The 56,044-nt window shown below is 71.6% G+C and carries 55 protein-coding genes and 1 tRNA gene (1 of these 56 cut by a window edge); 27 read left to right on the plus strand and 29 right to left on the minus strand.

The window, feature by feature from the left end:
* Positions 1-100 precede the first annotated feature (100 nt).
* From AB0230_RS09445 to AB0230_RS09455, 3 genes are all read left to right on the plus strand, one after another.
* A complete protein-coding gene (locus AB0230_RS09445; protein ID WP_366375364.1) occupies positions 101-1,333 on the plus strand; it encodes an aminotransferase class V-fold PLP-dependent enzyme in 1,233 nt (410 codons plus the stop codon).
* A gap of 216 nt (positions 1,334-1,549) precedes the next feature.
* Complete coding sequence (locus AB0230_RS09450; RefSeq protein ID WP_363390921.1) at positions 1,550-2,167, plus strand: histidine phosphatase family protein; 618 nt, start codon at positions 1,550-1,552, stop codon at positions 2,165-2,167.
* Positions 2,168-2,441: 274 nt separating this feature from the next.
* Positions 2,442-2,867, plus strand: coding sequence for a MarR family transcriptional regulator (locus tag AB0230_RS09455; RefSeq protein ID WP_315995167.1), 426 nt, complete (start codon positions 2,442-2,444; stop codon positions 2,865-2,867).
* 18 nt (positions 2,868-2,885) lie between these two features.
* Here AB0230_RS09455 and AB0230_RS09460 read toward each other — a convergent pair whose 3' ends face one another.
* Positions 2,886-4,382: an L-serine ammonia-lyase, iron-sulfur-dependent, subunit alpha gene (locus AB0230_RS09460; protein ID WP_363390965.1), complete on the minus strand. Its 1,497-nt coding sequence runs from the start codon at positions 4,380-4,382 to the stop codon at positions 2,886-2,888.
* A 146-nt stretch (positions 4,383-4,528) separates the two neighbouring features.
* Between AB0230_RS09460 and AB0230_RS09465 the strand changes: the two genes are divergently transcribed.
* Positions 4,529-4,601 (plus strand) — tRNA-Arg (locus AB0230_RS09465).
* A 158-nt stretch (positions 4,602-4,759) separates the two neighbouring features.
* Here AB0230_RS09465 and AB0230_RS09470 read toward each other — a convergent pair.
* Genes AB0230_RS09470 through AB0230_RS09480 form a run of 3 tightly spaced genes read right to left on the minus strand, consistent with a single transcriptional unit; the run spans position 4,760 to position 6,131 of the window.
* Entirely contained in the window at positions 4,760-4,966 is a 207-nt protein-coding gene (locus AB0230_RS09470) for a hypothetical protein (RefSeq protein ID WP_363390967.1), read from the minus strand.
* A 53-nt stretch (positions 4,967-5,019) separates the two neighbouring features.
* Complete coding sequence (locus tag AB0230_RS09475; protein WP_366375367.1) at positions 5,020-5,649, minus strand: asparagine synthase; 630 nt, start codon at positions 5,647-5,649, stop codon at positions 5,020-5,022.
* Positions 5,650-5,702: 53 nt separating this feature from the next.
* A complete protein-coding gene (locus AB0230_RS09480) occupies positions 5,703-6,131 on the minus strand; it encodes a YdeI/OmpD-associated family protein (protein WP_366375369.1) in 429 nt (142 codons plus the stop codon).
* Positions 6,132-6,383: 252 nt separating this feature from the next.
* Here AB0230_RS09480 and AB0230_RS09485 point away from each other — a divergent pair, with 252 nt between their 5' ends.
* The 4 genes from AB0230_RS09485 to AB0230_RS09500 all read left to right on the plus strand — a co-directional run bounded on the left by AB0230_RS09485 (position 6,384) and on the right by AB0230_RS09500 (position 8,880).
* Positions 6,384-6,794, plus strand: a complete 411-nt coding sequence (locus AB0230_RS09485) for a DUF4383 domain-containing protein (protein ID WP_315995172.1) — start codon at positions 6,384-6,386, stop codon at positions 6,792-6,794.
* 2 nt (positions 6,795-6,796) lie between these two features.
* Entirely contained in the window at positions 6,797-7,321 is a 525-nt protein-coding gene (locus tag AB0230_RS09490) for a hypothetical protein (protein ID WP_315995173.1), read from the plus strand.
* Positions 7,322-7,393: 72 nt separating this feature from the next.
* Positions 7,394-8,326: an oxygenase MpaB family protein gene (locus tag AB0230_RS09495; RefSeq protein WP_366375371.1), complete on the plus strand. Its 933-nt coding sequence runs from the start codon at positions 7,394-7,396 to the stop codon at positions 8,324-8,326.
* On the plus strand, positions 8,323-8,880 hold the full coding sequence (locus tag AB0230_RS09500) for a DUF1992 domain-containing protein (protein WP_363390976.1): 558 nt from the start codon (positions 8,323-8,325) through the stop codon (positions 8,878-8,880). Before AB0230_RS09495 ends, AB0230_RS09500 begins: the two co-directional genes overlap by 4 nt.
* 110 nt (positions 8,881-8,990) lie before the next feature.
* Here the strand turns inward: AB0230_RS09500 and AB0230_RS09505 are convergent, their stop codons facing one another.
* Together AB0230_RS09505 and AB0230_RS09510 are read right to left on the minus strand one after the other, a co-directional pair.
* Entirely contained in the window at positions 8,991-9,821 is an 831-nt protein-coding gene (locus AB0230_RS09505) for an aldolase/citrate lyase family protein (RefSeq protein WP_363578241.1), read from the minus strand.
* The gene (locus tag AB0230_RS09510; protein WP_315995177.1) at positions 9,818-11,266 is read right to left on the minus strand and encodes a cation:dicarboxylase symporter family transporter; all 1,449 of its coding nucleotides are present in this window, start codon (positions 11,264-11,266) and stop codon (positions 9,818-9,820) included. The genes AB0230_RS09505 and AB0230_RS09510 overlap by 4 nt, the downstream gene beginning before the upstream one ends.
* Before the next feature lie 136 nt (positions 11,267-11,402).
* On the opposite strand from AB0230_RS09510, the gene AB0230_RS09515 reads away from it, so the two are divergent.
* Both AB0230_RS09515 and AB0230_RS09520 read left to right on the plus strand, forming a co-directional pair.
* Positions 11,403-13,007: an ATP-binding protein gene (locus tag AB0230_RS09515; protein ID WP_366375493.1), complete on the plus strand. Its 1,605-nt coding sequence runs from the start codon at positions 11,403-11,405 to the stop codon at positions 13,005-13,007.
* On the plus strand, positions 13,004-13,687 hold the full coding sequence (locus AB0230_RS09520; RefSeq protein ID WP_315995178.1) for a response regulator: 684 nt from the start codon (positions 13,004-13,006) through the stop codon (positions 13,685-13,687). The genes AB0230_RS09515 and AB0230_RS09520 overlap by 4 nt, the downstream gene beginning before the upstream one ends.
* Before the next feature lie 127 nt (positions 13,688-13,814).
* Here the strand turns inward: AB0230_RS09520 and ald are convergent, their stop codons facing one another.
* Positions 13,815-14,900 (minus strand): alanine dehydrogenase, encoded by a 1,086-nt coding sequence (ald, locus tag AB0230_RS09525; protein WP_366375374.1) that lies wholly within the window; start codon positions 14,898-14,900, stop codon positions 13,815-13,817.
* Positions 14,901-15,055: 155 nt separating this feature from the next.
* On the opposite strand from ald, the gene AB0230_RS09530 reads away from it, so the two are divergent.
* Both AB0230_RS09530 and AB0230_RS09535 read left to right on the plus strand, forming a co-directional pair.
* Positions 15,056-15,529 carry an Lrp/AsnC family transcriptional regulator gene (locus AB0230_RS09530; protein WP_315995180.1) on the plus strand — a complete coding sequence of 158 codons (474 nt, stop codon included), beginning with the start codon at positions 15,056-15,058 and terminating at the stop codon, positions 15,527-15,529.
* A gap of 82 nt (positions 15,530-15,611) precedes the next feature.
* Entirely contained in the window at positions 15,612-16,526 is a 915-nt protein-coding gene (locus AB0230_RS09535) for a hypothetical protein (protein ID WP_366375376.1), read from the plus strand.
* Positions 16,527-16,530: 4 nt separating this feature from the next.
* Here AB0230_RS09535 and mmuM read toward each other — a convergent pair whose 3' ends face one another.
* The 3 genes from mmuM to AB0230_RS09550 all read right to left on the minus strand — a co-directional run bounded on the left by mmuM (position 16,531) and on the right by AB0230_RS09550 (position 19,041).
* Complete coding sequence (mmuM, locus tag AB0230_RS09540) at positions 16,531-17,388, minus strand: homocysteine S-methyltransferase (protein WP_363390990.1); 858 nt, start codon at positions 17,386-17,388, stop codon at positions 16,531-16,533.
* Positions 17,385-17,891 carry a MarR family transcriptional regulator gene (locus AB0230_RS09545; RefSeq protein WP_315995183.1) on the minus strand — a complete coding sequence of 169 codons (507 nt, stop codon included), beginning with the start codon at positions 17,889-17,891 and terminating at the stop codon, positions 17,385-17,387. The genes mmuM and AB0230_RS09545 overlap by 4 nt, the downstream gene beginning before the upstream one ends.
* A 151-nt stretch (positions 17,892-18,042) precedes the next feature.
* Entirely contained in the window at positions 18,043-19,041 is a 999-nt protein-coding gene (locus AB0230_RS09550; protein WP_366375380.1) for a LacI family DNA-binding transcriptional regulator, read from the minus strand.
* A gap of 175 nt (positions 19,042-19,216) precedes the next feature.
* On the opposite strand from AB0230_RS09550, the gene AB0230_RS09555 reads away from it, so the two are divergent.
* Genes AB0230_RS09555 through AB0230_RS09570 form a run of 4 tightly spaced genes read left to right on the plus strand, consistent with a single transcriptional unit; the run spans position 19,217 to position 24,726 of the window.
* Positions 19,217-20,503: an extracellular solute-binding protein gene (locus AB0230_RS09555; protein WP_366375382.1), complete on the plus strand. Its 1,287-nt coding sequence runs from the start codon at positions 19,217-19,219 to the stop codon at positions 20,501-20,503.
* 11 nt (positions 20,504-20,514) lie between these two features.
* Entirely contained in the window at positions 20,515-21,528 is a 1,014-nt protein-coding gene (locus tag AB0230_RS09560) for a sugar ABC transporter permease (protein ID WP_315995186.1), read from the plus strand.
* Positions 21,525-22,400 (plus strand): carbohydrate ABC transporter permease, encoded by an 876-nt coding sequence (locus AB0230_RS09565; protein ID WP_366375384.1) that lies wholly within the window; start codon positions 21,525-21,527, stop codon positions 22,398-22,400. Before AB0230_RS09560 ends, AB0230_RS09565 begins: the two co-directional genes overlap by 4 nt.
* 7 nt (positions 22,401-22,407) lie before the next feature.
* Positions 22,408-24,726 carry a glycoside hydrolase family 3 N-terminal domain-containing protein gene (locus tag AB0230_RS09570; protein WP_366375386.1) on the plus strand — a complete coding sequence of 773 codons (2,319 nt, stop codon included), beginning with the start codon at positions 22,408-22,410 and terminating at the stop codon, positions 24,724-24,726.
* 86 nt (positions 24,727-24,812) lie between these two features.
* Here the strand turns inward: AB0230_RS09570 and AB0230_RS09575 are convergent, their stop codons facing one another.
* Complete coding sequence (locus AB0230_RS09575) at positions 24,813-25,595, minus strand: alpha/beta fold hydrolase (RefSeq protein ID WP_315995189.1); 783 nt, start codon at positions 25,593-25,595, stop codon at positions 24,813-24,815.
* Positions 25,596-25,829: 234 nt separating this feature from the next.
* Between AB0230_RS09575 and dgt the strand changes: the two genes are divergently transcribed.
* Together dgt and AB0230_RS09585 are read left to right on the plus strand one after the other, a co-directional pair.
* Positions 25,830-27,380: a dGTP triphosphohydrolase gene (gene dgt, locus AB0230_RS09580; RefSeq protein ID WP_366375388.1), complete on the plus strand. Its 1,551-nt coding sequence runs from the start codon at positions 25,830-25,832 to the stop codon at positions 27,378-27,380.
* Positions 27,377-27,907: a hypothetical protein gene (locus tag AB0230_RS09585; RefSeq protein WP_366375390.1), complete on the plus strand. Its 531-nt coding sequence runs from the start codon at positions 27,377-27,379 to the stop codon at positions 27,905-27,907. The genes dgt and AB0230_RS09585 overlap by 4 nt, the downstream gene beginning before the upstream one ends.
* Positions 27,908-27,937: 30 nt before the next feature.
* On the opposite strand, the gene AB0230_RS09590 is transcribed toward AB0230_RS09585, so the two are convergent.
* A complete protein-coding gene (locus AB0230_RS09590) occupies positions 27,938-28,432 on the minus strand; it encodes a hypothetical protein (protein ID WP_366375392.1) in 495 nt (164 codons plus the stop codon).
* A 260-nt stretch (positions 28,433-28,692) separates the two neighbouring features.
* A complete protein-coding gene (locus tag AB0230_RS09595; RefSeq protein WP_366375394.1) occupies positions 28,693-29,760 on the minus strand; it encodes an SDR family oxidoreductase in 1,068 nt (355 codons plus the stop codon).
* 104 nt (positions 29,761-29,864) lie between these two features.
* On the opposite strand from AB0230_RS09595, the gene AB0230_RS09600 reads away from it, so the two are divergent.
* Positions 29,865-30,374 carry a hypothetical protein gene (locus AB0230_RS09600; protein WP_363391012.1) on the plus strand — a complete coding sequence of 170 codons (510 nt, stop codon included), beginning with the start codon at positions 29,865-29,867 and terminating at the stop codon, positions 30,372-30,374.
* Positions 30,375-30,674: 300 nt separating this feature from the next.
* Here the strand turns inward: AB0230_RS09600 and araA are convergent, their stop codons facing one another.
* From araA to AB0230_RS09620, 4 genes are all read right to left on the minus strand, one after another.
* Complete coding sequence (gene araA, locus AB0230_RS09605; RefSeq protein WP_366375397.1) at positions 30,675-32,186, minus strand: L-arabinose isomerase; 1,512 nt, start codon at positions 32,184-32,186, stop codon at positions 30,675-30,677.
* A 20-nt stretch (positions 32,187-32,206) separates the two neighbouring features.
* Complete coding sequence (locus AB0230_RS09610; protein ID WP_366375399.1) at positions 32,207-33,850, minus strand: FGGY-family carbohydrate kinase; 1,644 nt, start codon at positions 33,848-33,850, stop codon at positions 32,207-32,209.
* Positions 33,847-34,563, minus strand: a complete 717-nt coding sequence (locus AB0230_RS09615) for an L-ribulose-5-phosphate 4-epimerase (protein ID WP_315995196.1) — start codon at positions 34,561-34,563, stop codon at positions 33,847-33,849. Before AB0230_RS09615 ends, AB0230_RS09610 begins: the two co-directional genes overlap by 4 nt.
* 243 nt (positions 34,564-34,806) lie before the next feature.
* On the minus strand, positions 34,807-35,790 hold the full coding sequence (locus AB0230_RS09620) for a LacI family DNA-binding transcriptional regulator (protein WP_363391021.1): 984 nt from the start codon (positions 35,788-35,790) through the stop codon (positions 34,807-34,809).
* A 66-nt stretch (positions 35,791-35,856) separates the two neighbouring features.
* Between AB0230_RS09620 and AB0230_RS09625 the strand changes: the two genes are divergently transcribed.
* Positions 35,857-36,591 carry a hypothetical protein gene (locus tag AB0230_RS09625; RefSeq protein WP_363391024.1) on the plus strand — a complete coding sequence of 245 codons (735 nt, stop codon included), beginning with the start codon at positions 35,857-35,859 and terminating at the stop codon, positions 36,589-36,591.
* 13 nt (positions 36,592-36,604) lie between these two features.
* Here AB0230_RS09625 and AB0230_RS09630 read toward each other — a convergent pair whose 3' ends face one another.
* The 5 genes from AB0230_RS09630 to AB0230_RS09650 form a co-directional block, all read right to left on the minus strand.
* Complete coding sequence (locus tag AB0230_RS09630) at positions 36,605-36,751, minus strand: hypothetical protein (protein WP_366375402.1); 147 nt, start codon at positions 36,749-36,751, stop codon at positions 36,605-36,607.
* Positions 36,752-36,918: 167 nt separating this feature from the next.
* Entirely contained in the window at positions 36,919-38,313 is a 1,395-nt protein-coding gene (gene xylB / locus AB0230_RS09635; RefSeq protein WP_366375404.1) for a xylulokinase, read from the minus strand.
* A 143-nt stretch (positions 38,314-38,456) separates the two neighbouring features.
* Positions 38,457-39,644, minus strand: coding sequence for a xylose isomerase (gene xylA / locus AB0230_RS09640; RefSeq protein WP_279366134.1), 1,188 nt, complete (start codon positions 39,642-39,644; stop codon positions 38,457-38,459).
* A gap of 102 nt (positions 39,645-39,746) precedes the next feature.
* Positions 39,747-40,643 carry an alpha/beta hydrolase gene (locus AB0230_RS09645; RefSeq protein ID WP_366375406.1) on the minus strand — a complete coding sequence of 299 codons (897 nt, stop codon included), beginning with the start codon at positions 40,641-40,643 and terminating at the stop codon, positions 39,747-39,749.
* A gap of 167 nt (positions 40,644-40,810) precedes the next feature.
* On the minus strand, positions 40,811-41,296 hold the full coding sequence (locus tag AB0230_RS09650; RefSeq protein WP_363391037.1) for a glutathione peroxidase: 486 nt from the start codon (positions 41,294-41,296) through the stop codon (positions 40,811-40,813).
* 210 nt (positions 41,297-41,506) lie between these two features.
* Here AB0230_RS09650 and AB0230_RS09655 point away from each other — a divergent pair, with 210 nt between their 5' ends.
* Together AB0230_RS09655 and AB0230_RS09660 are read left to right on the plus strand one after the other, a co-directional pair.
* Positions 41,507-42,667: an ROK family transcriptional regulator gene (locus AB0230_RS09655; protein ID WP_363578223.1), complete on the plus strand. Its 1,161-nt coding sequence runs from the start codon at positions 41,507-41,509 to the stop codon at positions 42,665-42,667.
* A 100-nt stretch (positions 42,668-42,767) separates the two neighbouring features.
* Positions 42,768-44,015, plus strand: a complete 1,248-nt coding sequence (locus tag AB0230_RS09660; RefSeq protein ID WP_363578222.1) for a D-arabinono-1,4-lactone oxidase — start codon at positions 42,768-42,770, stop codon at positions 44,013-44,015.
* A 229-nt stretch (positions 44,016-44,244) separates the two neighbouring features.
* Here AB0230_RS09660 and AB0230_RS09665 read toward each other — a convergent pair whose 3' ends face one another.
* On the minus strand, positions 44,245-44,973 hold the full coding sequence (locus AB0230_RS09665) for an SDR family oxidoreductase (protein WP_315995205.1): 729 nt from the start codon (positions 44,971-44,973) through the stop codon (positions 44,245-44,247).
* A gap of 235 nt (positions 44,974-45,208) precedes the next feature.
* On the opposite strand from AB0230_RS09665, the gene AB0230_RS09670 reads away from it, so the two are divergent.
* From AB0230_RS09670 to AB0230_RS09690, 5 genes are all read left to right on the plus strand, one after another.
* Positions 45,209-45,907, plus strand: a complete 699-nt coding sequence (locus tag AB0230_RS09670) for a nucleoside/nucleotide kinase family protein (RefSeq protein WP_315995206.1) — start codon at positions 45,209-45,211, stop codon at positions 45,905-45,907.
* Positions 45,904-46,680 carry an ATP-binding cassette domain-containing protein gene (locus tag AB0230_RS09675; protein WP_363578221.1) on the plus strand — a complete coding sequence of 259 codons (777 nt, stop codon included), beginning with the start codon at positions 45,904-45,906 and terminating at the stop codon, positions 46,678-46,680. The genes AB0230_RS09670 and AB0230_RS09675 overlap by 4 nt, the downstream gene beginning before the upstream one ends.
* Entirely contained in the window at positions 46,677-47,762 is a 1,086-nt protein-coding gene (locus AB0230_RS09680; RefSeq protein ID WP_315995208.1) for an ABC transporter permease, read from the plus strand. Before AB0230_RS09675 ends, AB0230_RS09680 begins: the two co-directional genes overlap by 4 nt.
* 76 nt (positions 47,763-47,838) lie before the next feature.
* A complete protein-coding gene (locus tag AB0230_RS09685; RefSeq protein WP_315995209.1) occupies positions 47,839-48,828 on the plus strand; it encodes an ABC transporter substrate-binding protein in 990 nt (329 codons plus the stop codon).
* Between the two features lie 200 nt (positions 48,829-49,028).
* Positions 49,029-50,492, plus strand: a complete 1,464-nt coding sequence (locus tag AB0230_RS09690; RefSeq protein WP_315995210.1) for a mannitol dehydrogenase family protein — start codon at positions 49,029-49,031, stop codon at positions 50,490-50,492.
* 108 nt (positions 50,493-50,600) lie between these two features.
* On the opposite strand, the gene AB0230_RS09695 is transcribed toward AB0230_RS09690, so the two are convergent.
* The 6 genes from AB0230_RS09695 to AB0230_RS09720 form a co-directional block, all read right to left on the minus strand.
* Positions 50,601-51,728 (minus strand): alpha/beta hydrolase, encoded by a 1,128-nt coding sequence (locus tag AB0230_RS09695; RefSeq protein ID WP_366375411.1) that lies wholly within the window; start codon positions 51,726-51,728, stop codon positions 50,601-50,603.
* Positions 51,725-52,651, minus strand: coding sequence for a hypothetical protein (locus tag AB0230_RS09700; protein ID WP_366375413.1), 927 nt, complete (start codon positions 52,649-52,651; stop codon positions 51,725-51,727). The genes AB0230_RS09695 and AB0230_RS09700 overlap by 4 nt, the downstream gene beginning before the upstream one ends.
* The gene (locus AB0230_RS09705; RefSeq protein WP_315995213.1) at positions 52,645-53,145 is read right to left on the minus strand and encodes a hypothetical protein; all 501 of its coding nucleotides are present in this window, start codon (positions 53,143-53,145) and stop codon (positions 52,645-52,647) included. The genes AB0230_RS09700 and AB0230_RS09705 overlap by 7 nt, the downstream gene beginning before the upstream one ends.
* Positions 53,142-53,738 carry a helix-turn-helix transcriptional regulator gene (locus AB0230_RS09710; RefSeq protein ID WP_315995214.1) on the minus strand — a complete coding sequence of 199 codons (597 nt, stop codon included), beginning with the start codon at positions 53,736-53,738 and terminating at the stop codon, positions 53,142-53,144. Before AB0230_RS09710 ends, AB0230_RS09705 begins: the two co-directional genes overlap by 4 nt.
* A gap of 276 nt (positions 53,739-54,014) precedes the next feature.
* Positions 54,015-55,667: an alpha-amylase family protein gene (locus AB0230_RS09715; protein WP_315995215.1), complete on the minus strand. Its 1,653-nt coding sequence runs from the start codon at positions 55,665-55,667 to the stop codon at positions 54,015-54,017.
* Between the two features lie 278 nt (positions 55,668-55,945).
* Positions 55,946-56,044, minus strand: partial view of a LacI family DNA-binding transcriptional regulator gene (locus AB0230_RS09720; protein ID WP_363578635.1) — the end only. Its footprint extends 873 nt past the window's final position; only the last 99 of its 972 coding nucleotides appear in the window; the start codon falls outside the window, past its right edge; it ends in the stop codon at positions 55,946-55,948.

Here is a 56,044-nt window from a genome sequence, read left to right on the forward strand (position 1 = left end):
TCCGGGCGACGCAGTCACAGTAGTCGACGGCGGGCCCCGACGCGCCCTCACTACGCTGGACGGGGCGCGCGAGCCGCGCCGCAGAGCGAGAGGGGCCACGATGACGGCATCCGACGAGGTCGCCCCGAGGGCCGTCGTGCGCCCCGACCGCACCGATGCTCCGACCCTCGGCGAGTCGAGTCTGGCCGTGCACGGCGGCATCGAGCTCGACAGCACGCGGTCGCTGCGCACACCGATCGTCATGTCGAACTCGTTCGCCCTCCCCGACGACCCCAGCGAGATCAGCTGGTCGGCCACCGCCCCGGGCCTGTACACGCGCAACACCGGCGTCAATCAGCTGGCGCTCGAGCGCAAGCTCTCCGCGCTGGAGCACGGCGAGGACGTCGTCGCGCTGGCATCCGGAGTCGCCGCCCTGCACGCGGTGTTCTTCACCCACGTGCGCGCGGGAGACCACGTGGTCGTGAGCGACGTCGTGTACGAGGCCACCTGGCGCCTGTGGACCGAGCTGCTCCCGGGCCGCTACGGCATCGAGGCGACCTTCGTCGACGTGACCGATCCGGATGCCGTCCGCGCGGCGATCCGGCCCGAGACGCGGCTCGTGTGCGTCGAGGCGATCGCCAACCCCACCACGAAGGTCGCCGACATCGCGCTGCTGGCCGAGATCGCCCACGCAGCCGGGGCTCTGCTGATGGTCGACTCGACCTTCACTCCCCCGCCGTTCTACCGGCCGCTCGACGACGGCGCGGACCTCGTCGTGCATTCGCTGACGAAGTACATCAACGGCCACGGCGACGCGATGGGCGGAGCGGTGATCGGTCGGGCGGAGCTCATCGAACCGATCAAGGCCGACGCGATGGTCGACGTCGGCGGCATCATCTCGCCGTTCAACGCGTGGATGATCACGCGCGGTTCGGTCACGCTCCCCCTGCGCCTGAGGCAGCATTTCGCCTCCGCCCAGCGCGTCGCCGAGCTGCTCGAGGCCGACCCGCGCGTCGCGTTCGTCGCCTATCCCGGGCTCGCCTCGCACCCCCAGCACGATCTCGCCCGCCGGCAGTTCGGCGGTGCCGCGTACGGCGGCATGATGGCCTTCGCGCTCGACGGCGACCCCGACCTGCAGAACAGGTTCGTGTCCGAGCTGCGGCTGATCACCTCGGGCTTCTCGCTCGGACACGACGACAGCCTCATCGTGCACACGTCCGCCGACGGCCCCCGTACCGCGACCTACCCGGAGCCGTTCCGCCGCTACGGCCACCTGCGTCTGTCGGTCGGACTCGAGGATGCCGACGACCTCCTCGCCGATCTGGTGGCGGCTCTCGATGCCGCCGGGCGATGACGATACCTATGAATCGGGAATGTCCCTCGGCATCCTCTTCCGCTCCGTTACCTCACCGTTATAGAGTGCTCGCACGGTAGTTGTTTTGCTGTGGCAGCTATCGACATGTGATTGCAGGACACTCTGGTGCAGGAAAGGGCCGGTCGGGAATCCTCCGACCGGCCCTTCTTCGTTCGGTCGGGCCGGCGACTCCCTCAGGAGCGGGAGGATGGACGCGTGAAGGATGACGAGCTGACCGAACCCGACGGACGCATCGTGCTGGTGCGACACGGCGAGACCGCGTGGAGCCGCACCGGACGGCACACCGGCCTGACCGACATCCCGCTGACCGAGACCGGCGCCTACAAGGCCGAGCTGGCGGGCACGCTGCTCGCCACCCGACGGTACGACCTGATCCTGTCGAGCCCGCTCCAGCGCGCGGTCGAGACGGCCGCCCGCGCCGGGTACCCCGACGTACGGACCGACGCCCGTCTCGTCGAATGGGACTACGGCGCCTACGAGGGGCTGACCACTCCCGAGATCGTGGAACAGCTCGGCCGTCCGTGGACGATCTGGGAGGGAACGCCCGCCGGCGCGACCCCGGGCGAGTCCGTCGCCGACGTCACTGCACGGGCGGAATCGCTCCTCGCGGAGCTGCGCCCTCGGGTACGGGCCGGTGAGCAGGTCCTGCTGTTCTCGCACGGGCACTTCCTCCGCGCTCTGGCCGGCACCTGGCTGGGCCTGACCGCCGCCGGGGGCCGGTACTTCGTCCTGGGCACCTCCGCCGTGAGCGAGCTGGGCTTCGAGCACGGCTCCGAGGTCATCACGCAGTGGAACCACGTGCGCGGACGCTGATCGCGTCGGGACGGGCCATCCGGGATTCGCAGGATCGTCCCGCCGAATCGGTCACGGAAATATAACGGCGACCTCTTCCCCTCCGTTACCTCACCGTTATAGAGTGCTCGCACGGTAGTTGTTTTGCTGTGGCAGCTACCGACATGTGATTGCAGGACACTCTTGGTGCAGGGACAAGGGCCGGTCGGAAGCCTCTCCGACCGGCCCTTACTCTGTCCAGAGCCTCGGCGTCGACGTCGAGTCCGCGGCATCCGGCTCCCTCTACGCTGAAGGCATGACCGATCGCCGCCTCGCCGTGCAGGCCTGGGAGAGCCTCTTCCGCGCGCAGCACGAGGTGTTCGAAGACATCCGCTCGGATTTCGAGGGCGAAGAGCTCACCCAGGCCGAGTACGACGTGCTCCTCACGGTCACGCGCGCGCCGCGCATGACGGCGCGACTGCGCGACGTGACCGGCAACATGCTCATCAGCCAGCCGAGCGTCTCGCGTCTGGTCGAGCGCATGGTCGCGCGAGGCCTGCTCACGAAGTGCGCCGATCCAGAGGACGGCCGAGGGGCGCTGGTCACCGCCACCGAGGAGGGCGCCGTGACGTTCCGCCGCCTCGCCGCCGCGCACGGACGCTCGATCGCCGACCGTATGGCCCGCCTCACCGACGACGAGCTCGCGCAGCTGCGCGCGCTCACCGCGAAGCTGCGCGACTGACCGGCGTCATCGAGCGGATCAGCACTCGATGACGTTGACCGCGAGGCCGCCCTCGCTCGTCTCCTTGTACTTCGTCGACATGTCGATGCCGGTCTGCCGCATGGTCTCGACCACCGCGTCCAACGACACGTAGTGACTGCCGTCGCCGCGCAGGGCCAGGCGGGCCGCGGTGACCGCCGTCGAGGCGGCGATCGCGTTGCGCTCGATGCACGGGATCTGCACGAGACCCCCGACCGGGTCGCACGTGAGGCCGAGATGGTGCTCCATGGCGATCTCGGCGGCGTTCTCGATCTGCCGGTTCGTGCCGCCCATGACCGCCGTCAGCCCTCCCGCCGCCATCGCGCACGCCGATCCGACCTCGGCCTGGCATCCGCCCTCGGCGCCCGAGATCGAGGCATTCGCCTTGAACAGCGAGCCCAACGCGGCGGCCGTCAGCAGGAAACGACGGATGCCGCGCCTCCGGTTCGCCTCGGCGACCTCCTCGTCATCCCAGTGCGAGACCTCGGAGCGGGTGACGGCGTGACCGTCGTATCCGAGCAACGCGCTGCCCACGAGCTCGCCGTGCGGCGTGACGGCGTTGCCGACACCGAGCCCCGAGTCCGCGAGGAACCGCCACCAGTACATCGCCACCGCCGGCAGGATTCCCGCTGCGCCGTTGGTGGGCGCCGTGACCACCCGCCCGCCCGCGGCGTTCTCCTCGTTCACCGCGAGCGCGAAGGCCCCGAGCCACTCCCCCGGGAGCTCGCGGTGCCCGTCGGCCTCGATGGCATCCAGCTGTTCGCGCATCACGGCGGCGCGGCGCTTCACCTTCAGGATGCCGGGAAGCACGCCGTCGTTGCGCAGACCCGCGTCGACGCAGGCCGCCATCGCATCCCAGATGCGGTCGAGGCCCGCGGCGATCTCCTCGTCGGAGCGCAGTGCCTCTTCGTTCAGACGCGCCGCCTCGGCGATCGTGATGCCGCGCTCGTCGCACAGGGCGAGGAGCGTTGCGGCGTCGTCGAAGGCGAGCGGCATCGGTGCGGCCGCCACCGGGGCGGGTTCGCCCTCACGGCGGATGAAGCCGCCGCCGATCGAGTAGAACGTCTCCTCGACGAGCACGCCGCCGTCGCGGTCGCGCGCGACGAGGGTCATGGCGTTGGGATGACCGGGAAGCCGCGTGCGCGGCTCGAGGGCGATGTCCGCCTTCGCGAAGGGGATCTCGTGCGTGCCGGCGAGCGCCAGCGGGCGCCCGTCCGGCCAGTCCGACCACGCGCGGCGGACGGCATCCGGGTCCACGGTCTCGGGCTCGAGGCCCTGCAGACCCGCGACGACGGCGTCGGGGGTGCCGTGACCGATGCCGGTCGCGCCCAGCGAGCCGTAGAGGGCGCAGGAGACGGATGCCACCCGCTCCAGGGCTCCGCTGCCCTGCAGTCGTGCGGCGAAGGAGAACGCGGCCCTCATGGGGCCGACGGTGTGGGAGCTCGAGGGTCCGATCCCGATGGAGAACAGCTCGAACGCGGAGGTGTATGCGCTCATCCCGCCAGCGTACGTCGCCGACTCGACACCTGCCGGTCATCACCGCGCCACGCCCGGGATGCACGTGGTTCGGGGCCGATTAGACGTCTCCCGGGGTCCCGGCTATGCTTGACCACGGCCTGCGCGCCGTTTCGCGCGGAGGCCCTGCGCCCGTAGCTCAATGGATAGAGCATCTGACTACGGATCAGAAGGTTAGGGGTTCGAGTCCCTTCGGGCGCACACTGTGTTGAGACAGTGACAAGCCCCGGCTGAGAAGAAATTCTGAGCCGGGGCTTTTTCCGTTTCCCACGCAGGTCGTCGACGAGTGCGCGCGTCGGCTTCGGCGCGTGCCGGCCGGGCCGACCGTGCCTCGGGCGCGGATGCCGCGCTGCGAGACGTCAGGCCGAGGCGCCGCCCCGGTGGGCGGCGTCCGTGGCGGCCGAGTTCAGCTGCAGGATCGCGATCGCTTCGTGCAGGGAGCCCAGCGGCGCCTCGATGTCGTCGTAGTGGTGCACGAAGCCGTTCGCGTCGCGCGCGCTCACCGAGACCAGGGCGTATCCGGGTCGTGCCACCCGGGCCGTGCGTCCGAACCGCCGTTGCGCCATGGCATCCCTCTCGCTCGCCGCCGAGGCTACCCCTCCGCTCCTGTCGCGAGAGGTCAGCGCGCGGGGGACTTCTTCTTCTTGTCGCTCTTGGCGCTCTTGTCGGGCGCAGCGACGTCGTCGTCCACGGCCGCGGGCCGCTCTTTCGCCCGGCGCTTCGCCTGCGAGGCGAGACGGGCGAGGTCGACCATGCGCAGGGCGTCCATGCGCGCCTTGCGCATCTGGGCGTACTCGGGGTCGGCGTCGGCGGTCATCCCCTCGACGTCCAGCCGCTGGCGGAGGTTGGCCTCGACGTCGCCCCACGCGGCGATGCGGGCGTCGGCGACGAGGGTCTTCACGCGATCGGGGTCGTCGGCGAGAGCGCGCAGTTCCTTCGCGACCCCGCGCGACTGCTTCGCACGGCGGCGGAGGTTGCGGGTGTCGCGGTCGCGGTAGTCGTGGGTGCCCGAGGAGTCGGAGAAGCGCCCCCACGCGCGCTTGCGCTGGTGCGTCACCCGCTCGGCCGCTTGGTCCTGCTCGTCGGCGAGGGAGCGGAGGGTGTCGCGGGCCAAGTCCGCGAACACCTCGTTGTCGAACTGCCCGCCGCGGGCGATCGTGTCGACCAGGATGCGATTGCGCACGGTCAAACGCGCCGCGGCCGTCGCGATCGACAGCCCTTCGGCGATGGCCTCCTTCGTGCGCCCCACGGGACCTCCCCTCCCAGGCTATCGTCCGGGGCGGACGGCGCAGCGCTCAGCGGTCAGGACAGCTTCGACACGATGGCCGCGACGCGACGAGCGCGCGTGTCGGCAGCCTTCGCCGACTCCACGTTGGCCACATGCGCCTTGCGCGCGCTGGGGGCGAGGGCGTCGAACGCGGGCCGGACCCCGGCTTCCGCGAGCGCCGTCGCGAGATCGTCGGGAACCTCTGTCGTGCGGGGCGCCGTGTCGAGGGTCAGCTCGACGGTGATGGCATCCCCACCCGAAAGGCCCGTCGCCTTGCGCTTGTCGGCGGAGAACGGGATGAGCGAGCGACCGCCCATCGCACCGATCGTGCTCGAGAAGACGTACCCGTCGACGTCGACCGTCACGGCGGCGCGCTTGCCGCCGCCGAGGGCCTCGATGACCTCCGGGGGCACCTCGATGCCGGTGTTGTTTCCCATCTGCGACAGTGTCGTCTCGAAGCGCATGAGGGGAGTGTGACAGAAACGCAGCTAGGTGAACACTGCGGGAATTGCAATCCCCATCATCGGTGTGGGGGCGCGACCTATGGTCGACTCTGTTGCGGAGGGCCTCGGAGAGTACTCGGGGGCCTTCTGTCGTATCCGGGGTTCTACCCGATCGTCGCCCCGGAATGCAAAGCCCAATCCGATCGGCGCATTGTCTCCGAAGATGGTGGAGAGCGACCGGACGGTCGCTGCCAACAATCTGGGAGGTTCATCATGAGCTCGTCACCCAACCGCATCGTGGCCACCGTCTTCGGCGCTGTCTACCTGCTCGTCGGTCTGCTCGGCTTCGCCGTCACGGGCGGCGTCGGATTCATCGCGACCGAGGGCGGGCTTCTGCTCGGTATCTTCGCGGTCAACCCGCTGCACAACATCGCGCACCTCCTCATCGGTGCCGCGCTGCTGATCGCCGGTCTCGCGAACGCCCGCGCCGCGAAGGGCGTCAACACCACCGTCGGAGCCGTCTACCTGCTCCTCGGTATCGTCGGCTTCTTCCTCGTCGGCACGGCCGCCAACATCCTCGCGCTGAACACGGCCGACCACTTCCTGCACCTTGCCAGCGCGGTCGTGCTGCTGGGTGTCGGCCTCGGCACCGAGCGCAACGTCCCCCGCACCGCGGCGGTCTGAACATGAACGCCGCGACCTTCGTGCGGTCGTGGCCCTCCGTATCCGCGTGGGGGGCCGGCCTCATCACCGCTGCCCTCGGCGCGGGTGCGATCGTCCGTTCCGATTCCGGGGCCCTCGCAACGGGCCTCGGGATCGGGATGGTGATCCTCGGTCTCGCCTCCCTGGTCTGGGGGGCCGCGACCCTGTCGACGGGACGCCTCGTCGTCCCGCGCCTCGCCCTCGCGGGCGCCCTGTCGGCGATCGCCCTCTCCACCGCCCTGATGTTCGTCGCCTCGGCGCACACCAGCATCATCGGCGTCGCGGCGGGCTCGGTGCTGCTCGTCGTCGTGGGTGCGACCTCGGCCATCCATCTGCGTCGACGCGGCCAGCGCGCGACGCGCACCGCCCAGCCGATGAGCGTCACGGGACTGCTCGTCGCCGCGGCCGTGATCGCCGTTCTCGTCACTCCTGCCCTCGGCGCGACGCAGGATGCCGTCCTGCTCCGCGATGACGGCACCGTGCCGGTCGTCACGCACGACGGACACTGACCGCCCTTCCGGGAAGCATCGACGTCGAACTCTTCCCGAGCCCACCCGCTCAGACGGTGGCACGCTGGAACGGTGACCGACGCGACCTTCCCCTCCGTCCCCGGCTGGATCGCGAGCCTGCGCGGCAAGATCCTCATCGCTCTGGCGGGGGACCCGACCGGCATGGCGCCGTACGTCCGCGCGATCGCCGACGGCGACGACACCGGGTACTTCGTTGAGAACGGCCCCGCGTGGACGGTGCATGCGGGAATGGGCACGCTCGTCGCCGGCATCCGGGCCCTCCTTCTCCAGGCGTTGCACCCGGGTGCGCTCGCGGGCGTGCACGACTGGTCGCGCTACCGCGAGGATCCCATCGGCCGGCTGACCGGCACGGTGCGCTGGGTCATCACCCTGACCTACGGCTCGCGGACGCAGGCGGATGCCGAGACCCGGCGCGTCGGCAGGTTCCACCAGCGTGTGAAAGGCGAGTACCGCGCCGGTGACGGCAGCGAGCGGGCCTACACCGCCGAAGCGGCCGACCTGGTGCGGTGGGTGCACCTGGCCTTCACCGACGCCTTCCTCGCCGGACACGAGGTGTCGAAGAAGCCCATCCCCGGCGGACCCGACGCCTACGTCGCCGATTGGGCGACCGCGGGTCGGCTGATGCGGGTGGTCGACCCTCCCCGCACGCGCGCGGCGTTGCGCGCCGAGATCGACGGGTTCTGGGAGCGCGGGGAACTCCGCGGCGACGAGAGGGTCGCCGAGGTGGTGCGGTTCCTGCGCAAGCCGCCGTTCCCCGGCTTGATGGGCCTGTCGTATCGCGTGCTGTTCGCCGCCGCCGTCGCCACGATCCCGCGGAGGTATCGCAAGATGCTCGGCGTGCGACGATGGCCGCTGCCGGTGCTGGCGCTGACGCGGTTCGTCCTGCGCGTCACCGAGCGCGCTCTCGGCTCCGGCCCGCGGGCGCAGGACATGGCCCGGCAGCGCCTCGCCCGGTTGGAGCGTGACGGTCGGGAGGCCGCGTGAGCGACGACGCCCGCCAGGCCGCCGAGCGCTACCGGCTCGACCGCGAGCTGCGCGACGCCGGACTCGAGCCGGCACCCGCGGAGCCGACCGGCCCCGCACGCGGGTCGACGGCCGCCGAACGAGCGGCGTTCGTCGAGACGTCGATCCAGCAGGCGATCCGGCGCGGCGAGTTCGACGACCTCCCTGGAGCGGGCAAGCCCCTGGACCTCGGATCCTCGCACGATCCCGACTGGTGGATCCGCCGCAAGATCGAGACCGAGCAGCTGACGGGCCTCGGGCCTCCGGCGCTGACGCTGCGCGTCGAGCACGCCGAGATGGACGAACGCCTGGATGCCATCGCGCGCGAGCCCGACGTGCGCGAGGCGGTCGAGGATTTCAACCGGCGCGTGATCGAGGCGCGCCGCCAACTGCAGGGCGGGCCCCCTGTCGTGACGCCCACGGTGGACGTGGATGCCGTCGTGGCAGCCTGGAATGATCGACGTCGCGCGCGCGAGGAGGCGGCCGCCGTGGCCGCTCCCCCACCGCGGCGCCGATGGTTCCGGCGCGGGCGGTGACGTCGCGGTCCCTTCCACAGGCTCAGGGACCTGGAATGGCGCGAGGACCGGCGGCGCGAGGTGGCTGAGCCCGCCGAAGCCACCGGGGCGGCGGCACGGACCGCCGCTGATCAGAGGGCGGCGAGAGCCTCGGCGCGGGCGACCAGGGCCCGCGCGCGAGCGAGGGTCGGTGCGTACGAGCCGTCGACCGGACCGTCGGGAGTGGTCGACAGCAGCGACCGGGCCGCCTCCACCTCGACGGGCGCGGGTGTGAAGCCGGCGTGGGCGCCGGGGATCGCGGCATCCTGGAGCGCGAGCGTGCCGGTGAAACCCATCGCGGCGGCATGGCGTGCCGCGTCGTGCGCCTGATCGATCGGACCGCACGGACCGTCGATGGGGCCCGCGATGCCCGCAGCCGCCGACGCGACGACGAGCTGCGCACGCGGCCACGACAGCGCGATGCGCTCGGCCGACATGCCGGTGTCGCGGCGGAAGTCGCCGGTGCCGAACGCCAGGCGGCGGGTCGCGGGGTGCGCGGCGATCGCCGGGGCTTCCAGCAGCGCGGCCGCCGATTCGACCATCGCGACGATCGGGGTGCCCGCCGGCAGGGAGGCGGCGACGTGCGCGACATCGGCCGGGCCCGCGCACATGGCGAGGACCACGCCGGCGAGGCGGGCGTCGAGCTCGCGACCGAGCGCCAGGTCGGCCTGGCCGTCGCGGGTCCCGGCGGCGCTGATGCGCAGCCAGACCGGAGCCTCCGCGGCGGCGCGACGGGCCCGATCGCGCCCCTCCGCCTTGCGGGCGGCGGGCAGGCCGTCCTCCAGATCGAGGACGAGCACGTCGGCGTCGGTCTCGAGGTCGCCCGCGAGCGGCGAGCGCAGCATCCACGTGCGCGCCAGCTCGACGCGCGCAGGGGCGGGGGCGGCCGAAGCCGCCCCCGCCGAGATGTGCGCAAGACTCACGAACGGCTCCGTGCGGCCGCCTCCGCCTCCGCCTGTGCGCGGAAGGCGTTGAGCGCCTGGGTGTCGACGGCCGCGGGGCCGGCGCCGACCTCGGTCGACGCCTGCTCCTTGGCATCCGCCGCCGGCGTCGCCGAGTGGTCGTGGCCGGTGAGGAGGGTCTCGTCGAAGGGGATCTGCCCCGCGAGCACCTCGCGCACCCGCTGTCCGTCGTACTGCTTCGTCCAGGCGCCGATGAGGAGGGTCGCGACGGCGTTGCCGGTGAAGTTGGTGACCGCGCGGGCCTCCGACATGAAGCGGTCGATGCCGACGATGACGCCGACGCCGTTGACGAGATCGGGACGGTAGGCCGACAGGCCGCCCGCGAGGGTCGCGAGGCCCGCACCGGTGACACCGGCCGCACCCTTGGAGGCGATGATCATGAAGATCAGCAGACCGATCTGCTCGGGGATCGACATCGGCGCGCCCATCGCGGTGGCGATGAACAGCGAGGCCATCGTCAGGTAGATCGCGGTGCCGTCGAGGTTGAACGAGTACCCGGTCGGGACGGTGATGCCGACCACGGGCTTCGAGACGCCGAGGTGCTCCATCTTCGCGATGAGGCGGGGCAGCGCGGCCTCGGACGACGAGGTGCCGACGATGAGGAGGTACTCGCGGCCCAGGTACTTCATGAGAGAGAAGATGTTGACCCGCGTGACGGCGTAGAGCAGTCCGCCGAGGACGATCGCGATGAACAGGAAGCACGTGAGGTAGAACGAGCCCATCAGGATGCCGAGGCTGACGACGGCGCCGAAGCCGGTCTTGCCCACCACCGCGGCGATGGCACCGAACGCGCCGATGGGAGCCAGCCACAGGATCATGCCGAGGATGCGGAACACGAGCACCTGGAAGTTGCGGATGCCCTCGACCATGCGGGCCCCGCGCTCGCCCATGCCCTGCAGGGCGAAGCCGCAGAGGAGGGCGATGAAGAGCACCTGGAGGATGCTGCCGCCGGTGAACGCCGAGAAGAACGTCGTCGGGATGATGCCCAGGATGAAGTCCTGCGTGGTGGTGGCCTCGGGGACGGCGTCGTACGCCGCGCTGCCGATGTTGAGGCCCTCGCCGGGGTGGATGATGTTGCCGACGAGCAGGCCGATGCCCAGGGCGAAGGTCGACATCACGAGGAAGTAGCCCAGCGCGAGGCCGCCGATCTTGCCGACCGTCGAGGCCTTCGCGATCGAGCCGATGCCGACCACGATCGTGCAGAAGATGACCGGGGCGATCATCATCTTGATGAGGTTGACGAACCCCTTGCCGACCGGCTCGAGGCCGACGGCGAACTGCGGGGCGACGAGGCCGACGATCACGCCCGCCACGACGGCGACGATGACGGCGATGTAGAGCCAGTGGTTGCGATCGATCTTCTTACGCGGTCGACCGTCGCGAGTGGTGCGGAGTGAGAGAGCCATCAGCGCCTATCCCTTTCCTAACGTCTTCGTTGTCCGGCGGGATCGCCGGAGTGGATGACATGACTGTGGTCGAGGGCGAACCGATCGGCGATTTGTGGTCGTATTGTTCACGCAGGCGCGACGAAGGGCGGTGGACATGCGACTGAGCGTGGGTGGGCGACTGGCCCTGGTGTCGCTCGGCGTCGTCGTCCTCGTCGCCGGCGTCCTCGCCGCGCTGCTGTCGGTGCAGCTCAGCGACTCCGGTCAGCGCGAGGCCGAGAAGGTCACGCGCTCGGTCGCCGAGACGATCGCGCACGAGCCCGACGTGGCATCCCTCGCCGCCGCCGGCGACTCCGAGCGTCTGCAGCCGATGGTCGAGCAGATCCTCGCCGAGACCGACGTGTCGTTCGTCACGATCATGACGCCCGACGGCATTCGCCTCACGCACCGCAACCGTGCGGAGATCGGCCTGCCGTACATCGGCTCGCGCGACGAGGCGCTCGCCGGTCGGACGTTCACGGAGGTGTACGAGGGCACGCTCGGCCCGTCTGTGCGCACCATCGCGCCGATCCGCGACAACGGCGACGAGGAGGGCGCGATCGTCGCCCTCGTCTCGGTGGGGGTCACCCTCGGCGCCGTGCAGCAGGACATCGCCGCCCGCGCTCCGCTCATCGTGCTGGCATCCGCCGCCATCGTCGGACTCGGCGTGCTGGGGGCGCTGTACGTGCGCCGCAGCGCGCGCCGCGTGACGGGGTCGTACACGCCGGGGGAACTGTCGCGCCTGGTCGAGAGCTACGAGACCGTGCTGCACTCGCTGCGCGAGGGCCTCGTCGTCACCGACCGCTCCGGGCGCATCGTGCTCTACAACGACGAGGCCGCCGACCTGCTGGGTCTTCCCCCGGCGACGGCCGGGCAGGTCTCTCTCGACCCGCGGGATGCCGAGATGGATGCCGCTCTGGCCGAGGCCATCGCGACGGGACGCCGCATGGTCGAGGAGACCGTCGTGAACGGCGACCGCGTGCTGCTGGTCAACCAGGAGGAGGCGCGCGACCTCACCGGCCGCCGCGCTCCCGCCCGCGGGCAGGTCATGACGCTGCGCGATCGGTCCGAGCTGCAGGCGCTCCTCGGGGAGCTCGAGGGCGTGCGCACCCTCAGCGACACCCTGCGGTCGCAGACGCACGAGCACGGCAACCGCCTCCACGCACTGCTCGCGCTGCTCGAACTGGGCCGCGTCGATGATGCGCGGCGCCTGATCGTGGCATCCACCGGGGAACGCCAGGAGCTGGCGGATCGTCTCGTGTCGCACGACGAGGGAGCGATCGTGGTGGCGCTGCTGCTGGGCAAGCTCGACGAGGCGGCCGAGCGCGGCGTGCGGCTCGACCTCGACGTCGCCGAGCCCACCCCCTCGCTGCCGCTCGCCCCGGAGGAGGCCGTCACGGTCGTCGGCAATCTCGTCGACAACGCCCTCGATGCCGCCGCCGCCGGGGCCGAACCCCGCTGGGTGCGCGCCACGCTGCGCGAGAACGGCGACGACGTCGTGATCGAGGTGTCCGACGGAGGCGCGGGGTTCGACCCGACGCTGGAGGATCCGTTCGCGTTCGGCTCCTCGACGAAGACCGCCCACGCGCCCGGCGGTCGGGGCGTCGGCCTCGCCCTGGTGCGCGACATCGTGGCCGCCCGGGGCGGGACGCTGCAGGTGAGGGCGGACCCCACGACGGTCCGCGTCTTCCTCCCGGCGGTCGCCGAGGCGGTGACCGCGTGATCCGCGTGCTCGTCGTGGACGACGACGCCCTCGCGCTCGAGCTGCACAGCGCCTACGTCGCGCGCGTGCCCGGCTTCGAGGTGGTCGGGCAGGCCGCCGGCGCCCGCGCGGCGCTCACGGCGCTGAGCGAGCCGGACCGCCGCATCGACCTCGTGCTGCTGGACATGACGATGCCCGACGGCGCCGGCCTCGACGTCGCGCGGCGGGCACGCGCGATGGGCTCGCGCGCCGACATCATCGCCGTCACCGCGGTGCGCGATGCGGAGACCGTGCGCGCGGCCGTGTCGATCGGCGTCGTTCAGTACCTCATCAAGCCCTTCACCTTCGGCGCCTTCCGGGAGCGGCTCGAGGGGTATCGCGCCTACGTCGAGGGACTCGACCGTGCGGCGGGCGACGCCACGCAGTCCGAGGTCGACGCCCTGCTCGGCTCACTGCGCACGGTCACCTCCCCCGCCCTGCCGAAGGGCCTCAGCGACGCCACGCTGCAGGCCGTCGCCGAGCGCGTGCGCACCACGGCGGGCGCCGTCTCCTCGACCGAGGTCGGCGAGAGCGAGGGCATGTCGCGGGTCACCGCGCGGCGCTACCTCGAGCACCTCGCCGACGTCGGCCGCGTCCGTCGCGAGCCGCGCTACGGCGGCCAGGGTCGCCCCGAGATCACGTACGCGTGGGTGCGCGGCTGAGCTGCCGGGCGTCCGCCATCTCCGTGCGCGCATAAGGCCGGGTGCCGGGTGTCCGAAACACCCGGACGGTTTCGAGATCCGTCCGGGTGTCGTGGACACTCGATCAGGGTCGGAGGCGCCGCGAGGCTCAGAGGTCGAAGGCGGCGCGGACGCCCTCGTTCACCACGACGCCCGCGCGCACGTTCAGGCCCTTGGCGAGGGCGGGATCGGCGGATGCCGCGGCCTCCCAGCCGGCGTCGGCGATGCGCGTGACATAGGGCAGGGTGGCGTTGGACAACGCGCGCGTGGAGGTGTGCGGGACGGCGCCGGGCATGTTGGCGACGCAGTAGTACAGCGCGTCGTGCACGCGGAACGTGGGCTCGTCGTGGGTGGTGGGGCGCGACCCCTCGAAGCAACCGCCCTGGTCGATCGCGATGTCGACCAGCACCGAACCGGGCTTCATCGCCGCCACCATGTCGTCGGTCACGAGCTTGGGCGCGGCCGCTCCCGGGATGAGCACCGAGCCGATCACGAGGTCGGCGTCGGCGAGCTGCTCCGCGATCTCGAGGCGCGTCGATGAGCGGGTCTCGATCGCTCCGCCGAAGCGCTCCTCGAGCTGACGGAGCTTCGCCAGGGAGATGTCGACGACCGTGACGCGCGCGCCGAGACCGAGGGCGTTGGCGGCGGCGTGCTCGCCCGCGACGCCACCGCCGATGACGACGACCTTCGCGCGCGGGGTGCCGGGGACGCCGCCGGGAAGGAGCCCCCGCCCGCCCGAGGCGCGAAGGAGGTGGTGCGCGCCCTCGATGATCGACAGACGACCCGCGACCTCGCTCATCGGCGCGAGCAGCGGCAGGGCGCGGTCGGCGGTCTGCACGGTCTCGTAGGCCACGGCCGTGGTGCCCGCCGCCATCAGGGCGTCGGTGAGGGGGCGGTCGGCCGCGAGGTGCAGGTAGGTGAAGAGGGTGAGATCGGGACGGAGGAAGCCGTACTCGGGAGCGATGGGCTCCTTCACCTTGACCAGCAGTTCGGCGCGCGCCCACGTCTCGTCGGCCGTCGCGACGATCTCCGCCCCGGCTACGGTGTACTGCTCGTCGGAGAACCCGCTGCCCTCCCCCGCTCCGGCCTGCACGAGCACCTCGTGTCCGCGGTGCACGAGGGCGTCGACCCCCGCCGGCGTCATCGCGACGCGGTTCTCGTTGTTCTTGATCTCGGTCGGCACGGCGACGCGCATGGGTTCCTCCTCGAGCGAATGAGCGTTGCCGGAAGAATCGCAGAAAGATGTATTTCCGTGGTGTTTCCCCGCAGATCATTCGGTGCAGTTCGCCTGAACACGCGTATCATCGGCGCGGACGGGCTCGCCGGGAGTCCTCACGCGAAGGATCTGCGATGGCCGACGACGATCTCCACCCGCTCGACGCCCGCATCATCGAGCTGCTCTCCGCCGACGCCCGGATGACGAACGCCGCCCTCGCTGAGACGCTGGGGGTCGCGGCATCCACCGCCCACGCGCGACTGCGCGCCTTGGTCGATCGCGGCCTCATCACCGGCTTCCACGCGGCCGTCGACCAGAGCAGGCTCGGACGCGGGCTCCAGGCGATCGTCGGGGTGACGCTGCGACCCGGCCAACGACAGGAGAGCATCCGGGCGTTCGCGCACGAGGTCCGCCGCCACCCCGACGTCATCCAGCTGTTCTTCCTGGGCGGCGCCGACGACTTCCTCGTGCACATCGCCGTGGACGACTCTTCGGCGGTGCGCCGCTTCGTCGTCGATCACCTCTCGGCGCGGCACAGCGTGGCATCCACCCGCACGAGCATCATCTTCGAGTACCACCGCAACGCGCTCGCCGCCGATTTCGACTGAGCCGCGCGGGCTCGCGAGTCAAGCCCGGGCACCGCACGTCGGGGCGCGCACCGGAGCGAGCATGATGGCCGGGGAGGTCCCCATGGTGCTGTCGATCGGACTCGCGGTCATGTGCGTCGCGCTCGGCGTGAGCATGATCGGCGTGATCCTGCCGCAGCTCGGCAGCCGCGTGCCCCTGCACTTCTTCCTCCGGGTGACCTCGATGGCGGGCGTGCTGGCCGTGGGCTCGACGGCGATGTACGTGCTGGCGTTCCAGGGCGGCGGCCCCGTCGCCCTGACGATGGCCTCCACCGCGATGGTCCTCGCCCCCGCGATGCTCTGCATCGCCGTGAGCCCGCCCCGGTCGCGGCGCGTGCGGGCGCTCGTAGCGTTCGCGGTCGTCCTCGCGCTCACCGTGGGGATCACCACGACCGCGCTCGAGGCGTCGGCGGCGCTCACGGTGCGCATCCTCGCGGTCGCCGCGGCGTGCGGGCTGTGCGCCGTGCTCAGCGCGCGGGCGCGCACCATCCCCCGGCGCTCGGCGATCGTGCTGGCGGCGACGACGGGAGGCTTCGCCGCGTACTCGCTGCTACGGGTGGCCGTGTCGCTCAGCCCTCTCGCGGGCACTCCTCTGGACCGCATGCTGTTCTCCGTCGAGGCCACGGGGGTCGCCGCGACGGCGTCGGTGCTGCTGACCGGCCTCGCGGTGGTCCTCGTGCGCCGCTCTCCCACCCTCGGCGGGCCGGATCGCTCCTCCGCCTGGACGCGAGTGGCGTTCGACGACTGGTCGCGGGCCCGCACCGACCTCGGCATCGACGGGCTGCTGGCCCTGCTCACCGAGCTCCGCATGGCCGCGCGCGAGGTCGACCCGTCGGCGGTCGACGTGTACCGCGGCGTCGAAGTACGGCGACCGTCGGCGCTCCCGGCCGTGCGCTCGCGCCTGCGCGACGGTTACGGCTGGCGCGCCGCGCAGCTCTCGCTGCTGACGGAGAGCGCCGACGCACCCCGCGGATCGTGAGCTGTCAGCCGCGGACCGCCGCGGCGATCGCGGCGATGTCGGCCGGCGTCGAGCGGCAGCACCCGCCGACCAGGCGAGCACCGGCGGCGACCCACGACGGCGCGTCATCGGCGAGCGGGGCCGTCCCACCGTGCCACGTGCGGGTGGCGGCATCCCAGGTCTCCCCCGTATTGGGGTAGACGACGAGCGGGATGTCGGGCGCCCCGGCGAGCGCGCCGGGCACGCTGTCGGGAGCGCAGCAGTTGACGCCGACCGCGACGACGGAGCGGACGGATGCCGCGGTCCGCAGCGCCGATGTGAGCGACCCGGTTGCCGAGAACCCGGTGCTGTCGGCCGAGAGACTGACGAACGCGGGGACGTCGAGGTCGGCGAGTTCGAGGGCCAGGGCCTCCACCTCGAGGGGAGACGGGATCGTCTCCACGGCCAGCACGTCGGCGCCGGCGTCGGCGAGCACGTGCAGGCGCCGGCGGTGCGCGTGCCGGAGCTCGGCGAGCGTCAGACCGTAGGCGCCGGTGTACTCGCTGCCGTCGGCGCGGAGCGCGCCCACCGGCCCGACGGATGCCGCGACCACGGCCTCGCCCGCGTCTCTGGCGAGCGACACCGAACGGCGCAGGAGCGCCTCGACGTCGTCATCCGGGATCTCGCCGGCGAAACCGAGCTGGTACGACGCGGTGATGACGACCTCGGCGCCCGCGTCGATGAAAGCCGCGTGCGCCGCGCGCACCTCGGCGGGATCGTCGCGCAGCACCCGCGCCGACCACAGCGCCGACGTCACGTCGTTGCCCCGCGCCTCGAGGAGGGTGCCGAGACCCCCGTCCAGGACGACGGGGCGGCGGGCGAGGGTGTCGACGAGGTCGATCACGCCTCGTGCGTCTCGCCGGCGGCGAGCACGCGCAGCGCGCTCGCGAGCAGGGCCTGATCGGCGCGACTGACGTCGCGCAGCGCCTCGGCCTCGAGGCGCACGAGCTCGGTCATCGCGGCATCCACCCGTTCGATCCCCTCGGGGGTGATCGCCACGAGGATCGCCCGCCCGTCGGACGGGTTCGGGCGGCGGTGCACGAGACCGCGGTCGGCGAGCTTGTCGAGGCGGTTGGTCATGGCCGCGCTGCCGATCATGGTGGCGGTGATCAGGCGCGTGGCGCTCAGTTCGGTGCCGGCGCGGCGGAGCACCGCGAGCACGTCGAACTCCCACACGGCGATCCCGGCGCTCGCGAACGCCTTCGCGCGCAGCTTCGACAGGTGGAAGGCGGCGCGGCGCAGCCGCGACATCACGTCGAGGGGCGTCAGGTCGACCTCGGGAAGCAACTGCGACCACGCGTCGATGAGGAGGTCGACCTCGTCGTCCTTGCTGCTCGCGGTAGGCATTCTTCGACGGTACCGGAGCCGCGGGGTGGTGCGGCGCGCGGGGCGCGGTGTGGCGCCGGGCGTCTCCCCGTCGAGTGTCCCGGCCTCGCCGCGCCATCGCGCGGGATGCGGCGTGTCGTGGACACTCGACGAGGGGTGCGGGGAGCGCGGCTCAGCGGGTGCGCGGGGGCGCGGTCGTTCCGCGCGCGACGAGCCGCGTGGGCAGCTCGATGTGCGTCTCGGGCAGGTCATCGCCGGCGAGCAGCGCCAGGACCATGCGCACGGCCTCGGCGCCGAGCCGCTTCATCGGCTGACGCACGGTCGTGAGAGCAGGTTGGGCGCGCGCCGCCTCGGGCACGTCGTCGAAACCGACCACCGACAGGTCGTCGGGCACGTAAAGGCCGCGCTCGGCCGCGACCTCGACGATGGACAGCGCCGACAGGTCGTTCGCGGCGAACACCGCCGTGGGCGGGTCGGCGAGCGCCAGCATCTCGTGGGCGGCTTCGCGCGCGACGTCCTGCTCGTAACGACCGACCCCCACCAGCGCGGGGTCGAACGGGATGCCGGCGGCCGCGAGGCCGGCACGATAGCCCGACGCACGTGCCACCGCCGAGCGCAGGTCGGGACGCCCCGCGATGAAACCGATGCGGCGGTGCCCGAGTTGCACGAGGTAGTGGACGGCCTGCTGCGCGCCGGTGTAGCTGTCGGATTCCACGGTGGGGACGTCTCCGCGGCCGGTGTGCGGGTCGATCGCGACGATCGGCACCTCGCTCGAGACGTTGACCACCGTCGGGGTGACGATGATCGCGGCGTCGATCAGCGTGCCGCTCAACCGGCTGAGCGAACGGCGCTCCCACCCCTCGCCGTCGCGACGGGCACCCGTGTACGCGAGCAGGTCGTACCCCGTGTCGGACAGCGCTCCCCCGACGCCCTTGAGGATCTCGGCCGAGAACGGCTCGATGTCGGCCACGAGCACGCCGATCACGCCCGTCCGGCGCGATCGCATACTGCTCGCCACGAGGCTCGACTCGTACCCGAGGACTTTCACGGCCTCGAGCACGCGCCCGACGGTCTCGGGCGAGACGCCGTAGCGGCCGTTCACGGCCTTCGACACCGTGGCCACCGACACCCCGGCCGCCGCGGCGACGTCGTGGATGGTCGCTCGCCTCATGGCATCCGACCCTAGCGTGGAAATCATTTTCGAAAACGTTTGACGACCCTCCGGCGACGGGTGACACTGCTGACACCTCAGCGGGCCGCAGACCCCGGGGTGGTGAACGAACGGCACAGCAGCCGGAACCGACGCGTCTTCGGACGCACCTCGACGAAGAGAAACGGGACATCACATGAACACGCGCAAGATCATCGCCGGAGCGGCCCTCGCCGTCGCCGGCACCCTCGCCCTCGGCGGCTGCGCCGCCGGCGGGTCCGGCGGACAGAACGCCGACGGCAGCGTCACCCTGACGATGTGGCACAACTCCACCACCGGTGACGGCAAGAAGTACTGGGAAGACACCGCGGCCGCGTTCGAAGCCGCCAACCCCGGCGTCACGATCGAGATCCAGGCCCTGCAGAACGAAGAGGTCGACGGCAAGCTGCAGACCGCGCTGAACGCCGGCGACGCCCCCGACATCTTCATGGCCCGCGGTGGCGGCAAGCTCGCCGACATCGTCGCCGCCGGGCAGGCGATGGACCTCACCGACAAGATCACTCCCGAGGCGAAGGCCGCGCTGGGCACCTCCCTCGGCGCGTTCGAGGTGGACGGCAAGAACTACGGCATGCCCGTGGCCGTGCTCCCCTCCGGCATCTTCACCTCGCAGGATCTGCTCAGCGCCGCCGGCGTGACCGCGGCGCCCGCCACGATCGACGAGCTCGAGGCGGCGAACACCAAGATCCGCGCCACCGGCGTCGCCCCCATCGCCGTCGGGGCCAAGGACGCCTGGCCGGCCGCCCACTGGTACTACAATTTCGCCCTGCGCGCGTGCGCGAAGGACGTGCTCGACGCCGCTGCGCAGAGCCGCAGCTTCGACGACCCGTGCTGGATCGAGGCCGGCGAGAACCTGCAGTCGTTCCTCGCCACGCAGCCCTTCAACGACGGCTTCCTCACCACCGCCGCCCAGCAGGGTGCGGGTTCGTCGGCGGGCCTGCTCGCCAATCACCAGGCCGCGATGGAGCTCATGGGGGCCTGGAACCCCGGAGTGATCGCCTCGCTCACGCCCGACGAGCAGCCGCTCGCCGACCTGGGCTGGTTCCCCTTCCCCGAGGTCCCCGGCGGTGACGGGGAGGAAGGCGCCATCATGGGCGGCGTCGACGGGTACGCGTGCTGGGTCAACGCCCCCGCGCAGTGCACCGACTTCCTGAACTTCGCCGTCAACAAGGAGAACCAGGAGCGCTACGCCGACGCCTTCCAGACGATCCCCGCCTCGAGCGAGGCGACGGATGCCGTCACCACCCCCGCCCTCCAGTCCGCGCTGCAGGCGTACACCGACGCGCCCTACGTCTCGGTCTGGCTCGACACGCTGTACGGCCAGAACGTCGGCAACGCGCTCAACGTCGCCGTGGTCGACATGTTCGCCGGCAAGGGCTCGCCGGAGGGCATCGTCGACGCCGTCAACGCGGCCGCCTCGCGCTGAGGACACGGATCATGGCCACTCAGCTCGCCGCCTCGGCGGCCGACACCGGGTCTCGCCGCCCGGTCGAGGAGGGCGCCCGACGCGCCCCCTCGGCCGGGCGGCCGCCCGTGCGCCGGCGCCGCGAAGCCTGGCGTATCCGCGGCGAACTCGCGATCCTCCTCGGCCCCGCCCTCGTGGTGTTCGTGTCGTTCGTCATCCTCCCCGTCGCCCTGGCCGCCTACTACGGCTTCTACAAGTGGTCGGGCTTCGGCGCTCCCACCGACTTCGTCGGCATCCGGAACTACGTCACGATCCTCACCGACCCCGCCTTCCACGAGGCGCTCGGGCACAACGCCCTCATCGTGGTCGGCTCCCTCGTGCTGCAGGGACCGCTCGCACTCGGACTCGCCCTCCTGCTGAACCGCAAGATGCGCGCGCAGTCGCTCATCCGCGTGCTGATCTTCGTGCCCTACGTCATCTCCGAAGTCGTCGTCGGCCTCGGCTGGGGCCTCATGCTGCAGTCGGGCGGCGCCCTGAACGGTGCGCTCGAGAAGGTCGGACTGGGCGCGCTCCGCGCCGACTGGATCTCCGACCCGGCGCTGGCGATCTGGACGCTGCTGATCATCATCACGTGGAAGTACATCGGCTTCGCCGTGATCCTCTTCCTCGCCGGCCTCCAGGGCATCCCCGAGGAGCTCAGCGAGGCCGCCGCGATCGACGGCGCGACCTACTGGCAGATCCAGCGGCACATCGTGCTGCCGCTCATGGGGCCGACCATCCGCATCTGGGCCTTCCTGTCGATCATCGGCTCGCTGCAGCTGTTCGACCTCGTCTGGATCATCTGGGGCCAGTACGTCGCCTCGACCGCGGGCACCTCGACCATGGCCACCTACATGGTCGCGAACGGCCGCAATGCCGGCAGCTTCGGCTACGGCAGCGCCGTGGCCGTGGTGATGTTCCTCATCTCGCTGGCCGTCGCCCTCGTCTACCAGCGGTTCGTGCTGCGGCGCGACACCGCCGGCGCCCTCACCGGAGGTTCGAAATGACCGCCACCGCCACGCTCGTCACTCCGAAGGCTCCGCGTCGGGTCGCCGCGGGCTCGAAGCGCTCCACGAACATCATCGTGGCCTTCGTCGCCCTGCTGCTCATCGGCATGATGCTCGCGCCGGTCGTGTACATCATCCTCGGCGGCTTCCGCTCGAACGCCGAGATCACCGTCGATCCGGCCGGATTCCCGACCGCCTGGAACGGACAGAACTACCTCGACGTGCTCGCCAGCGGCGTCTTCTGGGGACAGGTGGGCAACTCCGCGATCACCGCGATCGCCACCACGCTCTTCGTCGTCGCCCTGGGTCTCATGGCCGCCTACGCCCTCGCGCGCTATCGCTTCCGCGGTCGGGGCATCGTGTTCGCGCTGTTCACCGCGGGGCTGATGTTCCCGATGACCGTCGCGATCACGCCGCTGTACATCCTCGTGCGCAACCTGGGTCTGATGAACTCCCTCGCGGGCGTCATCGTGCCGCAGATCGCCTTCGCGCTGCCTCTGACGATTATCATCCTGTCGCCGTTCCTCGCCGCCATCCCTCACGAGCTGCAGGAGGCGGCCTCGATCGACGGCCTGGGCCGGCTCGGGTTCTTCTGGCGCATGGTGCTCCCCCTCGCCGTCCCCGCGGTGGTGACGGTCGGCATCCTGGCCTTCGTCAACAGCTGGAACTCGTACATGCTGCCGCTGTTCATCCTCAACAACGAAGCCGCGTACACGCTGCCGCTCGGAACGCAGGCGTTCGCGTCGCAGTACTCCGTCGACACCGCCCGCGTGCTCGCGTTCACCTCGCTGTCGATGATCCCCGCTCTGCTGTTCTTCAGCGTTTTCGAGCGGCGCATCGTCGGCGGCCTCACCGGCGCCGTGAAGGGCTGACCCGATCATGACCATCCACACGACCGACGTCGGCGCTGCCCTCGAATCCGGGGTGTCCGCGCGCGTGCGGGACCTCGTCGCCGACATGACCCTCGATGAGAAGCTCGCGCAACTCGTCGGCTACTGGGTCGACCAGGGCGACGAGGTCGTCGCCCCCCTCTCCGGTGAGAAGGTCACCACCACGGCCTACACGGATGCCACCGTGCACGGCCTCGGGCACCTGACACGCGTCTACGGCACGCGCCCGGTCGATCCGATCGAGCGGGCGGCGTGGCTGTGGGGCGAGCAGCGGCGCCTGCAGACCGAGACGCGGTTGGGCATCCCCGCCCTCGTGCACGAGGAGTGCCTGACCGGATTCGCGGCGTGGAAGGCCGCGACCTTCCCGACCCCGCTCGCCTGGGGCGCCTCGTTCGATCCGGATGCCGTGGAGCTCATGGCATCCGCCATCGGCCGCTCGATGCGCGAGCTCGGCGTGCACCAGGGCCTCGCCCCCGTGCTCGACGTCGTTCGCGACGCCCGGTGGGGACGCGTCGACGAGTGCATCGCGGAAGACCCCTACGTGGTCGGCACGATCGGCACGGCCTTCGTCCGCGGGCTCCAGGACGCCGGCGTGCACGCGACGCTCAAGCACTTCGTCGGGTACTCCGCCTCGCGCGCCGGGCGCAACCACGCCCCCGTCTCGGTCGGACAGCGCGAGCTGCAGGACGTGTTCCTCCCGCCGTTCGAGATGGCCGTGCGCGACGGAGGGGTGCGCAGCGTCATGAACTCGTACACCGAGATCGACGGTGTCCCCGTGGCCTCGTCGCGCGAGCTGCTCACCGACCTCCTCCGCCGCCGGTGGGGCTTCGACGGCACGGTCGTGTCGGACTACTTCGCCGTGGAGTTCCTGCGCTCGATGCACGGCATCGCCGCCGATCGCGCGGAGGCGGCCCAGCTCGCGCTCGAGGCCGGGATCGACGTGGAGCTGCCGGGGCCCGACGCCTATCCGTACCTCGCCGAGCGGGTGGCATCCGGAGCCCTTTCCGAGGCGGTCGTCGATCGCGCCGTCGCCCGTGTGCTCGCCGAGAAGGAGGACCTCGGCCTCCTGGATGCCGACTTCTCCGCGCCCCCGCAGAGCATCGACCTCGACGACGCCGCGCACCGCGCGCTCGCCCGCCGCCTCGCGGAGGAGTCGGTCGTGCTGCTGCGCAACGACGGGGTGCTGCCGCTGCGCGCACCGGGTCGGGTGGCGCTGATCGGTCCGAACGCCGACAGCACCGACGCGCTGATGGGCTGCTACTCCTTCGCGAACCACGTGCTCGCGCACCACCCGGGGGTGCCGCTCGGATTCTCCCTGCCGACGGTGCGCGACGCCCTCACCGAGCGCTTCGGCGAGGTCGCGTACGCTCCCGGCTGTGCCGTCGAGGGCTCCGACACCGCCGGCTTCGCCGCGGCCGTCGCCGCCGCCCGGGATGCCGACGTCGCGATCGTCGTCGTGGGCGACCGCGCGGGCCTGTTCGGACGCGGGACCGTCGGCGAGGGCAACGACGCCGACTCCCTCGAGCTGCCCGGCGTGCAGCGGCAGCTCGTCGAGGCGGTCGTGGCCACCGGCACCCCCGTGGTGCTCGTGCTGCTCACCGGCCGACCGTACGCACTCGACTGGGCGCTCGATGGGGCCGAGGCTCCGGCGGCGGTGCTGCAGGCGTTCTTCCCCGGCGAAGAGGGCGCTCCCGCGCTGGCCGCACTCCTGACGGGGGATGCCACCCCCTCGGGCCGTCTGCCCGTCTCGCTCCCCCGCTCCGCCGGGTCGCAGCCGTACTCCTACCTGCACCCGCTGCTCGGCGGGCCGTCGGGGGTGACCAGCACGGATCCCACGCCCGTGCGGCCGTTCGGGTTCGGGTTGTCGTACACGTCGTTCCGCCGCGAGGGTCTCGCGGTCGACGGGGCGAGGGCATCCGCGACCGCCGAGGTGCGCGCGGGCGACACCTTCTGCGTCGCCGCGCGAGTGACGAACACCGGGGCGGTGCGCGGTGCCGACGTGGTGCAGGTCTACGCCCACCGGTCGGCGGCGAGCGTCACGCGGCCTCTCGCCCAGCTCGTCGCCTACGCGCGGGTCGAGCTCGAACCGGGCGAGAGCGCCGAGGTGCGCTTCACCGTGCCCGCGTCGCGTCTGGCCTACAGCGATCGTGCGCTGCGGCGGGTGGTCGAGGCGGGCGAGGTCGAGCTGCGGCTGGGGTCGTCGTGTGCGGACGTCGATGAGGCCGTGGCGCTGCGCATCACCGGGCCGACGTACGAGCTGGGCGCCGATGACGCACGGTTCGTCGAGGTCGAGGTGCGGCGGGGGTGAGGCGCGGTTGCGGCGCGAGGCGGATGGCCCCGTCTCGCGCCGCGAGGGAAAGCCGGCTGCCCGAGACGGTTGCGTGATCCGCTGGGTCAGCTGGTGCGGTCGAGGATGAGTCGTGTCGCTTCGCGAGGAGCATCCCACTGGGGGAAATGGCCGCACCGTTCGAACCAATGGAGCGAGGCGTCCGGGAACAGTCGCGCGGCGCGATCAGCCTGTTTCGGCACCGTCACCAGATCGCGCCGGCCCCACCCGATCGTGACCCGACCGGGTGCCGTCCCCGCGGGGGCGCCCTGTTGCAGGGGACCCTTGGTGAGGGCGTCCATCGCGGCTCCGACCGACGGGGAATCGGCCAGTCCGCGCACGTCCGGCAGTACGGTTTCGCGCGAGAGGGCCCAGGGTCGCGCCGACAGCTGCGCCAGCAGCAGCGTCCTCCCCACGGGGGTACCGAGCAAGGCCGGCAGAGCGCCGCGCAATGCGCGGACCAGCACGATCGACGGCCGCAGCGTGGCGGCGAAGACCGCACGCTCGCGGGGACTCCAGAAGCCGCCGGGGTCCAGAGCCACGGTGTCCCCGCCGACTCCCCTCCGCGCGAGCTCGAGCACGATTCGTCCACCCATCGACTGGCCGACGGTGGAGACTCCGTTCAGTCCGTGCTCGCGGATGAAGTCCGCGACGGAATCGGTCAGCGTGGCGATGGAGACGTCACCGGACAGTGGCGGCGTCTCACCGAACCCCGGCAGGTCGACGGCGATGACCTCGCGGTGCCGGGCCAGGTCGTCGAGGATCGGAGCCCAGGATCGCCAGCCCGCGCCCAGGCCGTGCACCAGCAGCAGAGGACTGCCCGTCCCGCGTCGGATATGGTTCAGCGTCACACGTGCAACGCTAACCCGGGCAGCTTCCCCGTGGCGGGCGGCCCAGACGATTGCGTCGGTCAGCAGGGAGGCGTATAACCCGGCACTGCGTGACTCCATCCTCGGTCGTGCCGCGTCGGGCCGGATCGCCTCGATCGTCGCGCCCGCGCCGAACCCGTGCCGTCAACGGGAACGAAGGAGCAGACACCGCGCGTTACCGTGGACACACGTCGTCGACGCCCCGAGAGGACCACCGTGCTCCCCGACCAGATCACTCCCCCGGCAGACACCGCGCGCCTGGGGCACGGGACCGCCGATCAGGATGCCGTCGTCGGCAACGCGGCATCCCGGGTGTTCGCCGACCACGACGACGCCCGCGCCGACCCCTGGTCCATCGACCTCGAGCGCATCCAGTTCTCGCCGTATTTCTCGCGCCTGTCGGCGGTGACCCAGGTGGTGTCGCCGTCGATCTCGGGCGCCCCGGTGCACAACCGCCTCACCCACACCCTCAAGGTGAGCGCGATCGCGCGCGTCGTCGCTCTGCAGCTCAACACGATCTCGCGCCGGGCCGGCGAGGGCGACGTCTGCAACGCCACCGTCGTCGAGGCGGCGGCCTACGCGCACGACCTCGGTCACCCGCCCTTCGGCCACCTCGGGGAGTCGACCCTCAACCGCCTCGCGCGCGAGGAGCTCGGACTCCCCGACGGGTTCGAGGGCAACGCGCAGACCTATCGCATCCTCGTCTCGCTCGACGTGGTCGAGAACGCCCCGCGCGGACTCAACCTCACCGCCGCCGTGCGCGCGGCCTCGGCGAAGTACCCCTGGGCACCGTCGGTCGCGGCCGACGACGTCGAGCGCATCGGTCCTCCGCGCGGTATCCGTCGCTCCCCCGACGGCGCGTATCGCGTGCACAAGTACTCCGCGTACGACCTCGACCTCGCCGATCTCGACGAGGCCCGACAGGGAGTGGATGCCGAGCCCCTCCGGCAGAGCATCGAGGGGGCCGTGATGGACCTCGCCGACGACATCGCCTACTCGGTGCACGACGTCGACGACTTCTATCGCGCCGGCATCCTGGATCATGCCCCGATCGCGGCGGAGTTCCGCGGCTGGCTCGACGACGTGCTGGAGTGGCGCGCCCGTGACGACGACGAGGTGCGCGCCGAGCTCGCGCCGGGCGCGGGCCTGGAGCGCCTGCGTCGCAAGATGCGCCGCGACGACCCGTGGATCGCCGACGACGAGGCCTTCCTCGCCGCCGTCAGCGACGTGGATGCCGAGATGGTCACCGACCTGCTCGCCCGCCCGTTCGACGGCTCCCTGACGGCGGAGCGGCGGCTCGCCGCCTTCACCGACCGCTGGATCCGCCGGTTCCAGGAGTCGGCGCGCCTGCGCCCCCTCGACACGCCCCGCGCGGGACCCGTCGTGCTGTCGCCGTGGGCCTGGCATCACGTCGAGGTGTTGAAGTTCGTGCACAAGCGCTTCGTGCTCAGCCGCCCCGATCTGGCGATCCAGCAGCGCGGAATGAGTCGCATCCTCGCCCGCTCCGTGCGCGCCCTCGGCGAGTGGCTCGACGACGACCTCGACCGCGCGCGCACGCCGCGGCGCCTGCGCGAGCTCATCGCCCTGGCACGCGAGCAGTACTCCGCCCTGCCCGCGGAGCACCGGCCGGCGGATGCCGAGCGCCTCGCCCGATCGCGTGGGATCGTCGACTACGTGGCATCCCTCACCGATGCACAGGCCTTCGCGCTGTCGGAGGCCATCTCGGGGCGCGCCGACCGGCTGTGGGCGCTGGGGCAGCGCCTGTGACGGAGGAAGTGATCTTCGACGGCCCGATGCATGTGCACTACGGCTTCATCTGGTTGCACCCGGAGGAGCGGTACGACGAGTTCGTTTCCGGCAGACCGTTCGCGGGGCAGGAGAACGGGCTCTGCGGCGCGGCGATCCCGGGGCTGCTCGACCTGCGGACGGGGCTTCACACCGGCTCCGTTCCCGTGCGCGTCGTCCTCGCCGACAGCGAACCCCCGCTCGGCGACGCGGAGGACATCGTCGAGGTGTCCTACCGCCCCGACCAGCCGGTGCTGTGGTTCGGGGGTTTCGACGGAGGGGACGAGATCACGCTGCCGGTCGACGCGTACCGCGCGCGATGGTCGGCGACGGCGATGGACGCCGGCAGAGATGTCGACACCGTCCTCGAAGAGGAGACGGCACCCGACAGCTACGAACTCTGCTTCTGGCCGGATGCCGAGACTCACCCCGACAGGATCGTGCGCGTGGGCAGCAAGACCGCCGCTTACTGGCACAGCACGACGACCTCTGACGGCCCGGCGGACTGACGGCGCCGCACGGGCACCCCGACGCTCCGCTCAGCCGAGGGAGCTGCCCGTCATCTCGGCCCACTGACGGGGCGTCTTCGCCTGCAACCAGGTGGTGAACGCGGAGAAGCCCCGGTACACGCTCATCACCTCGAAGAGCGTGCGCCCGCGCGCGTCCCTCCCCCGCAGCCGTCCCGACATGAGCGCCGCGAGCTCGGCGATGTCGGATGCCGGCACGACCCGTGCGCGGCGTCGCCCCGAACGGACGACGAGGTGGTCCCCGAACACGAGGACGCGCGCTCTGCCCAACGACAGGGCGAAGAAGAAGATGATCGCGCCGAGACCGCCCAGTGTGGTCAGCCACACGGTGACGCCGATGTACGCCAGACGATCCTGCTCGATGATCTCCGACGCGGCGAGCACCACGGCCCCGACCATGAACAGGATGCCGATCCACCGGGCGACCAGGTGCTGCGACGGATACCTCTGCACGACGAAGAGCGGTTCCGCCGAGGAGCGTTCCACGGCATCCTCAGGTTGCGACATTGTTCTCCGATGCACGGGCCGGGTGGCGCGGTTACGGGCCGTGAACAGACCCCGGACCATCGAATCATGCGCGCACGCTCCGACAGAGCGCGGCGGGCGAGCGTGGTGCCTCCCCGCGGTGGGGGGCGGGTCCTGTCACGCCGCCGTCATCGCCGGCTTCGCCGTGCGCGAGGGCATCGAGGCGTGGCGGGGCGACGTGTGCGCGACGTCGGCTGGAACGGTGTCGAGGACGCCGCCCCGGCCGACGACCGCGACGAGGCTCAGGGGATGAGGCGTGCCGCGCGGTAGCGCTCGAACAGGCGGCTGAAGGAGTCGCGCGTGCGGTGGTGCTCGGTGAAACCGGCGAGGCGGCTCTTCGACATATCGGTCATCACCTCGATCTCGCGTCCGAGGTCGGCGTCGGTGTGCCACCACGAGGCCACCCGGGTGATGTCGGGCTCGACGAGACCGTGCTGCGCGACGATCTCGGCCCAGACGGGCGCGGCCTCCGCCATCTGCTGCTCGAAGGGCCGCGGCTCGGTGTCGAAGCCCTCGGCCGCCACGCCCAGGTCGGCCGCGATCCGCGGCCACATCCACCGCCACCGGAAGACGTCGCCATTGGCGGTGTTGAACGCCTCGTCGGCACCCTCGGGGTGGGTCGATGCCCACACCATCTGGGCGGCAAGCAGGTCGGCATCCGTCACGTCCGTCAGACCGTTCCACTGCGTCTCACTCCCCGGGAAGACCAGGGGCCTGTCGAGGTGCCGGCTGATGGCGGCCGCCACGGCGATCGTGAGGCCCATGTTCATCGCGTTGCCGACCGCGTGGCCGAGCACGGTGTGGGAACGGTGCACCGACCAGGTGAAGCCCTGCCGCTCCGCCGCGGCGAACAGCTCGTCCTCCTGCGCGTAGTAGAAGTTGTCGACGTCGAGTCGGGGCTCGTCCTCGTGGAAGGGGGTGTCGGGCATGGCGCCCTGGCCGTAGGCCTCGAAGGGACCGAGGTAGTGCTTGAGTCCCGTCATGAGCGCGACGTGGCGCACCGGGGCGTCGGCGAGAGCGGCGAGCAGGTCGCGGACCATTCCGCCGTTGACGGCGATGTTCTCCGCCTCGGTGTCCTGTCGCGACCACGCCGTGAAGAACACGTGGGTGAGGGGGACGCCGTCGAGGGCGGATGCCAACGAACCCGGCGACCGCAGGTCGGCAGACCGCCACGTGACCCCGGGCCGCTCCGCGCCGGGCCGCCGCGAGAGCGCCGTCACCTCCCAGCCGTCGCCGGAGAGACGGTCGAGCAGGGCGCCGCCGGCGATGCCGGTCGCGCCGACCACGAGAGCGTGTGAGGTGTGAGACAAGACGAGCCTTCCATCGGTTCGGGTGAACCGTCCGCAACGACCGGCGACGCGGCGGTATTCCGCCCCCGCGCGTCGTCTCATCGCCCCGCCGATACGGTGGGGCGATGAGACGACGCGCGATGGCCGCCTGCGCCACGACGGTTCTGCTCGGCATCCTCGTCGGGTGCGCGTCGGCCCCGCCGCCGCAGCGCGCGCTCGGATATGGCTACCCGGGCACGTGTCTCCCCGATCAGCTCAGGTGGCCGACCGATTTCCTGGAGTCCCTTCCGGGGGAGTCGACGGGCACCGTCGTGGGTCTGCGGCTCGAGTACCTCGATGAGAAGTGGGCCTGGCGCGTACGCAGCGTGACCGGGAACGACCCGGCCCGCGGCGAGGAGGCCCTGCTCGACGTGCAGACGCTCGAGAAGCGCGCGTCGCACGAGGTCGACCTCACCGATGCCGAGCAGAGAGCCGATGCCCCCTCCGCATGGGCCGCAGCGCAGCAATCGGGCGAGACGTACCCCAGCCCCCTCATCATCGACATGAAACGGATCGTCGACGACGGTGCTCCCGCGTGGCAGGTCACGACGTGCGACACCGAGACGAGCGCGCAGGCGAAAGTGATCGTCCGATGAGGAAGCCGGGGGCGTTCTCGATCTCGCGCCCACGAACCCCTCACAGACGGGGCACGCGCCATCACGAGTGGGACACGGGTCCCCGTCGACCGGATGCCACCGCCCGTCGCCCGCAGACCACGGCGGTGCCCGCGCTGAACGCAGAGATGCCCCGGAACCGCCGCAGCCCACCGCTGCGGAGATTCCGGGGCACGGTCCGCGCGCCGGTCGAGCCGGTGCGCGGCACGCGCCCCGAGAGAGCGAGGCGCGCGAGTGCCGCACCGCCCCCGGATCGGCGGAGGATCCGAGGACGGCGGGGTCTTACAGGCCCTGGGCCAGGCGGTAGTACGCCTGGTTCCAGCGCAGCTCGCTCTGGAAACCGCGGACCGTCGTGTCGTCGTCGATGACGACGAGCTCGGTCTTGGCGATCTCGGCGAAGTCGCGGAACACCTCGATGCCCACGGCCGTGGTCATGACGGTGTGGTGCGCGGCTCCCGCGGCGAGCCAGCATCCGGCCGAGGTGGCGAAGTCGGGCGCGGGCTTCCACACGGCGCGGCCGACGGGGAGCTTGGGCAGGTCGGGGGCGTCGACGTTCTCGACGACGTTGGCGACCAGGCGGAAGCGGTCGCGCATGTCGCTCATCGCGACGACGAGAGCGGGGCCCGCGTCGGCGGTGAAGACCAGGCGCACCGGGTCGTCCTTGCCGCCGATGCCGAGCTCGTGGATCTCGAGGCGCGGCTTCTTCGTGGTGAGCGAGGGCGAGACCTCGAGCATGTGCGCGCCGAGGATGCGCTCGGAGCCGGGGACGAGGTCGTAGGTGTAGTCCTCCATGAGCGAGGCGCCGCCGGGCAGGCCCGCGCCCATGACGTTCGCGACGCGCACGAGGATCGCCGTCTTCCAGTCGCCCTCGGCACCGAAGCCGTACCCCTCGGCCATGAGGCGCTGCACCGCGAGACCGGGCAGCTGCTTCAGGGCGCCGAGGTCTTCGAACGACGTGGTGAAGGCGCCGAAGCCGCCCTCCTCGAGGAACGAGCGCAGGCCCAGCTCGATCGCCGCGCCGTCGCGCAGCGACTGGTGGCGCGCACCGCCGGGGAGCAGTTCGTCGACGACGTCGTAGCTGTCGACGTACTCCTGCACGAGCGCGTCGATGTCGGCATCCGACGCCTTCTCCACGGCCTCGACGAGCTCGTTGACGCCCCACGTGTTGACCTGCACGCCGAAGCGCAGTTCCGCCTCGGTCTTGTCGCCCTCGGTGACCGCGACGAAACGCATGTTGTCGCCGAAGCGCGCGAGCTTGAGGGTGCGGGCGGCGGTCCAACCGGCGGCGGCGCGCTCCCAGTCTTCGATCTGCTGGCGCACGGCCGGGTTCGACACGTGACCGACGACGGTCTTGCGCGACACACCGAGGCGCGTCTGGATGTACCCGAACTCGCGGTCGCCGTGCGCGGCCTGGTTGAGGTTCATGAAGTCGAAGTCGATGTCGTTCCACGGCAGCTCGACGTTGGCCTGCGTGTGCAGGTGCAGCAGCGGCTTCTGCAGGGCGTCGAGGCCGGAGATCCACATCTTGGCCGGGCTGAAGGTGTGCATCCACGCGATGACGCCGATGACGTCGTCGCGGCCGTTGATCTCCAGCGCCATGCGGCGGATGCTGTCGGAGTCCTTCAGTACGGGCTTCCAGACGACCTTCACCGGCAGGCCGTTCAAGCCCTCGACGACGGCCTGCGACTGCTCGGCGACCTGCTTCAGGGTCTCTTCGCCGTAGAGATTCTGGCTGCCGGTGACGAACCAGACCTCGTAGCCGTCGAGGTCGTTCTTGAGCTTCGTGCGGGTCATGACTGTTCCTTTTCGAGTGTTCAGAGGGATGCCACGGCGGCGGCCTCGACGGCGAGGCCTGCGCGGTAGCGGTCGAGGTAGGACGCGAAGCCGGCCACGTCGGCCGGCTCGGGGTCGGCGGTGAGGATCGGGGCGGTGGCGAAGACCGTCTCGCGCAGCCACTGGTCGAGGTCGCGGCCGGAGTCGTCGGCGACGTAGGCGGCCAGCACGGCCATGCCCCACGCGCCGCCTTCCGAGGCGGTCTCGGCGACCGCGACCGGGGCGTCGAGGGCCGCCGCGAGGAAGCGCTGCGCGACGCCGGCCGTGCGGAACATGCCGCCGTGCGCGTACATGCGGTCGAGCTGCACCCCCTCCCCGTGCAGCACATCCATGCCGAGCGCGAGCGTCCCGAAGACGCCGTAGAGCTGCGCGCGCATGAAGTTCGGCAGGGTCAGGCGGCTGTCGGGCGTGCGCACGACGAGCGGGCGCCCCTCGTCGAGACCCGCGATGGGCTCACCGGCGAGGTGGTTGTAGGCCAACAGCCCGCCGGCGTCGGGTTCACCCTCGAGCGCGGCGGAGAAGAGCGCCGCGTACGTGGCATCCGGGGTCTGGGGCGCGCCCGCCGCGGCGGAGAACGCGGTGAACATGTTCGCCCAGGCGGCCAGCTCGCTCGCGCCGTTGTTGCAGTGCACCATCGCGACCGCGTCGCCCGAGGGCGTCGTGACGAGGTCGAGCTCGTGGTGCACCTCGCTGAGCGGGCGCTCGAGCACGACCATCGCGAAGATGCTCGTGCCGGCGCTGACGTTGCCGGTGCGGGGAGCGACGGCGCAGGTCGCGACCATGCCGGTGCCCGCGTCGCCCTCGGGCGGGGCGAACGGGATGCCGGGACGCAGGGTTCCGGTCGGATCGAGCAGGGCCGCGCCCTCGTCGGTGAGGTTCCCGGCGGCGGTACCCGCGACGAGCACGCGTGGCAGAAGGTCGTTCAGCGCGGGGACGCGTCCGGCAGCCAGGCCGTCGTAGCGGGCGACCAGGGCGGCGTCGTAGTCGCGCGTCGCGGAGTCGATCGGGAACATGCCCGAGGCGTCTCCCACGCCCAGCACCTTCTCGCCCGTCAGCGTCCAATGCACGTACCCGGCGAGGGTGGTGAGGAAGCGGATCTCGGGCACGTGGGGCTCGGCATCCACGACCGCCTGGTGCAGGTGGGCGATCGACCAGCGGAGTGGGATGTTCACGCCCAGGAGCTCGGTGAGTTCGGCCGCCGCCACACCGGTGTTGGTGTTGCGCCAGGTGCGGAAGGGAGCGAGCAGCTCGCCGTCGGCGTCGAACGCGAGGTAGCCGTGCATCATCGCCGAGACGCCCATCGCGGCGTAGCGCTCGGGGGTGACGCCGTACTGCTGCTGCACGTTCTGGACCAGCTCGGCGTAGGCGGCCTGGAGGCCCGCCCAGACGGCATCCAGGGAGTAGGTCCAGAGCTTGTCGGCGTAGACGTTCTCCCACTCGTGGGAGCCGGTGGCGAGCACCTCGGCATCGGGGCCGATGAGGCAGGCCTTGATGCGGGTGGAGCCGAGCTCGATGCCGAGGCTGGCCCGGCCTTCGGTGATGGATGCCGCGGTGTCGGCGCCGACGGCCCGGGCGCCGGTGGTCGCGGATCCGGTGCCCGCGGTGTCGGGGTTCTGCGCGTTCATCGGCGGTCGTCCGTGCTCTGTCCGTAGACGTTCTGGTAGCGGTTGTAGAGGGCGTCGATCTTGTCCTGCGGGATCGGGATGAGGGGGCCGGCCTCGCGCGCGATGTGCACGGTGCGGGCGACGTCCTCGAGCATGACCGCGGCCTTGACGGCGTCCTTCGCGTTCGTGCCGATCGTGAAGGGGCCGTGGTTCTGCATGATGACGCCGCGCGAGCGGTGGCCGCGCAGGGTCTCGACGATGCCGCGGCCGATCGAGTCGTCGCCGATGATCGCGAAGGGGCCGACCGGGATGGGGCCGCCGAACTCGTCGGCCATGGCCGTGATGACGCAGGGGATCTCCTCGCCGCGAGCCGCCCAGGCGACGCCGTAGGTGGAGTGCGTGTGGACGACTCCGCCGACCTCGGGCATGTTCCGGTACACGTAGGCGTGCGCGGCGGTGTCGCTCGAGGGGCTCCGCTCACTGCCCGGGGTGCCCGGGATCGCGTTGCCGTCGAGGTCGCAGAGGATCATGTTCTCGGGGGCGAGGTCGTCGTACGAGACACCCGACGGCTTGATGACGAACAGGTCGGCGCCGGGAACGCGGCCCGAGACGTTGCCGCCGGTCCAGACGATGAGGTTGTAGCGCACGAGCTCGGCGTGCAGCTTCGCGACGTCGACGCGGAGGGCGTCGATCGCCTCCTGCACCTCGGGCGCGAACGGGGCGGCTTCGGACACGCGGGTCTCCTTCGACTCTGTCGGTGGCGGATTGCGCCTGTCATGTTACCGGTAACATCCCCCGGTGGCGAGCCCTCCTGCCCGTCGACCGGCCGGGCCCGCCCCTCGTGGGCTCCCCGCGGCTCCCCGGTCCGGGCGCGGTTCTCGCTGCAGGGCGGAGAACCTGCGCCCTGACGAGAGGAGCGCGCCCCGAACCGCCGTGAAGACGGATGCCGGTGCGACACGCCTCCCGGCGCGCGGCGATCAGCGCGGGGCCGCCCCGCGCGGCGCGGCTGTCGAGGCCCGCGGCACCAGGACGGGGTCGGCCGGCGGCTCGGCGACCTCGCCGAGCACGGTCGCCACGGCCTCCGCGGCCTCGCCCTCGACGTCGAGACGCACCGTGGTGAGCGCGGGCGTGTAGAACGCGGCATCCGGGTTGTCGTCGAAGCCGGCGACCGAGACGTCGCCGGGAACGGCGAGCCCCCGCTCGACCAGCCCCGCGACGAGGCCGAGAGCCATCTGGTCGTTCGCGACGGCGACCGCGGTCGCGCCCGCGCGGACGAGGTCGGCGACGGCGCCGGCGATCGCGGATCCGGACGCGGCGCTCCAGTCCCCCTCGACGCAGCCGTCGCGCTCGACGCCTCGACGATGCAGCGCGTCGGCGACGCCCCGGGTACGCGCGCGCGCCTCGCGCCAGTCGGCGGGACCGGCGACCTCCACGATCCGGCGGTGGCCGAGGTCGACCAGATGATCGACGACGAGCGCGGCCGCGGCGCGCTGGCGCGACCCGGACTCGCCGTACAGCGGCACGAGCGGCACGTCGTAGCCCTCGAGCGAGGTCGCACCGTGGGCGGCGACCAGCACGATGCCGTCGACGCCCTGGTCGAGCAGGTGGCGCACCGCGGCGTCGATGTCGGCCGGGTCGTCGGAGTCGGTGTACGCGGTCGAGATCCAGCGCCCCCGCCCTCGCGCCGCCCTCTCGAGCGCCGCGATCCCCGCCGACGGCCCGTGCAGGACGGCGTCGGACGCCACGACCCCCACGGTGCGCGTCTGGCTCGTGCCGAGAGCGCGGGCGGCGTTGTTCACGCGGTAGTCGAGGGCGGCGACCGCGTCGAGCACGCGTTCGCGAGTGACGTCGCGGATACCGGGGTAGCCGTTCAGCACCCGCGAGACCGTCTGCGTCGAGACGCCCGCCGCTGCCGCGACCTCGCGGACGCCGATGCGTTTCGCCCCGGTGTCGCCGCTCATGGTGACTCACAGTAGCGGCGCGCAACCCCCTCGGCGTGCACCGGGTTCGTGAGGTGCTCTCGGAGCGTGACCACGACCACCGGCATCCCGTCCGTCCGCCGATCGCCGCTCGCGCGCGCGATCGGGTCGGCTCTGTCCGCGGCCTTCGGCCTCCTGCAACGAGTGAGGCACCCCCGTCCGATCCACAGCCGTGGCGTGGTGCTGAGCGGAGAGATGCGGTGGATCCCGGGGGCCGCACCCTCCGGCATCGCCTTCATCGACGACGCCCCGGGCAGTCCGGTCCGGGTCGTCGCCCGCGTCTCGCGATCGCTCGGGCTGCCCGCGCCTCTGCCCGACATCATCGGTCTCGCGCTGAGGATCGACGTCGACGGCACCGCCTGCGACCTCGAGCTCGCCTCCACGGGGTGGAACGTGCCCGGGCGCTTCCTGCTGCTGCCGCACCGTCGGCCGGAGCGCGCCCGCCTGGGGACGCTGCTGCCGTACCGCGGACCGCGCGGACCCGTCGTGCTGATCGCCCGGACGCGGCGGGGGCGTCCCCCGGCGACCGATCCGCGAGAGCTGCCCGGGCACGACGACTCCGCCTGGACGCTCACCGTCGCTCATGCCACTCCGGCGGGCCCGTGGCATCCGTTCGCCGTCCTCGAGCTGCGACGGGATGCCGACCAGGACGACCACGGTCTGCGCTTCGACACGGTCCGGCGGCCGATCCCGGGCGCTCGGGCATACCGCTGGGTGAGCGCGCTCCGTCAGCCGTCGTACGAGCGGGTGCAGCCGGCGGAAGGCGCCGCCCGGACGCCGTGACCGCCGCGCCCCCTCAGCCCGCCGCCGCCGGGATGTACCGCGGCAGCCCGCCGATCTCGCCCGCGCGGGCCCAGGTCATCCCCTCGACCTCGACGAGGAGCTCCGCGTCGTCGACGTCGACGTCGCGCTGGAAGGCCGGGGACTCGAGTCGGATGCGCACCGTGCGGCGACGCTAGGGCGCCTCAGGCCGAGGCGGTGAGGGTCTTGACGCACGACACCGGGAGCGCTCCCGTGAAGAACCCGCCGACGCCCCCCTTACAAGGCGTCGACGGGTCCGGTCCTACTCTGACGTATTCCGGCCGCCCGAATCCACTGCGGATCGCGCGATCAGCTCTCCTGGGCGCGCAGGGCCGCCACCGCGTCGTAGCGCGCCCGGATCTGCGGGCGGTGGTCGGGCTCGACGGCCCGGGTCGTGGCCACCGTCCACTCGACCGGTCCACCCGCCCGCACGCCCGCGGCCTGGCGCGCCGCACCGAGCGCGACGTACTCCCCCGCCGCCGGCACGACGATCTCGGCGTCGAAAACCTGCGCGGCGATGCGCGCCACCCCGTCGTTGGCCGCCGCCCCGCCGATCAGCAGCACGCGGCGCACCTCGACGCCCTGCGCCTGGATCGCCTCGAGACCCACGGCCAGGCCGCTGAGCATCCCCTCGATCGCCGCGCGCGCGAGCGTCGGACGGTTCGTGGATGCCAGGGTCAGGCCGGTCAGCGAGGCCTGCGCGTTCGGCAGGTTCGGGGTGCGCTCGCCCTCGAACCACGGCACGAGCACCACGCCGTCGGCCCCCGGCTCGGCCTGCAGCGCCAGAGCGCCGAGCTCGTCGTGCGTGACGCCGAGCAGGCCCGCGAACGCGTCGAGCACGCGCGCGGCATTGAGGGTCGCGACCAGGGGGAGGAACTTCCCGGTCGCGTCGGCGAAGCCGGCGACCGTCCCGGTGGTGTCGCGACTCGGGGTGTCGGATACGGCGAACACCGTGCCCGACGTGCCGAGCGACACGACGACGTCGCCCACGCCCGCGCCGAGGCCGAGGGCCGCGCCGGCATTGTCCCCGGCGCCGGGGCCCACGAGAGCCCCGCCCGGCAGCGTCCCGGCGCTCTCCCACGGTCCCAGTACGCGCGGGCGCACCGCGTCGTGACCGAGGGCGCGCGCGAAGAGGTCATCGTCGTATCCGCCGGCGCCCCAGTACGCCGTGCCGGACGCGTCGGAGCGATCGGTGACCAGTTCTTCGAGCACCGCGTTGCCCGGACCGAACCCGCGAAGGCGCCAGGTGAGCCAATCGTGCGGCAACGCGACCGCGGCCACGCGCGCAGCGTTGTTAGGCTCGGCATCCCGCAGCCAGCGCAGCTTCGTGCCGGTGAACGAGGCGACCGGCACCGCGCCCGTGCGCTCGGCGAACTCGGCCGCGCCGACCTCGTCGATGAGGTCGCGTGCAGCCGGGGCCGACCGCGTGTCGTTCCAGAGCAGGGCGTCGCGGATGACGGCCCCCTCGGCATCCAGCACGACCATGCCGTGCTGCTGCCCGGCGATCGAGACCGCGGCGATGTCGTCGAGCCCGCCCGCTCGGGCGATGGCGTCCTGCAGCGCGATCCACCACGCCTCGGGGTCGACCGAGGTTCCGGCGGGGTGCGATGCGCGCCCCTCACGCACCACGCGCCCGGTCTCGGCGTCGACGACGACGACCTTGCACGACTGCGTCGACGAATCGACTCCCATGACGAGCGCCATGCTCACTCCCTCTGTTCGCGCCGCAGCGGTGCGGCATCCCGTTCAGTGTCCACGACACGCCGTGCCGCGCGGGGCGATGCGGCGTGTCGTGGACACTCGACGGAAAGGGGCCCGGATGCCGCGGCATCCAGGCCCCGCGGGGCTCAGCGCGCGCCGAGCAGGTGCTCGGTCGCGAGCTGCTGCAGGCGGACGAAGCCGAAGCCCTTGCCGCCGAGGTACGCGTCGGTGTCGAAGTCCTCGTAGGCCGAGCGGTCGGCGAGGAAGTCGTCGTAGGTCTCGCCCTCGTTGAGCGTCGGCTGCGCGAGCTCGGCGACCTTCGCGGCCTCCAGGGCCTCCTGCACCTCGGGGTCGGCGCGGAAGGCCGCGGCGCGCTCCTTGAGCAGCAGATAGGTGTTCATGTTGGCCGACACGGAGTCCCAGACACCGGTCTCGTCCTCGGTGCGCGAGGGCTTGTAGTCGAAGTGACGCGGGCCGTCGTAGGCGGGCACGCCGCCGGGGCCGCCGTTCTCGAGCAGATCGACGAGCGCGAAGGCGTTGTGCAGGTCGCCGTGGCCGAACACGAGGTCCTGGTCGTACTTGATGCCGCGCTGACCGTTGAGGTCGATGTGGAAGAGCTTGCCGTGGTACAGCGCCTGGGCGATGCCGGCGGCGAAGTTCAGTCCCGCCATCTGCTCGTGGCCGACCTCGGGGTTCAGGCCCACGAGCTCGGGGCGCTCGAGCGAGTCGATGAACGCGATCGCGTGTCCGAGGGTCGGCAGCAGGATGTCACCGCGGGGCTCGTTGGGCTTGGGCTCGATGGCGAAACGGATGTCGTAGCCCTTGTCGGTGACGTAGTCGCCGAGGAGGTTCACGGCCTCGCGGTAGCGCTCGAGCGCCTGACGGATGTCCTTCGCGGAGTCGTACTCGGCACCCTCGCGGCCACCCCACATGACGAACGTCTTCGCCCCGAGCTCGGCGGCGAGGTCGAGGTTGCGCAGCACCTTTCGCAGCGCGAAACGACGCACCTGGCGGTCGTTCGAGGTGAAGCCGCCGTCCTTGAAGACGGGGGCCGAGAAGAGGTTGGTGGTCACCATCGGCGTGACGATGCCGGTGTCGCTCATCGCGCCCTTGAGGCGGTCGATCTGCTTCTGGCGCTCAGCGTCGGTCGAGCCGAAGGCGAAGAGGTCGTCGTCGTGGAACGTCAGGCCGTAGGCGCCGAGCTCGGCGAGCTTCTCGACGACGTGCACGACGTCGAGGGGCTCACGCGTGGGGCCGCCGAACGGGTCGGTGCCGTTGTAGCCGACGGTCCAGAGTCCGAACGAGAACTTGTCATCGCGGGTGGGGGTGGGCATTCCTGCTCCTTCGCATGGAGACGCACGAGTGCGCGGTGACGCGCGCCGGGTTTGTTGGTGCTCACAACATATACCCCGGATGGCACGGAGTCCAGCCCCGCGTCAGTCGCCGAGCGCGGCATCCACCACCGAGAACACCGCGGGGTCCCAGGTCAGGGCGCGCTCCCACGGCAAGCCGAAGGCCTCGGCGAAGAAGATGCTGTGCACGTGGTCGCCGAACGAATGGCGTTCGACCTTCGGCAGCACCGTCGTGGGCACCTCGTCGGCACGGCCGCTCGTGAGCGACACGAGGCCGTCATGCGGCCACAGCTGCGCCGGCTCGCTCGCCGCCGAGAAGTAGCCCGCGCCGACCGCGGTGACCGGGATGCCGTCGAGCACCCCCGCCTGCGCGTCGTTCCAGCCGCGCAGGAACCGGCGCGAGACCTCGGCCGCCGCCCCCTGGGAGTTGGCATCGGCGTACGGACGCGCCTCGGCGAAGATCTGCCGCGTGGCGGGGTCGCCGTGCGCATCGGCCTCCGAGAGCTCGCCGTCGAGCAGGTCGCCCAGCACCGAGCCGTCCCACGGGGTGCCGAGGGTCACCAGATGCTCGATGCGCGGGCCGCCGCCCCCGAGCTCGCGGATCGCGGCGCGCGAGAACAGCCCGCCCATCGAGTGACCGACGAGGTCGACGCTCCCGACCTCCCGCTCGTCCGCGAGCCACCGCAGGAAGGCGGCGAGCGCCACCCCCGCGTCGTCGACACGACCGACCGCGTTGATCGTCACCCCGGCCGGCAGCACGACGGGAACGTCGTCGAAGCCCTGCCACCCGGCATCCTCCCGCACCTCCCCCGCACCGATGCGGGCGGGAGCGGTGAAGACCCGGATGCCGCGTGCCACGAAGTGCGCGCGCAGTGCGGTCATCGTGTTGCCCGCCGCGAGCCCCGCGGCCGCGGCGCGCTCGGGGTCGGTGTACGGGGTGACGGCGGCTCCGCCGGAAACGAGGACGACGGCATCGGCCATGACGGCTCCTTCGAAGGTCGGGTTCCCGGTCAGGATAGGGCAGCCGTCGGGCGCCGTTTCCCCCCTCGAGTGTCCAGGACACGCCGTGTCGGCCGAGGCGCGACAGCGTGTTCCGGACGCTCGACGAGGGGCGAGCGCGGGAGGGCGGGCGCCGGCGCAGGGCGCGGTCAGCGCGGGAGGGCGTCCTCGATCGCGGCGACGACCTCCGGCGCGTCGGGCAGGGTGCGCGGGCTGAACCGCGTCACCCGCCCGTCGGGGGCCACGACGAACTTCTCGAAGTTCCACGAGATGCGGCCGGTCTTGCCCTCGGCATCCGGGGTCGAGGTCAGCTCCTTGTACAGCGGGTGGGCGTTCCGGCCGTTGATCTTGACCTTCTCCGACATCGGGAAGGTGACGCCCCACGTGGCGGAGCAGTATTCGGCGATCTTGTCCTCATCGCCGAGCTCCTGAAGGAACTGGTTGCTGGGGAAGCCGATGACCGTGAACCCGCGGTCGGCGTACTTCTTGTGCAGCGCCTCGAGCGCCTCGTACTGCGGCGCGAGCCCGCACCGCGAGGCGACGTTGACCACGAGCGCCGCCTTGCCGTCGGTCAGGTCGCCGAAGGTCGTCTCGTCGCCGCGGATGGTCGTGATGGGGATGCCGGAGAGGTCCATGCGTCGATCCTGGCACCGCCCGCTTTGCCCGGGGTGGGAATGCGCGAGTCGCGACGATCGGGAGGTGGACGCCCTCGCCGGGGGAAGCGCCGCGCGCCGCCGCTCGCCCCTCGGGAGGGCGTGCACACGCGAAGTCGCGGCTCGCCGGGCTCCCGGGACGGACGAGAAGAGTGCCACGGTCGGACGCCGACGGCATGGCACAGTGGTCGGATGGTCACCGAGGGCACCCGCGGCGACGGCATGCGCCGCGCCAACCTGTCGCTGGTGCTGCGCACGGTGCACCGCCAGGGTCCGCGTTCCCGGGCCGCGCTCACCGAGGCAACGGGCCTGAATCGCTCCACGATCGCCGACCTCGTGGGCGACCTGCAGCGATCAGGACTCGTCGTCGAGCGCGCATCCGACGCGCAGGGACGCGTCGGTCGCCCCTCCCCCATCGTCGCGCCCGACCCGCGGGTGGTCGCGATCGCCGTCAACCCCGAGGTCGACGCCCTCGACCTCGGCGCGGTCGCCCTCGACGGCACGATCGTGGCGCGCGAGCGACTCGAGCAGACCGAACTGCTCACCCCCGAACGCACCGCCGAGCTGGTCGGCGCGCACCTCGCACGGTGGCGGGGCGACGTCCTCACCGACGCCCGCATCGTCGGGGTCGGCGTCGCGGTCCCGGGCCCCGTGCGCGCCTCCGACGGCGTCGTGCGCGAGGCTCCGCACCTCGGCTGGATCGACGCCCCGCTGCCCTCTCTCATGACGGATGCCACGGGCCTGCCCGCCCACGTCGGCAACGACGCCGCACTCGGCGCCCTCGCCGAGCACCTCTTCGGCGCCGCGCGCGGGGCGCACGACGTGGTCTACCTGAACGGCGGCGCGAGCGGGATCGGCGGCGCGGTGATCGTGGGCGGGGTGCCGCTGGGAGGCGCGGGAGGGTACGCCGGCGAGTTCGGGCAGAACCGTCCCGGCATCGTCGATCCCCGCGACCGCCGGGCGGTCGACGGCGTGCTCGAGGACGAGGTCAGTCGCGCGCTCCTGCTCGCGGCGGTCGGGCTCGACAGCGCCGACGAGGCGACGCTCTCCGCGGCTCTGGGCTCCGCCGACGATCCGGCCGTTCGCGCGGAGATCGCGCGCCAGCGACGGATCCTCGCGACCGCTCTCGCGAACGCGGCGAACGTGATGAACCCGGCGGTGATCGTGCTCGGCGGCTTCCTCGCGACCCTGGCCGAGCTCGATCTGGCGGGACTCGACGACGCCGTGCGCGCGCAGACCCTGCCCGCGTGCGCAGAGGGTCTGCGCCTGGCGGCCGCGGAACTCGGCGAGGACCGCCTGCTCGTGGGCGCGGCCGAGGCCGTCTTCGAGGCCGCCCTGTTCCCCGCCCGTTGAGAACTCTGCACGGAACGAAACCCTTCCCGAAACCGTCCGCGCGGGCATCGACGTCGCGCGTCCGGGTCATGATGGGTGGGCGACGACGCGAGGAGACACGATGACCGAGACACGAGCCGCCGGAGCAACCTGGTCGGGCAATCACCACTATCGCGCCGCCGAGGTGCTGCTGCCCGCCGACGCGGGCGAGCTCGCCGAGGTCGTGGCATCCCGTCCGGCTCTGCGCGTGCAGGCGACGCGCCACACCTTCAACGACATCGCCGACGCCGACGGCGCCCTCGTGTCGCTCGAGCGGATGCCGACGCGCATCGACGTCACCGACGACCGCGTGCGCGTCGAGGGTCTCGTCACGTTCGCGCAGCTCGCCCCCGTGCTCGAGGCCGAGGGACGCGCCCTGCACAACCTCGGATCGCTCCCCCACATCTCGGTCGCCGGGGCCGCCGCCACCGGAACGCACGGGTCGGGCATGGGCAACGGCAACCTCTCGAGCGCCGTCACGGCCCTCGAGATTATGGATGCCGACGGCCGCACGCACCACATCGACCGGGGCCACCCGTGGTTCGGGGCCGCGGCCCTGGGGCTCGGCGCCTTCGGCGTCGTCACGGCCGTCGAGCTGCGCACCGTCCCGTCGTACACGGTCGTGCAGCAGGCGTTCACGGGCGTCGCCTGGGACGACCTCGTGTCCGATCCGGCGACGGTGTTCGGCGGTTCGCGCAGCGTGAGCGTGTTCACGACGTGGGGAGACCCGGCCGACGACCTCGTGTGGGCCAAGAGCGACACCGGGGCGCCGACGTGGGTCGAGGAACTCGGGGGCCGCGCGGTCGGGGACGACCTGCACCTCGGGCGCATCCGCACGCTCGACAACACCACCGAGCGCGGAACCCCGGGGCCGTGGCACACCCGTCTGCCGCACTTCCGCGCCGACGCGCTACCCAGCGACGGCGACGAGATCCAATCGGAGTACTTCGTGCCGATCACGGCGGCCGCCGAGGCACTGGCGGCCGTGCGCGCGATCACCCCCGCCTTCGACGCCCACCTGCTGGTGACCGAGCTGCGCACGGTGGCCGCCGACGGTCTCTGGCTCAGCCCGGCATTCGAGCGCGACGTGCTCGCGATCCACTTCACCTGGCGCAACGACACCGACGGCGTACTCGGGGTGCTGCCGCACATCGAGCGGGCCCTGGCGCCCTTCGACGTGCGTCCGCACTGGGGGAAGGCGTTCACGATGCCCGGCGAGGCGGTGCGCGCGACGCTGCCCCGAACCGAGGACTTCCTCGCCGCGGCGCGCGAGGCGGACCCGCGCGGGGTCTTCCGCAACGCCTACCTGGAGCGCACGCTCGGCCTGTGACCACGGGCGGGCGAAGGTCCCTGAGCCCGGCGAAGGGACCGCAACCCCCGGAGGCTTCGACAGGCCCAGCCTCCTCGCGTCACCACCGCGAACCCAGGTCCCCGAGCCCGGCGAAGGGACCGCAACCCCCGGAGGCTTCGGCATGCTCAGCCTCCTCGCGTCGCGACCTCCGCGCGCCGAGACCGCGAAGCGGCGCCGCCCACCGCGGCGCCGCTCCGTGGCATCCGGATCAGCGGCTGGAGTAGCCGCCGTCGATCGGGAGCGAGACGCCGGAGATCATGCCGGCCCCGTCGCTGAGCAGGAAGACGATCGGGGCGGCGATGTCGTCCTCGGTCGCCCACTTGTGCAGCGGCATGGCCTCGAGGAAGGGGCCCTCGATGTCGGGACGACCCCAGTACCAGGCCGACATCGGCGTCATGACGACCGTGGGGTTCACGCTGTTGACCCGGATGCCGTAGCCGCCGAGTTCGAGGGCGGACACGCGCGTGATGTTGTCGAGGGCCGCCTTCGACGAACCGTACGAGATGTGTCCGGTGAGGGCGACGAGGCTCGCCTGGCTCGAGACGTTGACGATCGCGCCACCCTTGCCGACGCGGATCATCTCGCGCGAGGCGTACTTGGTCACCAGCAGCGAGCCGCGGGCGTTGATGCTCATGACCTTGTCGAACACGTCGATGTCGGTCTCCATGGGTGTCGCGATCTCGCCGCCCCACCCGCCGCAGTTCACGACGCCGTAGAGGTCTCGGCCCTCGATCGCGGAGCGGATCTCGTCCTCGGATTCGAGGTCGAACACGACGGGCTCGGCTCCGGTCTCGGCGGCGATCGCCTCGACGCTGTCAGCCGTGCGGCCGGCGGCGAGCACGGTGGCGCCGGCGGCGACGAGGTGTCGCACGGTCGCCCCGCCGATACCGCCACCGGCTCCGGTGACGAGGATGGTGCGGTCGGTGAATTCGGTCATGGGAGGGCTCTTTCGCGGGTCCTGAGGGCGGGGACGACGGCGGTGTCGTCGCGGCCCATGATAACCACAGAATCCCGCGGATGACTTCGGTGTCATGACGAATTGATCACGGGTGTTGACACCGGTGTCACGGTGGGCTTACCGTAACCAACGTTCGACCGGTGGACAGCTCCACCGGACCGCTCCACCGGCGCAGCACTCCGACGTGCGGCGTCCCCGGAAGGACCACACCGCCGTGACCCGCACCTCGCAGAACGCCGCACCGATCGCCACCGCGACCGTGCACCTCGACGACCTCGTCGAGCGTGCGCGGCTGCTCGCGGCATCGGGCGAGCGCCGCGTGCTGGGACTCGCGGGAACCCCCGGCGCCGGCAAGTCCACCGTGAGCGACGCGCTGCTCGCCGCGCTCGGCTCCGACGCGGTGCTGGTCGGGATGGACGGATTCCATCTCGCGAACGAGGAGCTCATCCGCCTCGGTCGCCGCGACCGCAAGGGCGCCCCCGACACGTTCGACGTCGACGGCTACGTGGCCCTGCTCGACCGCATCCGCGCCGGGCACGAGGTCTACGCGCCGCGCTTCGATCGGGACCTCGAGGAGTCCATCGGCTCCGCGGTTCTGGTGCCCGCCGACGTTCCGCTCGTCATCACCGAGGGCAACTACCTGCTGCACGAGGGATTCGGGTGGGATGCCGTGGCATCCCGTCTCGACGAGGTCTGGTTCCTCGACATCGAACCCACCGCGCGCCGCGAGCGGCTCGTCGCCCGCCGCCTGTCCCACGGCCACCCCCATGACGACGCCGTCGCCTGGGTCCGCGACGTCGACGAGGCGAACGCCCTCGTCGTCGAGCGCGGCCGCCACCGCGCCGACCTCGTCGTCACCGTCTCCGACACCCCCGCCGGGGGCGCCGGCCACCACGAAGGAGCTTCCTCATGAGCACCACCACGGCTGTGCCCGTGCTGCAGGCACGCGGTCTGTCGCGCCAGTTCGGATCCGTCCGCGCCCTCAACAACGTCGACTTCGAGGTCTACCCCGGCGAGGTCACCGCCCTCATCGGTGACAACGGCGCAGGGAAGTCGACGCTCGTGAAGGCCCTGTCGGGCAACCTCGCCGTCGACGAGGGAGAGATCCGGTTCGACGGATCGCCGATCGACATGTCCAACCCCCAGGTCGCCTCGTCGCTCGGCATCGAGACGGTCTACCAGGACCTCGCGCTCGCGCCCCACCTCGACCCCGTGCAGAACATGTACCTCGGCCGCGAGATCCGTCGCCCGGGGCTCGCCGGTGCCCTCGGCTTCATGAAGACGAAGGACATGGCGAAGGCATCGCGCGCGGCGTTCGACGAGCTCGGCGCCACGGTGCGCAGCCTGACCTCGCCCGTCGGCGAGATGTCGGGCGGCCAGCGTCAGGCGATCGCGATCGCCCGCGCCGTCCACTGGGCGTCGCGCGTCGTCTTCCTCGACGAGCCCACCGCGGCCCTCGGCGTGCGCCAGACGAAGAACGTGCTCGAGACGATCCGCCGCGTGCGCGACAAGGGCATCGCCGTGGTCTTCATCTCGCACTCGATGCCGCACGTCATCGACGTCTCCGACCGCATCCAGGTGCTGCGACTCGGGACCCGCGTCGCGAACATCCAGGCCGCGGACACCTCCATGGAAGAACTCGTCGGGCTCATGACCGGCGCCGTCACGAAGGACGACCAGAAGTGAGCGTCAAGACCCCTCCCACCGAGACCGTCGCGATCGGCACGTTCGACGACAACCAGAAGGTGAACCCGGTCCGCCGGATCCTGCGTACGCAGGCCTTCCAGATCCTCCTCGTGCTGCTGGCGATCATCATCGTCTTCAGCATCATCGCGCCCGACTCGTTCGCGCAGTGGACCAACTTCCGTCTCATCATCCAGAACGCCTCGATCCTCGCGGTGCTCGCCGTCGGCATGACCTACGTCATCATCACCGCCGGCATCGACCTCTCGGTCGGGTCGGTCCTGGTCTTCTCCGGCGTCGTCGCGGCCATCGTCATGCGGGCGATGGGCGGCGAGGGCTGGGGCGTCGCGATCGTCGGCATCCTCGTCGCGATCCTCAGCGGCGTGTGCTGGGGGCTGCTGAACGGCTTCCTCATCGCCAAGGCGAAGATCCCGCCGCTCATCGTCACCCTGGGTTCCCTGGGCATGGCCCTCGGTCTCGCGCAGATCCTCACCGGCGGTGTCGACATCCGCGATGTGCCGACCGTGCTGACGGTGTCGATCGGCTACGGCAACGTCTTCGGCAGCGTCCCGATCATCAGCGTCATCGCCCTCGTGGTCGTCGCGATCGGTGCGATCGTGCTGCACTACACGCGCTTCGGCCTCTACACGCTGGCGGTCGGGTCGAGCGAGATCGCCGCCCGTCGCGTCGGCGTCAAGGTCGACGCGCAGCTGATCAAGATCTACACGATCTCCGGCGCTCTGGCCGGGCTCGGCGGCATCCTGTCGCTCTCGCAGTTCTCCACGACCGCGATCGCCGGCCAATCGCAGACCAACCTCAACGTCATCGCGGCCGTCGTGATCGGTGGCACGTCGCTCTTCGGCGGCGTCGGCACGATCATGGGCACCGTCGTGGGTCTGTTCATCCCGGCGGTGCTGCAGAACGGCTTCGTCATCACCGGTGTCCAGCCGTTCTGGCAGCAGGTCGCCGTCGGCGCGGTGCTGATCACGGCGGTGTACGTCGACCAGGTGCGCCGCACCGCCGCCACGCGCGGCAACTCGCAGGGCCTCTGGCGCAAGTTCCTCAGCGGAGGTCGGCGCGGCTGAGCCGCGGCGGCATCCATTCCCTCTCCACCCCTTACCCAACCCGACAGCAAGAACTCACAACAGAACGGTGATCACGATGAAGTGGAACAAGAAGGCGACCGCCCTGACGGTCTTCGGCATGGCCGCGACCCTGACTCTCGCGGGCTGCTCCGGTGGCACGGCCTCGGGCGGTGCGTCCGGCGGCTCCGACGGCGGCTACAAGATCGCGTTCGTGCAGGGCGTCGCCGGAGATGAGTTCTACATCTCCATGCAGTGCGGCATCGAAGCCGAAGCCAAGACCGAGGGCGCCACCGTCACCACTCAGGGCCCGGAGAAGTTCGACCCGACCCTGCAGAAGCCGATCGTCGACGCCGTCGTGGCGTCGAAGCCCGACGCGCTGCTGATCGCGCCGACCGACGTGTCGGCCATGCAGGCACCCATCGCGGCAGCCGAGGCCGCGGGCATCAAGGTCGTCCTCGTCGACACGACGCTCGAGGACCCCTCGGGAGCCGTGTCGCAGATCTCCTCCGACAACGAAGGCGGCGGAGCTGCCGCATTCGAGGCGATCCAGAAGGCGAACCCCAACGGCGGCAAGGTGCTCGTCGTCTCGACCGACCCCGGCGTGTCCACGACCGACGCCCGCGCCCAGGGCTTCGAAGACGCCGTCGCGAAGGACAGCAAGTTCGAGTCGGTGGGTGTGCAGTACTCGCACAACGAGCCCTCGACCGCGGCCGAGATCGTCACCGCCGCGCTGCAGAAGGACCCCGACATCGTCGGTATCTTCGCCGCCAACCTGTTCGCCGCCGAGGGTTCCGCGACGGGTGTGCAGCAGGCCGGCAAGCAGGGTTCGGTCACGATCGTCGGCTTCGACGCCGGTCCCGCCCAGGTCAAGGCCCTCGAAGCCGGAACCGTCCAGGCCCTCGTCGCGCAGGAGCCCGCCACCATCGGCTCCGACGGCGTCAAGCAGGCCATCGCCGCACTGAAGGGCGAGTCCACCGAGGAGAAGATCCAGACCGGCTTCACCATCCTCACCAAGGACAACATCAACGGCGACGGCAAGGACGCGGTCTACAAGTCCTCCTGCTGACCCACCTCGGATGCCGGGACCCCCGCACACGCGTGAGGGTCCCGGCATCCACCCCTCCCCTTCCCCGGTTCGGGGCGGCTTCCTCACCTCGGGGCGCGTACCTCACGCCCCACGTGATGAAACACGTCCCAAACCCCGGGGCACCCCCCGACGCGACGAGCACGCCCCGAACCTCCCGCCCCACCCACACGGAGCCCCGCATGACCGAACTCACCGCCGCCGCCCTCCCCTCCCTCGCGGCGGACGTCTCCGTTCCGACCTACGACAGGTCGGCCGTGCGCTCGCGCATCGTGCACGTCGGCGTCGGCGGGTTCCACCGCGCCCACGAGGCGATGTACCTCGACAGGCTCCTGGAGGCCGGGCGCGGCGACTGGGGACTGTGCGGGGTCGGGGTGCTACCGTTCGACGCCGCGATGCGCGACGCCCTCGCCGCCCAGGATCGGCTCTACACGCTCGTCACCACCGCTCCCGACGGGTCGTCCGCGGCCCGCGTCGTCGGCTCGATCGTCGACTACCTCTTCGTCCCCGACGACCCCGAGGCGGTCGTCGCCAAGCTCGCCGATCCCGACACCGCGATCGTCTCGCTCACGATCACCGAGGGCGGCTACGGCATCGACGACGCCACCGGCGGCTACGCTCCGCGCGACGAACCCACCCTCGCCGACCTCGACGGGGCCCTGCCTCCGCGGAGCGTGATGGGCCTGCTGACCGAGGGGCTCCGCCGACGGAGGGATGCCGACATCCCGGCCTTCACGGTCATGTCGTGCGACAACATCCAGGGCAACGGCCACGTTGCGCGCGCCTCCCTGCTCGGGTTCGCCGAGCGTCTCGACCCGGAACTCGCCGCCTGGATCGCGCAGAACGTGTCGTTCCCCACCTCCATGGTGGACCGCATCACCCCGGTCACCACCGACGAGACGCGCGCGTCCATCGCCGAGGAGTTCGGCGTCGACGACCGCTGGCCCGTGCGCTCGGAGTCGTTCGCCCAGTGGGTGCTCGAAGACGCCTTCCCCCTGGGGCGTCCGGCCTTCGACGAGGTCGGCGTGCAGCTGGTCCAGGATGTCGAGCCGTACGAGCTCATGAAGCTGCGGCTGCTGAACGCGTCGCACCAGGCGATGAGCTACCTCGGCATCCTGTCGGGCGCGCACTACGTGCACGAGGTGTGCACCGACGAGCTGTTCGTCGCGTTCCTGCAGGGCTACATGCACGCCGAGGCGATTCCGACGCTGCGACCGGTGCCCGGGATCGACCTCGACGCCTACTGCGACGAGCTCATCGCGCGCTTCGGCAGCGAGGCCATCCGCGACACGCTCGCGCGTCAGGTCGTCGACGGCTCCGACCGGCTCCCCAAGTTCTTGTTGCCCGTCGTCCGAGAGCAGCTCGCCGCCGGGGGCCGGATCGACCACGCGGCCCTCGTGCTCGCGGGGTGGAGCGTGTTCCTCGAGGGGCGCACCGAATCGGGCGAGGAGACCCCCGCGGTCGACAGTCGGCTCGACGAGCTGCGGGCCATCGTGGCCGACGACCCGGCGGCGCTGCTCGACTACGCGCCCGTCTTCGGCGACCTCGGGCAGGACGCGCGGCTGCGCGAGGCCTATCTCGCCGCCCGCGCGCTGCTGGCCGAGCGCGGCGCGCGCGGTGCGATCGCGGCGGTCGTCGACGCCTGAGTGCTGCGGCGGCCGCGACCCGGTCGAACCGAGGTCGCCGAGCCCGTCGAAGCCACCGGAACCCGCCACGCCCCCGGTCCCTCCGCCAAGCTCGGGACCTTTTGCGGCTCAGCGGGCGCGGAGCCAGCGGGCGATCGCGTCGTGGAAGCGCTCGGGCTCCTGGTTGGCCTCGTTGCAGTGACCGGTGGCGTCGAAGGCGACCAGCTCGGCATCCGGATGCCGTTCGACGAACGCCACCGATCCCGAGAACGGCACGACCGGATCGACGCGGCTGTGCAGGATGATGGTCGGCACCCCCGGCCCGGGCCGGCCCTCGCCCACCCACGTGAGGGCGCGCGCGTCGACCGACTCGACGAGGCCGAGGGCCCGCGCCCCGATGCGGCTCGCGAGCACGCGCATCGACGCGGCGGCGACCGTGCGCGGCAGGTGCGCGTTCGCGACGGCGTTGTCGACCACCCGGGGCCAGTCCAGCGCCGGCGCGACGAGGACGAGTCCGGCGATCGCCTCGCGGTGCGCCGAGTGCTCGAGCGCGAGCATCGCGATCGTGCCGCCCATCGACCAGGCCACGAGCACGATCTCCCGGGCACCGCGCGCGAGGGCGTACGCGATCGCGTCGTCGACGTCGCGCCACTCGCGCGTTCCCAGGGTCGAGGGCAGGGCGTCGGCGGGGGCGCACTCCTCGTCACCGGCGTACGACACCACGAGCGCCATCCATCCGGCATCCACCGCCGCCGGCGCCGAGCGAAGCGCTCCGTTGCGACTGGAGCGCAGCCCGTGCACATGGATCGTCCAGCGGCCGTCGGCGGTGTCGGGGTCGCCGATCTCCCACGCCTCGGCGACGCCGCCGCGCCGCAGCGGCACGGAGACGTGCCGCGTGGGCCCGACGTCTTCGGGGGAACCGATGCTCTGCGAGGTCCAGGTCGCCACGGCCTCACCGTCGACGAGTCCGTCGGGACGCGACGCGAGCTCGCGCACGACCCGGTCCTTCCCGACGCGCAGCGGTTCGCCGACGACCACGTGCCGACCGTCGTCGAGCCACAGGCCGTAGGTGCCCGGCTCGCGGCTCTCGAGCGTGGCCGGCACGGTGACCGTGCCGCCCGAGAAGGTCACGGGTGCGTAGACCTTGGCGGCGCGCGGGGCGATGAGTCTTCGCGCGACGTAGCCGGCGAGCGCGGTGTGGGCGAGCGCCACGGTGGCGACGGCGATGCCCGTGCCGAGGGCGAGGGGGCGGATCATGGGCGGGCTCCCGTGGATCGGCGGGTGAGGTGGGCGTCGACGTCGTCGAGGAGCTCGCGCTCCTGAGCGCTCAACGGCGACGAGGTGGCGATGGCGTCGTCCTCGACGGCCACGCGCAGCGCGTGCAGGCGCGTGTCGACGAGGGGGTCGTCGGCGAGGCCCGGCAGGCCCGCGACACCGCGCCGCCGGGCCACGGCGCCGAGATCCTCCAGCAGCGCCTCGCCCCGCCGACGGATGCGGCCGGTCACGCGCGAGGCGCGGAAGATGCCGATGACGAAGGCGAGCACGCCGAGGTAGAAGAGCGGGTCGAAGAGCGCGCTCACGATCGGAACGGGGGCGAAGAAGCGCGTCAGGGTGAGATCGGCGATCTCGCTCACGCAGCCCAGCACGATCCCGATCGCCCCGGCCCGGAAGAACCAGCGCACGCCCGGGAGCGAGACGTGGGCCGAGACGCACAGCAGCACCCCGACCAGGGCGATGCCCGCCATGTGGACCACCCCGTAGACCCACGCGCCCGTCGAAGTGGCGGCGGCGTCCTCGATGAAGCGGAACGACGTCGACCCGCGCTCGGGCAGGGCGACGAAGAACACGACGGCGAACACTCCCGCGAGCAGCGCCGGGAAGCGCCAGCGCAGTGTCGAGACGCGCGCCGTCACGGGGGCGATCCCGGCCTGGATGCCGAGCCACAGCGCCACCATCGTGAGCACGCCCTGCACGAGCTTGAGGATGTTCGTGCCCCCGAGCAGGCCGTCGAGCACACCGAGCGGGATGACCGTGCCCTGGGTCAGCAGTGCGATGGCGCCGACCAGGCCGGCGAGCCATGCGATGCGTGCCCGCGGCTGACGCCGAGCGGCGCGCGCACGGCCCACCACGAGCAGCAGCAGCGCGACGAGGGCCGCGTCGATGAGGAGAACGGTCACCACGATGACTCGGCCACCCGGGGGCTCGCGTACAGCAGGCGGGAGATGCGGTGGGCGACGTGCTCGGCGACGAGTTCGGCCTCGACTTCCGGCGTCGTCAGCGTCGGATCGTCGTACGGCGTGATCGAGGAGCGTTCGCGTGCACCCCGCTCGTGGAGGGCGCCGGTGCAGTGCGCGTCGTCGAGCAAGTGGCCGAGCTCATGCGAGGCGGCGAACTGGCTGTACAGCGCCGCATCCGATGCGCGCACGTGGATGCTCGCCTCTCCCCTGTCGGCGAACAAGGTGAGGTAGCCGGTGAGGGTCCCCCATCCGCTCGTGTCGGTCTCGCGGATCACCCGGAGACGGATGCCGACGGCTCGCTCGACCGCTCGCACCACGTCGTCGAACCCCATATCGGCCGTCAATCGCGCGCGGGCGATCGCCCGATCGGCTCGCGCCCGCACTCTCGCCTGCATGTCCTCCGCAGCCACCGCTCTCCCCCCGTCGCGGTCGCTCATGTCGCCGGCGGCCTGCTTCGCAGCGACTGGGCGATGGCGCGCAGGGCGTCGGGCGACATCTCGCCGAGAGCCCGGAACTGGATGCTGCTGGCTCCGGCCTCGCGCATCGCGTCGCGCAGGTCGAGCTCGGCATCCGTTCGATCCGTCACCGCGGCATCGGTGTAGTCGGTGAGGTACTCGGTGGGCACGTCGCCCCAGTGGGTGATGAGCCGCAGGACCTCTTCGTCGAGCACGACGCTGGTCGCGCCCTCCGCGAGCAGCGCGCGCGCTCCGTCCGCGGCCTGCGGGTCGATGTCGTCGAGGTGCGCGAGCAGGTCGTCGGCGGTGGCGGTCTGCGCGGAGATGAGTCGTCGGACGCGGGATGCCAGGGGCCCGGCCGGCACGCGCATCTCGACCCGCGGCGCCGTGTCGGGGCTGGCGAGGTCCTCGGGCGTGACGCCGAGCGCCACCGCGAGGGCTTCCAGATCGTTGGTGTTGTACGGCAGCGACAGGCCGGCGCGCGACTGGTAGTAGCTCTTCGTCATTCCGGCGCGGCTGAGCAGCTCGCCGACGGTGAGCCCCTTGGCCCTCCGCAGGCGATCCACGTTCGCCACCACTCGACGGGAGTACCGGGAGGGTGGTCCGACTGCGCCGCGACCCACAGTCCGATCGTAGACGACCCTCCGTTTCACCTACGGTCGTATTTACGATCACCCCTCGGGTGCTAATTACGACACGCTGTGCTTGTATGGATCAGACCGCGCGCGGGGCGGACGTGGGGGAACCCCTGCGCGCGAGCGATCGGGAGAGGCTTCCCGATCCGGTCGGTGACGGGCGCGGCACCATTGGGGGGTGCCGCGCCCGATCACTTCCGCCTGCCCCCGCGTGCGTCAGGCGATGCGCCGCTCCCCCGGCCGGATCACCCGCCACCACCGGTAGCCGTACCCGTCGAGCGACACGTCGAATCCGGATCCGTCGAGCGTCTCCGCCCCCGCCGCATCGTCGAGCAGGTTCACCACACGCCATTGCTCGGCATCCGCCCCCTCGATCTCGAGGCGGAACGTGCGCCCGTCGGGTGCGAAGTTGTGCGCCGCGACGAACAGGCCCAGCTCACTGGTGAGCGAGTGCGCGAGCACGCAGCTGTGGGGTTGATCCAGGATGCCGAACTCCCCCCATCCGATCTCGGGCGAGGCGCGGTAGTGACGCACGAGGTTCTGCACGAATCTGAGCATCGAGTCGGGATCGTGACGCTGCTGGGCGACGTTGACGTGCTGCGGCCCGAACCCGCCCGGAACGATGTCGGCGATGAGGTCGTCGGCCGTCGAGAAGCCGGCGTCGGGGGCGCCCGTCCATTGCATGGGCGTGCGGACGGCGGCGCGACTGCCCTCGATCTCGGGGTTCTCTCCCATGCCGATCTCCTCGCCGTAGTACAGCACGGGCGCTCCCGGCAGCGAGAACATGAGGCTGTAGACCATGCGGATGCGGCGCGGATCGCCCTCGAGCATCGCCGGCAGCCGCCGCGTGATCCCCCGCCCGTGGATGCGCTGCCCCGGCTCCGGGGCGAAGGCGGTGAAGACCTCTTCGCGCTCGGCCTCCGACAGCTGATCGAGGGTGAGTTCGTCGTGGTTGCGCACGAAGTTGCCCCACTGGTTTCCCCGGGCGATCTCGGGCCGCGACTCCAGCGCCTCCCGCAGCGGCGCGGCGTCCTGACGCGCGAGGGCGAGGTAGAGCCGCTGATTGGCGACGAAGTCGAACTGCATCGTCAGCTCGTCGCCGTCGGCGTCGCCGAAGAAGCGCAGCTGCTCGTCGTAGGGGAGGTTGACCTCGCCGAGCATCATGGCGTGACCGCTGCGGCGCGAGACGTAGCCCCGCAGCGCGCGGAGGAAGTCGTGCTCGGGGCCCTCGTCGCCGTCGATGAGGTGGGGCACGGCATCCACGCGGAAGCCGTCGATGCCGAGCTCGAGCCAGAAGCCGATGACCTTGGCGATCTCCTCGCGCACCTCCGGATGGTCGGTGGCGAGGTCGGGCTGGTGCCGGTAGAACGAGTGCTTGTAGTACTGCCCGGCGGTGTCGTCGAAGAACCACACCCCGTCCTCGACGTCGGGGAACATGCTCGCCGGAGCGTCGTCGGGCACCTCGTCGCGCCACTGGTAGAAGTGGCGGTAGCGGCTGTCGGGGCTCTGCCGCGCCTGCTGGAACCACGGATGCCGGTCGGAGGTGTGGTTCACGACGAGGTCGACGATCACCCGCATGCCGCGGTCGTGGGCGGTGCGCAGCACCTCGACCATGTCGCCGGGCGAGCCGTACCGCGCATCGACGCCGTAGTAGTCCTCGATGTCGTAGCCGTTGTCGCGCTGCGGCGAAGGGTAGAACGGCGCGAGCCACAGGCACGTCACCCCGAGTTCGGCGAGGTGGTCGAGCCGCTGCGCGAGGCCGCGCAGGTCGCCCACGCCGTCGCCGTCGGCATCCAGATAGGTCTTGACGTCGAGGTTGTAGAAGACGGCGGTCTTCCACCACAGGTCGCTGGTGTCGGTGAGCCTCACGACGTCACCTCCGTCCGAGCGGCGGTGCGGCGTTCGGAGCGCGGGAAGGTCGTCATCGGAGCCCTCTTCTCGGGAGCGGTGGCGTTCTCTGACTGCCTTTCCTATCGCGCCCGCCCGATCGTGGACGGGCTCTTGCCCCGGCCCGGCCATTGTGCGTCGACGCGTCCGCGACATTCCTCGCACCCCGAACACGGGTCCCTGCGCCCGCCGAAGGGACCGGTGGCCGCGTGCCCCGGTGGCTTCGACGAGCTCAGCCGCCTCGCGAGAAGCGGAGGGGGTCAGAGCGCGCAGGACTCCCGCTCGACCAGCGACACGTCGATCACCGTCAGCTCGTCGAGACCCAGGCCGGCATCGGGCTGCAGCCGCGCGAACACACG

The sequence above is a fragment of the Microbacterium sp. NPDC089190 genome, assembly GCF_040701795.1.
Taxonomy (GTDB): Bacteria; Actinomycetota; Actinomycetes; order Actinomycetales; family Microbacteriaceae; genus Microbacterium; species Microbacterium galbum.

Coding starts and splice junctions, on each gene's coding strand:
- xylA (WP_279366134.1), bottom strand. CDS start 39,644: ATGCCCACCCCCACCCGCGATGACAAGTTCTCGTTCGGACTCTGGACC.
- AB0230_RS09560 (WP_315995186.1), top strand. CDS start 20,515: ATGGCCACTCAGCTCGCCGCCTCGGCGGCCGACACCGGGTCTCGCCGC.
- AB0230_RS09675 (WP_363578221.1), top strand. CDS start 45,904: ATGAGCACCACCACGGCTGTGCCCGTGCTGCAGGCACGCGGTCTGTCG.
- AB0230_RS09620 (WP_363391021.1), bottom strand. CDS start 35,790: ATGAGCGGCGACACCGGGGCGAAACGCATCGGCGTCCGCGAGGTCGCG.
- AB0230_RS09645 (WP_366375406.1), bottom strand. CDS start 40,643: ATGGCCGATGCCGTCGTCCTCGTTTCCGGCGGAGCCGCCGTCACCCCG.
- AB0230_RS09660 (WP_363578222.1), top strand. CDS start 42,768: ATGACCGAGACACGAGCCGCCGGAGCAACCTGGTCGGGCAATCACCAC.
- AB0230_RS09690 (WP_315995210.1), top strand. CDS start 49,029: ATGACCGAACTCACCGCCGCCGCCCTCCCCTCCCTCGCGGCGGACGTC.
- AB0230_RS09470 (WP_363390967.1), bottom strand. CDS start 4,966: ATGGCGCAACGGCGGTTCGGACGCACGGCCCGGGTGGCACGACCCGGA.
- AB0230_RS09655 (WP_363578223.1), top strand. CDS start 41,507: ATGGTCACCGAGGGCACCCGCGGCGACGGCATGCGCCGCGCCAACCTG.
- AB0230_RS09695 (WP_366375411.1), bottom strand. CDS start 51,728: ATGATCCGCCCCCTCGCCCTCGGCACGGGCATCGCCGTCGCCACCGTG.
- AB0230_RS09600 (WP_363391012.1), top strand. CDS start 29,865: ATGAGACGACGCGCGATGGCCGCCTGCGCCACGACGGTTCTGCTCGGC.
- AB0230_RS09480 (WP_366375369.1), bottom strand. CDS start 6,131: ATGCGCTTCGAGACGACACTGTCGCAGATGGGAAACAACACCGGCATC.
- AB0230_RS09555 (WP_366375382.1), top strand. CDS start 19,217: ATGAACACGCGCAAGATCATCGCCGGAGCGGCCCTCGCCGTCGCCGGC.
- AB0230_RS09510 (WP_315995177.1), bottom strand. CDS start 11,266: ATGGCTCTCTCACTCCGCACCACTCGCGACGGTCGACCGCGTAAGAAG.
- AB0230_RS09665 (WP_315995205.1), bottom strand. CDS start 44,973: ATGACCGAATTCACCGACCGCACCATCCTCGTCACCGGAGCCGGTGGC.
- AB0230_RS09565 (WP_366375384.1), top strand. CDS start 21,525: ATGACCGCCACCGCCACGCTCGTCACTCCGAAGGCTCCGCGTCGGGTC.
- AB0230_RS09460 (WP_363390965.1), bottom strand. CDS start 4,382: ATGAGCGCATACACCTCCGCGTTCGAGCTGTTCTCCATCGGGATCGGA.
- AB0230_RS09535 (WP_366375376.1), top strand. CDS start 15,612: ATGGTGCTGTCGATCGGACTCGCGGTCATGTGCGTCGCGCTCGGCGTG.
- AB0230_RS09545 (WP_315995183.1), bottom strand. CDS start 17,891: ATGCCTACCGCGAGCAGCAAGGACGACGAGGTCGACCTCCTCATCGAC.
- AB0230_RS09685 (WP_315995209.1), top strand. CDS start 47,839: ATGAAGTGGAACAAGAAGGCGACCGCCCTGACGGTCTTCGGCATGGCC.
- AB0230_RS09490 (WP_315995173.1), top strand. CDS start 6,797: ATGAACGCCGCGACCTTCGTGCGGTCGTGGCCCTCCGTATCCGCGTGG.
- ald (WP_366375374.1), bottom strand. CDS start 14,900: ATGCGCGTCGCCGTGCCGACCGAGATCAAGAACAACGAGAACCGCGTC.
- xylB (WP_366375404.1), bottom strand. CDS start 38,313: ATGGCGCTCGTCATGGGAGTCGATTCGTCGACGCAGTCGTGCAAGGTC.
- AB0230_RS09515 (WP_366375493.1), top strand. CDS start 11,403: ATGCGACTGAGCGTGGGTGGGCGACTGGCCCTGGTGTCGCTCGGCGTC.
- AB0230_RS09590 (WP_366375392.1), bottom strand. CDS start 28,432: ATGTCGCAACCTGAGGATGCCGTGGAACGCTCCTCGGCGGAACCGCTC.
- araA (WP_366375397.1), bottom strand. CDS start 32,186: ATGACCCGCACGAAGCTCAAGAACGACCTCGACGGCTACGAGGTCTGG.
- AB0230_RS09550 (WP_366375380.1), bottom strand. CDS start 19,041: ATGAGGCGAGCGACCATCCACGACGTCGCCGCGGCGGCCGGGGTGTCG.
- AB0230_RS09650 (WP_363391037.1), bottom strand. CDS start 41,296: ATGGACCTCTCCGGCATCCCCATCACGACCATCCGCGGCGACGAGACG.
- AB0230_RS09705 (WP_315995213.1), bottom strand. CDS start 53,145: ATGAGCGACCGCGACGGGGGGAGAGCGGTGGCTGCGGAGGACATGCAG.
- AB0230_RS09570 (WP_366375386.1), top strand. CDS start 22,408: ATGACCATCCACACGACCGACGTCGGCGCTGCCCTCGAATCCGGGGTG.
- AB0230_RS09455 (WP_315995167.1), top strand. CDS start 2,442: ATGACCGATCGCCGCCTCGCCGTGCAGGCCTGGGAGAGCCTCTTCCGC.
- AB0230_RS09530 (WP_315995180.1), top strand. CDS start 15,056: ATGGCCGACGACGATCTCCACCCGCTCGACGCCCGCATCATCGAGCTG.
- AB0230_RS09445 (WP_366375364.1), top strand. CDS start 101: ATGACGGCATCCGACGAGGTCGCCCCGAGGGCCGTCGTGCGCCCCGAC.
- AB0230_RS09610 (WP_366375399.1), bottom strand. CDS start 33,850: ATGAACGCGCAGAACCCCGACACCGCGGGCACCGGATCCGCGACCACC.
- AB0230_RS09485 (WP_315995172.1), top strand. CDS start 6,384: ATGAGCTCGTCACCCAACCGCATCGTGGCCACCGTCTTCGGCGCTGTC.